We start from the raw sequence: 57,323 nt of genomic DNA, 5'->3' as shown, positions 1-57,323 counted from the left end.
AGTACGAGGCCAGCTTCGGCATGAGCGGGCCCGACATGATCTGGGCGTAGCGCTCGGGCGCGACCTCGACGTACTGGCGGGTGTCGAAACCGAACGTGCCCTTGACCGTGACGCGCTGGTCCAGCTGCCACTTGCCGCCGAGGCGCGGGACGGAGATCCCCGCGGCGGCGTCCGGCACCCTGCCGAGGACGGGGGAGGCCTTGCCGGGGTAGGCCGGCAGCTTGCCGATCGTCGTCGAGGACTTGGTGGCGCTCGGCTTCGCCGAGGCCGTGGGCTGGCCGGAGGCGACGGCGGAGGTCGGGTCCTCGCCGGCCAGCGGGCCCGCGAGGAACGCCCACAACAGCGCGATGACCAGCGCGACCGCCACGGACCCGCCGAGGGCGTAGATCCAGACGGGCCTGCCCTCGCCCTCGTCGTCGTCCAGGATTTCCTGGTCGCCCATGGCCTGGTAGTTCTCGCCGAAGACGGTGTTCCAGAGCTCCTGCTGGCGCTCGGGCGGAGGGGTGCGGGAGCCGCTGATCTGGCCCGCCGTCACGAACCGGTGCTCCGGGTCCGAGGGGTCGCGGCTCAGTTTGGAGCCCGGGCGGGATCCCGGAGGCTCGTTGCCGTCCTCGGTGGGGGGCGTGCCTATATGGGTGGAATCCATCGGGGTGGAGGGGACCGCGCGATCGTTGAGCTGGTTCTCGGAGTGCTGGGCGGGGTGGGGCTGGGGCGGTGGGCCGTGGGGTGCGGACAACGCGTCGTGCGGCGGGGGGCCGGCCGGGGCGGCCTGGTCGTACGCCGCCATGCGCGGGTCCGGCGCCTGGCTCGCATGGCCGCGCTCGCCCTGCGGCCAGGGGGCCGGGGCGGACAGGTTGGACCAGGCGCCGGGGGCCGGGGTCGGCGGCTGCGCCCACGCGGGCACCGGGTCCGGCACGGGAGGCTGCGCTCCCCCGGGGTTGATCCCCGCATCGGCACGCGAGCCGGCCTGGGCATCGGCACGGGAACCGGCCGGGGCGGACGGCCCGGCGGCATGCTGTGGCGCGGCCTCGGGCCACGAGGTCGGCACGTCCCGAGGCTCCGCCCAGGACGCGGGTCCACCCTGCGGGGAGGCGTCCGGCCAGGAAGACGAGGGTCCGGGCTGCGGCGCGGCGTCGGGCCAGGAAGACGAGGGTCCGGCCTGTGGGGAGGCGTCGGGCCAGGAAGAGGACGGTCCGGGCTGCGGGGCGGCGTCGGGCCAGGACATCGGCATGTCCTGGCGCGGCGGCTCCGGCCAGCCGGCGTCCTTACGCGGTGGCTCGGGCCAGCCCGCGTCCTGGCGGGGCGGCTCCGGCCAGGACGGGCCGGAGTCCTGGCGAGTGGCGTCGCGGCGCGGCTCGGGGCGTGACGGCTCGGGCCAGGAGGCGTCCTGGCGCGGCGGCTCCGGCCAGGCGGGGTCCTGGTGCGCGGGCGGCCGCGGGGTCTCCGGCCACGACGTCGGCACCTCGGGCGCGGGGGAGCCGGACCTGGAAGAAGGGCCGTCGGCCGCGGAAGACCACGAGGAAGGGGCGTCGGGCGCGGGGGAGCCGGGCCACGGAGAGGGAGACGACTCAGGCCAGGATGGGGGCAGGTGAGGTCCGGAGTTATCCGTTGCCATTGCTGCCGGCCCTCCCGAAGTTGTGTCCGGATCAACCCTTATATCCGGATTTGACGTACCAGGCATGATCTCATGGGATTTTCCAGGAGATGCCGGTGGTTCCGCAGCGAAACGAGCGAAGCCATGAGGATCGGTGGGCGGATCCTGCAAGGGCAGGCCGTCCTCCGGTCGATCAGGCTCAGCTCGGTACACCACGGCGACAAGGGTATTCTTGAGGGACGAATGAGGTCACAACGGATACATCACCATCAGGTCTCGCTGGACCTGAAGGGTCCATTGTGCATGCGCACCTCGATCGAGAACCTGCATTCATCCGAAGAGGTGCGCTAGGCTTGACACATGCGTTCCGCGACCCTGCTTCTTAGCGGGCCGCGACGGCCCTGAGATCTCGCCGTCGCGGCTACCCCTCGTCGTGTGCACGGGGGGTTTTCTTATGGGTCCGAATCAAGCCAGAAGGACAGTAGCCGTGAGTGAGTACGACCCGCAGGCGCTGCAGGCCAAGTGGCTGCAGCGCTGGGAGGAGCAGGAGCCCTTCCGGGCGAGCGAAGAGCCCGCCGACCCCCGCGAGCGGCGCTACATGCTCGACATGTTCCCCTACCCGTCGGGTGACCTCCACATGGGCCACGGCGAGGTGTTCGCCATCGGCGACGTCGTCGCGCGCTACTGGATGCAAAAGGGCTACAACGTCCTGCACCCGATCGGCTGGGACTCCTTCGGCCTGCCCGCGGAGAACGCCGCGATCAAGCGCAACGCCCACCCGGCCGAGTGGACCTACGCCAACATCGAGACGCAGGCGCACTCGTTCAAGCGCTACGGGATCTCCTTCGACTGGTCGCGCCGCCTGCACACGAGCGACCCCGACTACTACCGCTGGAACCAGTGGCTGTTCAACCGCTTCTTCGAGCGCGGCCTGGCCTACCGCAAGGGCGGCCTGGTCAACTGGTGCCCCAACGACCAGACGGTGCTGGCCAACGAGCAGGTCGTGGCCGGAAAGTGCGAGCGCTGCGGTGCCGACGTCATCCGCCGCGAGCTGACGCAGTGGTACTTCAAGATCACTGACTACGCGCAGCGGCTGCTGGACGACATGGACCAGCTGACCGGCTGGCCGGAGCGGCTGCTGACCATGCAGCGCAACTGGATCGGCCGCTCCGAGGGCGCCGACGTGCTGTTCACGATCGAGGGCCGCGAGGAGCCGGTCCACGTCTACACGACGCGGCCCGACACGCTGTTCGGGGCCACGTTCTTCGTGGTCGCCGCGGACGCCGCGCTGGCCGACGAGATCGTCACCGACGAGTGGCGGGAAGCGTTCGAGGCCTACCGCACCGAGGTGGCCCGGCTGAGCGACATCGAGCGCCTGGCCACGGACAAGGAGAAGACCGGCGTCTTCCTGGGCCGCTACGCGATCAACCCGGTCAACGGCGAGCGCATCCCGGTCTGGGCGGCCGACTACGTGCTGTCCGACTACGGCCACGGCGCCATCATGGCCGTGCCCGCCCACGACCAGCGCGACCTGGACTTCGCGCTGAAGTTCGACCTGCCGGTGAAGGTGGTCGTGCACACCGGCCTGGCCGACCCGGGCGAGACCGGCGAGGCCACGCCCGGCGAGGGCACGCTGGTCAACTCCGGCCCGCTGGACGGGCTGGAGAAGGCCGAGGCCATCCGCAAGATCATCGAGGTCCTGGAGGCCGAGGGCAAGGGCACGGGCGCGGTCAATTTCCGGCTGCGCGACTGGCTGCTGTCCCGGCAGCGTTACTGGGGCACGCCGATCCCGATCATTCACTGCCCCGACTGCGGCGAGGTCCCCGTCCCCGACGAGCAGCTGCCCGTCACGCTGCCCGACCTGCGCGGCGAGGCGCTGGCGCCCAAGGGCGTGTCCCCGCTGGCCAGTGCGGCCGACTGGGTCAACGTCGAGTGCCCCAAGTGCGGCGGACGCGCCCAGCGCGACACTGACACGATGGACACGTTCGTCGACTCGTCCTGGTATTTCCTGCGTTACTGCTCGCCGGGCTACACCGACGGCCCGTTCGACGTCGAGCAGGTGCGCAAGTGGGGCCCGATCGACCAATATGTCGGCGGCATCGAGCACGCGGTGCTGCACCTGCTCTACTCCCGGTTCTTCACCAAGGTCCTGCACGACATGGGCATGCTGGACTTCAGCGAGCCCTTCCAGCGCATGCTGAACCAGGGGCAGGTGATCAACGGCGGCAAGGCCATGTCGAAGTCCCTGGGCAACGGCGTGGACCTGGGCCAGCAGATCGACGACTTCGGCGTTGACGCCGTACGCCTGACCATGGTGTTCGCCGGGCCGCCCGAGGACGACATCGACTGGGCGGACGTCTCGCCGCTGGCCTCGCAGAAGTTCCTGGCCCGGGCCCTGCGCGTGATGTCGGAGGTGACCAGCGAGCCCGGCGTGGCGGTCGAGGGCGGCGACGTCGAGCTGCGCAAGGTCACCCACCGCACGATCGACGAGGTCACTCGGCAGATCGATTCCTACAAGTTCAACGTGGCAGTGGCGCGGATGATGGAGCTGACCTCGGCCGCGCGGCGGGCCATCGACGTGGGCCCCGGCCCCGCCGACCCCGCCGTCCGCGAGGCCGCGGAGACACTGGCGATCATGCTGTCACTGGTGGCTCCCTACACCGCCGAGGAGGGCTGGGAGCGGCTGGGCCGCACCGGCCCCGTCGCCTTCGGCGGGTGGCCGAGCGCCGACCCCGCGCTGCTGGTGCAGGAGTCGGTCACCTGCGTGGTGCAGGTGGCGGGCAAGGTGCGTGACCGGCTGGAGGTGTCGCCGGACATCACCGAGCAGGAGCTGCGGGAGCTGGCCCTGGCCTCAGAGAAGGTGTCCGCCTACCTGACGGGCATGCCCCGCAAGGTGATCGTCCGGGCGCCCAAGCTGGTCAACATCGTCCCCTAGCGCACGGCGTCAGAGGGCGCGCAAGGCCGGGAGCAGTTCCTTCTCCGCCCAGTCGAAGAAGGACTGCTGCTGGTCGTGGCCGATCTGGACCAGCGCCACGTGCGTGTAGCCCGCATCGGCGAACTTCTGGACCCCCTGGACGACCGCGTCCACGTCGTTGCCGCACGGCACGCTCTGGGCCACGTCCTCGGGGCGTACCGTGCCGGCCGCGGCGGCGAAGTTCACCGGCGCGGGCAGCTCGGCCATGACCTTCCAGCCGGCCGCGGCCCAGCGCCACAGCTGGTGGGCGCGCCGTTCTGCGGCCTCGGGGTCGGTGTCGTAGGCGAGCGCGAGCTGGCCGTAGACCGGCTTGCCCTGGCCGCCCGCGGCGTTGAACTGCCGGACGACGTCCGGCATCGGCTCGTTGACGACCAGCAGGTCGCCGTACTCGGCGGCGATCTCCGCCGACTGGCCCCCCGAGGCGGCGATGCCGATCGGCACCCGCTCGTCCGGCAGGTCGTAGAGCTTGGCCGAGTCCACGTCGAAGAATTCGCCTTGGTAGGTCACGTAGCCGCCGCCGAACAGCTCCTTGATGATCTGGATGGCCTCGGCGAACATCCGGTGCCTGGTGTCCACGGGCGGCCACCCTTCGCCGATGACGTGCTCGTTCAGGTTCTCGCCCGCGCCGAGGCCCAGCGTGAACCTGCCGTGGCTCAGCACGCCCATCGTCGCGGCCTTCTGCGCCACCACGGCCGGGTGGTATCGCATGATGGGGCAGGTCACGTACGTCATGAGCGGCAGCCGCTCGGTGACCTGGGCCGCCGCGCCGAGCACCGACCAGCAGTAGGGGGAATGCCCCATCTCCTCGAGCCAAGGGAAGTAGTGGTCGGAGATGACCGCGTAGTCGAAGCCGATCCGCTCGGCTGTCGCGGCGTAGTCGACGAGCTCGCGGGCCGGGGTCTGTTCGGACATCAAGGTGTAGCCGATTTGCACCATGCGTCCGGACTACCCGTGTTTGTCCGTATTAGCGGCGCCGGGCCGGAGATCATCGATGGCCGAGCTCCTCGAGCACCAGCCCCAGGCCGATGCCCAGAAGCCCTCCCGCGAACCCGGTCAACGCCGCCCCGGCCGGCAGCGACGGTACGAATGGCACGAGCAGGACCGTGCCGAGGACGATCTCGGCCCGCGACAGCAGCCGGGCGAAGGTCACCGGCTCCAGGCGGCCGAGGAACGGGTACGTGCCCGCGGCCATCCCGTGCAGGCCGGCGGGCCCTGATCGTCCACGCTCGTCTTGTCGAGTCCGGAGCTCAGGATGATGGCGGCGGCGGCAGGCGGGGCGGCACACCCTGGACTTGACCGTTCCCTGGGCCTGGTGGGTCCGCCAGGAGGGGAATTCATGGGCTGGGCTTGGTGTCGGGCATTAATCTTCAGCTGTGACGAACGGCGCATACCTGAGATATCCACATCTGCACGGTGACCTGGTCACCTTCGTAGCTGACGACGACGTTTGGCTGGCTCCCCTCGCGGGGGGAAGGGCCTGGCGCTTCACCGCCGATCGGGTGCCGGTGTCAGATCCGCGGTTCTCGGCCGACGGCAGCCACATCGCGTGGACCGGCGGCAGGGAGGGTGCCCCGGAGGTGTTCGCGGCCGAGATCGACGGACCCGAGGGGGAGCGGCTGACCCACTGGGGCAGCGACACGACCCGGGTGCGCGGCTGGACCGAGGACGGAGCCGTGCTGGCGATCAGCTCGACGGGGCAGAGCCATCGCGTCAGGAACTGGGCCTACGCGGTGCCGCTCGACGGGGGACCGGGGACGCGGCTGCCGTACGGATGGGCCAGCGACGTCGCCGTCAGCGACGGGCGGGTCGCCACCGTGTCGGCGATGTGGCGCGAGCCGTCGCAGTGGAAGCGATACCGGGGCGGGACCGCGGGCAAGATCTGGGTGGACGCCGACGGGAGCGGGGAGTTCGCCCGGTTGTTCGCCGACAGCACGGCGCAATACTGGTCCGTCAGCTGGGTGGGGGACAGGATCGTCTTCCTGGCCGACCTCGACGGGACCGGGAACCTCTACTCCGCCCTGCCGGACGGCTCCGACCTGCGCAAGCACAGCTCCCACGAGGAGTTCTACGCCCGCCACGCCACCGCCGACGGACAGCGGGTGATCTACAGCCACGCCGGGGACCTGTGGTTGCTGGAGAGCCTGGACGCGGAGCCCCACCGGCTGGATGTCCGGCTCGGTGGGCCGCGGCCGGGGCGGGCCAGGCGGCCGGCGCCCACGCGGGCCGGCTCCTATGCGCCCGACGCCACCGGGCGGGCCAGCGTGGTCGAGATCCGCGGCACCGCGCACTGGGTGCCCCACCGTGACGGCCCGGCGGGTGCGCTGCGTGTCCAGCCGGGCGTTCGCGTACGGCTGCCACGCGTTCTCGACGGCGACGGGCGCGCCATCTGGGTGTCGGACGTCAGTGGCGAGGACGGGCTGGAGATCGGCACGCCCGGCGGCGAGATCCGCATGCTGGCCACCGGGCAGCTCGGCCGGGTGCTGGAGCTGGAGGCCGCGCCCGACGGCAAACACGCGGCCGTCGCCACGCACGACGGGCGGCTGCTGGTCGTCGACCTCGAGTCCGGCGATCTCCGGGAGCTCGACCGCACCACGCAGGGAGACCTCAGCGGACTGACGTTCTCGCCCGACTCACGCTGGCTGGCCTGGGAGCATCCGCACCAGCGCCCGCTGTCGCAGATCAAGATGGGCCGGGTGGACGGCACGTCGGTGATCGACGTGACGCCGGTGCGGTTCGACGACTACGACCCGGTCTTCACCAAGGACGGCAAGTATCTGGCGTTCCTGTCGGCGCGGACGTTCGACCCCGTGTACGACTCCCACGTCTTCGACATGTCCTTCCTCTACGGGTGCCGGCCGTACATCGTGCCGCTGCAGGCCGGCACGCCGTCGCCGTTCGACCCGTCGTTGCAGGGGCGGGGCTTCAACGGCGAGGACGACAAGCCGAACAAGGACGACAAGCAGGACGACGCGCCGCCGCGGACCGAGGTGGACCCTGACGGGCTCGGCTCGCGCGTGGTGCCCGTGCCGGTGCCCGCCGGACGCTACGGCAACCTGCGTACCGCCAAGGACGCCCTGCTCTGGCTGCGATACCCGCTCACCGGGCAGCACGGGGACGAGCCGTCGCAGGAGATGGTGCTGGAGCGATACGACCTGAAGAAGCGGGCCAAGAGCGAGCTGGGCAAGGAAGTGCGCTCGTTCCAGGTCAGCGGCGACGGCACCAGGCTCGTCACCAACGGCAAGAACGGCCTGCAGACCCGCGCCGCCACCGAGGGCGACGAGGTCGTCACCATCGACCTGGACCGGATCACCATCCAGATCGACCCGGTCGCCGAGTGGCGGCAGGGCTTCCACGAGGCCGGTCGGCTCATGCGCGACCACTTCTGGCGTGCGGACATGGGCGGCGTCGACTGGCAGGGCGTGCTCGACCGGTACGCGCCGTTCGTCGAGCGCATCGGCGCCCACTCGGAGCTGATCGACCTGCTCTGGGAGGCGCAGGGCGAACTGGGCACCTCCCACGCCTACGCCGCCGCCCCCAACGGCGGCTCCGACCCGCGCCGCCGCCAGGGGCTGCTCGGCGCCGACCTGACCAGGGACGCCGACGGCGTGTGGCGGGTCGAGCGCATCCTGCCCGGCGAGTCCTCCGACCACGCCGCCCGCTCGCCCCTGCTCGCCCCCGGCGTCGCCGTCCGTCCGGGCGACGCGATCATCGCGGTGGGCGGGCGTCCGGTCGATCCCGTACGCGGGCCGCTCGCCCTCCTGGCCGGCACCGCGAACCAGCCCATCGAGCTCACCGTCCGGCCCGCCTCCGGCGGCGACCCGCGCCGCGTCGTGGTCAGCCCGATCGCGGACGAGACGCCGCTGCGTTACCACGACTGGGTGGAGGGCCGGCGGACGCTGGTGCGGGAGGCGTCGGACGGGCGGCTCGGGTATCTGCACGTGCCGGACATGGTGGGAACAGGGTGGGCGCAGTTCCATCGCGACCTGCGTACCGAGATGGCCTTCGACGGGCTGATCGTGGACGTGCGGCACAACGGCGGCGGGCACCTGTCGGAACTGATCCTGGAGAAGCTGTCCCGCAAGGTCACCGGGTGGGCGCGGGCGCGCGGGTACGAACCCCGGCGGTATCCGATGGACTCCCCGCGGGGACCGATCGTGACGATCACGGACGAGTTCGCGGGCTCGGACGGGGACATCGTGAGCGCTGGGATCAAGAACCGCGGCATCGGGCCGCTGGTGGGGACGCGGACGTGGGGTGGGGTGATCGGGATCGACTCCCGGTACAACCTGGTCGACGGGACCCGGGTCACCCAGCCCCGGTACTCGTTCTGGCTCGACGGGCCTGGATGGGGTGTGGAGAACTATGGGGTTGATCCGGACATCGAGGTGGTGATCACGCCGCAGGATCGGGCGGCGGGGCGGGATCCGCAGCTGGACAAGGCGATCGAGCTCGCGCTTGCCGCCCTGGCGGAGAACCCGCCCGCCACCCCGCCCGACCTGCCACCCCTGCCCTGACGCCCCGCGCGGGGCTGCGCCTGACGGTCTGCGGCGCCGCACGTGGGACGGCGCCGCACGTGGGACGGCGCTCACGTGGGACGGCGCTCACGTGCGACCGCACCCACGTGCCACGGCGCCCCGCGGCCCCAAGCCTGGCTCGGCGTCAGGCCGGGAGTCGCCTGTCTGGGAGCGGTGCCGCCGGGTGGGGGCGCCATGGGGCGTGGCCGGGCCGGGGTCAGCGGAGGCTGGACAGGCGGTCGAGGATCTCGGCGAGGACGGGCTCGCTGGTGGCGAAGTTCAGGCGGACGTACTCCGCCCCACCGGGCCCGAAGCCCTCCCCGTCCGTCAGTAGCACCTTGGCCTCCCGTTCGATGACCTCCGCCATCCCCGTCCGCCCCACATGCAGCCACGCCAGATACGTCGCCTGAGGAAGCCGATAGCCGAAGGTGCTGGGCAGGCGGGCGGCGATCGTGTGCCGGTGACGATCCAGCAGGAGGCGAACCCCGTCCAACCAGGCGTCCCCATGCCGCCACGCCGCCACCGTCGCCTCGACCCCGAACAGGTTGGCGGAGCCGTACAGGAAGGGCGGCTGCGCCTCCAGGGCCTTGCGGACCCCCTGGTGCCCGAGGTGGGCGACCGAGACGCGGATGCCGCCCAGGTTGAACGCCTTCGTCGCGGACGTGAGGGTGACGGTGCGTTCGGGGAGGATCGTGGCGAACGGGATGTGCCGGTGCGGCTCGAAGGTCAGGTCGGCGTGGATCTCGTCCGCGATCACGAGCAGATCGTGGCGTTCGGCCTGCTCGGCCAGGTGGGTCAGCTCCTCGCGAGTGAACACCCGGCCGGTCGGATTGTGCGGGTTGACCAAGAGCAGCACCCGGCAGCCCGACAGGTCGGGCACCTCGAAGCGCCACGAATCGCCGTCGGGCTCGGCCTGGATGGCGTGCAAGGGGCGCTCCATGACCTGCAGCGTCGTGAGGAACGGATGGTAGGCGGGAGTGTGCACGGCCACCCCGTCGCCGGGCTTGGTCCAGACATGGAGCAGGACCTGGAGTGCCTGGTTGAGGTCGTTGAACGAACGTACCTGCGAGGGGTCGGGCGACCAGCCGTACCGGCCCGCCATGCGCTCGGCGAACGCCTCCGCCAGCGGCCCCGCGTTGGGCTTGTCCAGCCAGGCCGGATAGCCGAGGTCGGCGCCGGCCCGCCGGCGCAGCGCCTCGATGACCTCGGGCGCGGTGGGCAGGTCCATGTCGGCTATCCAGGCGGGAATGATCCCTGGACCCGCCTTTGCCCATTTAAATCCATCATTTCGTGCCTTGAGGTCTTCTAGGCAGTATGCGGTATTCACCTGGACATTCTAGGATTTTAGATTGTGATGAGGCGGCGGCGTCGATTGTGGCAGGCTGAGCGGTGATGACGCCCCACCCGAAGATCGACGCGATTGTCGAGACATACCTGTCAGTGGCCGACGCGGCGGCTCCCGGGCTCATCGAAGGGCTCTACCTCGAGGGGTCAGCGGCGCTGGATGACTACCGGCCGGCCACGAGCGACGTGGACTTCGTCGCGGTCACGGCCGCCGGGCCGCCGATCGAGACCCTGGAGCGCATCCACACCAGCCTCGGCGCCCACCCGTTCGAAGGCGTCTACGTGACCTGGGACGACCTCCGTCGCAACCCCTTGGACCTCGGGGCGCGCCCGCAGGCCCACGCCGGCAAGCTCAACCCCCAGGGCGGCCTCAACCCGGTCACCTGGCATACGCTGGCCCGCCACGGGGTGACCTGCCGCGGTCCCAAGGCGGGGGACCTCGACATCTGGACCGATCCCGCCGTCCTCGCCGCCTGGACCGACGCCAACCTCGACCGCTACTGGCGGCGCCTGGTGACCCGGGCTTCCCACCTGTTCTCGCCGTGGGGGCTGGCCTCGCTGGGCCCGTACGCCACCGTGTGGATCGTCACGGGCGTCTCCCGGCTGCACTACACGCTCGCGACGGGCGAGCTCACGTCCAAGACGGGCGCGGCGCGGCACGCGCGGAAAACGTTCCCCGAGCGCTGGCACCGCGTGATCGACGAGGCGCTGCGGCTGCGGGCGGACGACACCGCGGAGCCCTCGCTCGGGTGCCTGGTCTCGGGGCTGGGCGAGCACTTCGGCACACCCCGGCGCTCGCTGTACGGCTCCCCGTTCGAACGGCGGCATGACGTGCTCGACTTCGCCGACCAGGCGATCAAGGCCGCGCACGACCTGTACACCGCTGGGGATTGACGGCGGATCGCCCCTGGGGTACGAATGCGATCACCGCGCCCTCGTCGGCGTGGTGAAATGTTAGCGCTAACATCACAGAGGGGCCGCGGATGCGTACACGTGGAGTCACTCGAAAGGCGTTAACCGGCGTCGTCGCGCTGCTCGCCGCCATCGCGGCCGTCGTGTTCGCACCCGGGGCGGCCCACGCCGCCGGGCCGGCGCCGCATTACCTGATGACCGCGTTCACCAACAGCAGCGAGTCCAACATGTACGTCTACGACTCGGTGAACGCCACCACCTTCACCCTCGTCCGCGCCAATGCGTACACCCCGCCGTCCGGCCTGATCCGCGACCCGAGCGTGCTGCGGCACACCGACGGCTACTATTACCTCGTCTACACCACCAACTGGACCGGCGACACCATCGGCTTCGCCCGCAGCGCCGACTCCGTGACCTGGACCTTTCTCCGCAACGTCACCGTCGGCCTGAACGGCGCCACCGGCAGCACCTGGGCGCCGGAGTGGTTCAGGGACTCCGACGGCAGCGTCCACGTGATCTACTCGGCGTCCACGACGGGCACGGCAGGGCAATTCCGGCCCTACCGGATCACTGCCGCGAACAGCGCCTTGTCGTCGTGGAGCGCCCCGACACCCCTGGGCATTCCGGCGAACTACATCGACAGCTTCGTCGTCAAGGTGGGCTCCACGTACCACAACTTCCTCAAGAACGAGACGACCAAGTACATCGAGCACGCCACCGCCACCTCGCTCAACGGCCCCTGGCAGTTCACCGGCACGGGGAACTGGGCCGGTTGGGGCTCGGGCCTGGAGGGCCCGGCGCTGACGCGGCTGCCGGACGGCCGGTGGCGGATCTACTTCGACAACTACACCGGAGGCCGCTACTACTACGCCGACAGCTCGAACCTGACCTCGTTCGGCGCCAGGGTCGAGCTGGCCGGCCTGTCCGGCACCGCCAGGCACTTCACCGTGCTGCGTGAGGACGTCGGCGACACGACCGCGGTGCCCACCGGCAACCGCTCGCTGCGCTCGGCCAACTTCCCCGACCGGTACGTACGCCACCGCGACTACCTGGCCTACGTGGACCCGCTCAACTCCGCCAGTCCGCTCGCCGACCGCAGGGACGCCACGTTCGCCGTCGTCGCCGGGCTGGCGCACGCCGGCTGCTACTCCTTCCAGGCCGTCAACCAGCCCGGCTACTACCTGCGGCATTACAACATGCGGCTGACCCTGCAACGGGACGACGGGTCGGCGATCTTCAAGGGCGACGCCACGTACTGCGGGCGGGCCGGACTGGCGGGCGGGGGCACGATCTCGTTCGAGTCCTACAACCTGCCCGGCCGCTATCTGCGGCACTACAACTACGAGATGCGGCTGGACCTGTGGGCGTCCGGCTCGGTGTTCGCCGGCGACGCCTCCTTCACCGTCACCTCGCCGCTGTCATGAACGCCACCCTCCGCAGGGTCGCCGCCCTCGTCCTGGCTACGCTCCTCGCCGTGATCGCCAACGTGACGCCCGCGGGCGCCTCGCCCGCCGTCCAGTACAGCAACCCACTGGCCGCCCAGCGCGCCGACCCGCACATCTTCCGCCACACCGACGGCTACTACTACTTCACCGCCACCGTCCCCGAGTACGACCGCATCGTGCTGCGCCGGGCCACCACCATCCAGGGTCTGGCGAGCGCGCCGGAGACGGTCATCTGGCGCAAGCACACTACCGGCGAGATGGGCGCGCACATCTGGGCGCCGGAGATCCACTTCATCAACGGCAAGTGGTATGTGTACTTCGCGGCGGGCCGGGCCGACGACGTGTGGCGGATCCGGATGTACGTCCTGGAGAGCTCCAGCGCCAACCCGCTGACCGGCGCCTGGACCGAGCGGGGACGGATCACCACCCCCTGGGACACCTTCTCCCTGGACGCCACCACCTTCGTCGCGAACGGCGTGCGCTACCTGCTCTGGGCCCAGCAGGAGCCGGGCATCGCGACCAACTCCAACCTCTACATCGCCCGCATGGGCACCAACCCCTGGACGATCAGCGGTCCCACGACCCGGCTGACCGTGCCCACGCTGGCCTGGGAGACCCGGGGCTACAAGGTGGCCGAGGGGCCCTCGGTGCTGCAGCGCAACGGGCGGCTCTTCCTCACCTACTCCGCCAGCGCCACGGACGCCAACTACTGCCTCGGCCTGCTGACGGCCTCGGCGTCAGCGGACCCGCTCCAGGCGTCCGCCTGGACGAAGAGCTCCAATCCGGTCTTCGCCTCCAGCGCCGCGACCAGCCAGTACGGTCCCGGCCACAACTCCTTCACCACGTCGGAAGACGGGCAGAGCGACATCCTCGTCTACCATGATCGCAACTATCGCGATATTTCAGGCGATCCCCTGAACGATCCCAACCGGCGGACCCGCGTACAGAAGGTGTACTGGCGGGCGGACGGCACTCCGGACTTCGGCATCCCGGTGCCGGATGGGGCGACGCCGGTGCGGCTCATGTCGTACGACACGCCGGGATCGGCGATCAGGCACTACGACTACAGGGCCCGCCTGGAGGCGAACGTCACGCCACTGGCGGACTCCCAGTTCAGGATCGTCACGGGGCTGTCCGGGACGGGGACGGTGTCGCTGGAGTCGACCAATTTTCCCGGGTATTACCTGCGGCATCGCAACCATGAGGCGTGGGTGGAGCGGCGCGACGGCACGAGCCTGTTCAACGCCGACGCCAGTTTCCACCGGCGGGGCGGGCTCGAGGGCTCGGGCACGGTCTCGTTCGAGTCGGTGAACTTCCCCGGGTATTTCGTGCGACATCGGGGCGGACAGGTGTGGCTCGAGCGGAACGACGGGACCAGCGCCTTCCGGGACAGCGCCAGCTTCATCCTGGAGTGACGCCCGCCTTTGGGGCTGTGGGGCTGACGTCGGGGGCCCGTGCGCGCACGTGGCCTCCGACGCGCCGCCGGGCGCGACGGCTCGTGTGCCGGGTGATGGTTCGCGTGCCACACGACGGTTCGTGTGCTGCGCTCCGAGTCGCGCGCGCCGCGAAGCGAGCCGGCGAGGTCGGCGGTGCGGTGCCGTGCCCCGTCAGTGCATGTTGTGGCGCGCGCCGGAACGCGGCGCGGCGAGGTGACGCGCGCCCAAGCCGCCGACCTGGTCAGAGCCGGCGCAGAACCGCTACGACCTTGCCCAGGACGGTGGCCTCGTCACCGGGGATGGGCTCGTAATTGGTGTTGTGCGGGACGAGCCAGACATGGCCGTCCTTGCGCTTGAAGGTCTTGACGGTGGCCTCTCCTTCGATCATGGCGGCCACGATGTCGCCGCTCTCCGCCACCGGCTGCTGGCGGACGACCACCCAGTCGCCGTCGGCGATGGCGGCCTCGATCATGGAGTCACCGGCGACCTGAAGGAGGAACAGCGTGCCTTCGCCGACGAGCTGCTTGGGCAGCGCGAAGACGTCCTCGACGCTCTCCTCGGCCAGGATCGGACCACCGGCGGCGATGCGGCCGACGAGCGGGACGTAGGCGGCCGTGGGACGGCTGATCGTCGCCTCGTCATCCGCAGCGTCCGGGTCCACCCACAACACCGGCTCGCCCGGCAGGCGCACCTCAAGGGCGCGCGGCCGGTGCGGGTCGCGTCTGAGGTAACCCTTGCGCTGCAGCGCCGTCAGCTGATGGGACACGCTGGACGTGCTCGTCAGCTGCACCGCTTCGCCGATTTCCCGCATGGAGGGCGGATAGCCGCGCTGTTGCACCGAGTCGCGAATCACTTCGAGGATCTTGCGCTGCCTGGGCGTCAGGCCCAGAGAGTCACGTCTGCGCACCGCGAGGTCGCTGACCCCGTTTGCGTCATCCCGCTCGGTCATGCCCTGCCTCCTCGCCCGGCCGCCCGCCTCACCGGCGGACCTGCCGTTCTGTGGTCTCGATGTCGCACACAGCGACGTTATCGCTGTTGAAGATCATCTTCAAACAATTGTTCGAGTCTTCCTCGAAATTGTCGCCAGTGTGGTGTACAACATCGTACGGGAGTTCGATCGACACCGTGTTCGATTTGCTGATCTTTATTCGGCCTTTTCCTCAGGCCACACGGCAGGAGGTCATCCATGCGAACGACCACAAACACGAACACGACCAGCGAAGACGCCAAGCGGCTCACCCTCATTGCCGATGCTACGCAGAGTAAGGACCGACGGGGAGACAATACGCGGACCGAGATCGCTTCCCGTGGAAATTCCGGTAAGAGGTTGGGGCTCCGTTCGAGTGATGGGGCGAGGCGCGGAGGGCCCTCGCCGGACGCGGCGGCGTCCCGGGGTCGGGGGAGGCCTCGCCTGCGCCTCGTCCCACCGCCGCATCCAGGGACGAATGCGGACGACACCCCCGCATCGAGCGGCCAGGGTCGCCGAGAGCACGGAGCCGGTACGGGTCGGGGAGGGCCTGGAACCGGCGGGAGCCCCGGCGCTGCCGCGGGGCGCGGCAGGCTCGGGGCGAATGCGGGGCCCGGCGGTGGCACACCCCGCGGAAGACAGGCGACTGGCACGAGGTCGGGCGGCGCTGCTGGCGGCGGCGCTGGGACTGGTGCGAGGCGGGGCAGCAGTGCGGGCGGCGGCGAGGCTGGTGCGAGGCTGGGCGACGCCGCGGGCGCTGGGGCTGGTGCGAGCCTGGGCGAGGCCGCGGGTAGCGGCGGGGCTGGTGCGAGCCTGGGCGGCGATGGGACCGGTGCGAGACTGGGCGGCATCGCGGAAAGTGGCGGCGCTGGGACCATTGCGAGGCAGGGCGGCAGTGCGGGCAGCGGCGGCGCTGGCACAGTTGCGAGGCAGGGCGGTGCCGCGCGGAGCGGCGGTGTTGGGGCTGGTACGAGGTCGGGCAGCGTTGGGACTGATGCGCGGCTGAGTGGCGCTGGGACTGGCGCGAGGCTAGGCGGCATTGTGGGAGGCGGGGACGCTGGAGCTGGTGCGAGGCGGGGCGGCAGCGCGGGCGGCAGCGGCGCTGGAGCTGGTGCAAGGCTGGGCGGCGCCGCGAGCAGCGGCGGGGCCGGGACTCGTGCTGGGATCGGTCGTGGTGTGGAGCGCGGCGGGCCCGGGATGGGCAAGAGGCGTGGCGGGTCGGTCGCGGGCAGGATGCGGGCCAAGCCGGCGGCGGGAGTCGGGCCGGGAACGCCTGGGTCGCGTCGCCGGCGGGGAGGCGGCGGCGGCGCGAAGAGCGCTGATCGCCGGTGGAAGCGCAGGGCCGGTGCGCGACATGATCGTCGCGCGGCGTCGCGGCTTGAGCGTCGCGCCGCGCCGCCGGTGCGGCTGACGCGCCGAGGACGGGCCGTGCTGGTGGTGGCGGTGGCGTTACTGTCCCTGGGCGGGTTCTGGCTCGGCACACGTGCCGTCAGCCATGCGGCGGTGAAGGTCGTCGTTCCCAGCACTGCCGGGCTGCCGTGGGTGGAGGTCCGCCAGGGGGACACGCTCTGGGCCATCGCCGACGTGCTCTCCGGAGGCGAAGATCCCGGAGCCGTGGTCGCGGAGATCAAGCGCCTGAACGGGCTCCCCGACTCGATCATCCATCCCGGCACGCGCCTCTATGTCCCGAGGGACATCGCCGGGGTGGTGCGCTGATCGGCGCGGATCCTGACGACGTCGTGCGGGTGGCAACGTCGTGCGGGTGGCAACGTCGTGCGGGTGGCAACGTCGAGGGTGTCGTCTCGTGAGGTGACAACGCCCAAGGCGGGCGGCGTGAAGGCGCTGCGGCGCGGTGCCTGCGGGATGGACCGAACAGGAAGCGGCCTGCGGTAACGTTGTGAGGTTTGTTCACGCCCGTGACCGTTAGCAATACATGTGACACGGCCGCGCCTCCATCCTGCCATCCGGGAAGGCCGACACGCCCGAGGCTCCAGATGACCGTGGGCTGATCAGCGACTTCAGCCGGATGGGCCCGCCCAACTTGCGTTCATGGTCGCGCGCTTCTACGGTTGGACCACAACATCTAGTAGTTACACCGATGTAGTTCACCACACCTTGTGTTTCCGTGACCGCTCCATGGCCAGCCGTGGAGCGTGCGTGAGCGTCCCGTCACAACCCATTTGCGTGTGTGGTGGCCGCAGGTCGAGGAGGCGAAGCGTGCACTGTCCGTTCTGTCGCCACCCTGACACCAGGGTCATCGACAGCCGCTCGACGGACGACGGCGCGGCCATCAGGCGCCGGCGCACCTGCCCGGAGTGCGGGCGCCGGTTCACCACGCAGGAGACCGTGCTGCTCATGGTGAGCAAGCGCAGCGGAGTGACGGAGCCGTTCTCGCGGGACAAGGTCGTCGCGGGCGTACGGCGGGCCTGCCAGGGAAGACCGGTCAGCGAGGACTCACTGGCGCAGCTCGGACAGCGGGTGGAAGAGGCCATCAGGGCCAAGGGTGCGGCCGAGATCCCCTCCAACGAGGTGGGGCTGGCGATCCTGGGCCCGCTGCGGGAGCTCGACGAGGTGGCCTACCTGCGTTTCGCATCGGTGTATCGCGGTTTCGAGAGCCTGGCGGACTTCGAGGCCGAGATCAAACAGTTGAAGGCGGAGAAGGGGGAGTCATGACGGAGACGGCCAGCGGTTCAGTAGCGCGCGGGGGCAAGCGTCCGCGTAAGGGGCTGAAGATGAAGCGGATCTTCACCAAGCCCGGCGTGCACCCGTATGACGAGATCCAGTGGGAGCGCCGCGACGTCGTCATGACCAACTGGCGCGACGGCTCGGTCAACTTCGAGCAGCGGGGCGTCGAGTTCCCCGCGTTCTGGTCGGTCAACGCGGCCAACATCGTGACCACCAAATACTTCCGCGGCGCCGTGGGCACCCCGCAGCGCGAGTGGAGCCTGAAGCAGCTGATCGACCGGGTCGTCGGCGTCTACACGCGTACCGGCATCGAGCACGGCTACTTCGCCGGCGACGAGGACGCCGAGATCTTCGACCACGAGCTGAAGCACGCGCTGGCGCACCAGGTGTTCGCGTTCAACTCGCCGGTCTGGTTCAACGTGGGCACCCAATCACCTCAGCAAGTAAGCGCTTGCTTTATCCTCTCCGTGGACGACCAGATGGAGTCGATCCTGGAGTGGTACAAGGAAGAGGGTGTGATCTTCAAGGGCGGCTCGGGGTCGGGGGTCAACCTGTCCCGGATCCGTTCCTCGAAGGAGTTGCTGTCGAGCGGTGGCACCGCGAGCGGGCCGGTGAGCTTCATGCGCGGCGCCGACGCGTCCGCGGGGACGATCAAGTCCGGTGGCGCCACCCGCCGGGCGGCCAAGATGGTCGTGCTCGACGTCGATCACCCCGACATCGAGGAGTTCATCGAGACCAAGGCGCGCGAGGAGGACAAGATCCGCGCGCTGCGGGACGCCGGGTTCGACATGGACCTGGGCGGCAAGGACATCGTCTCCGTCCAATACCAGAACGCCAACAACTCGGTGCGCGTCTCGGATGAGTTCATGCGGGCCGTCGAGAAGGGCGAGAAGTTCGGCCTGCGCGCTCGCCTCACCGGCGAGGTGATCGAGACGGTCGACGCCCAGGACCTGTTCCGCAAGATGGCCAAGGCCGCCTGGGAATGCGCCGACCCGGGTCTGCAGTACGACGACACGATCAACGACTGGCACACCACCCCGGAAACGGGGCGGATCACCGCCAGCAACCCGTGCAGCGAATACGTCCACCTGGACAACTCCTCCTGCAACCTGGCCAGCATCAACCTGCTGAAGTTCCTGAAGGACGACAACTCCTTCAACGTCGCCGACTTCGTCAAGCTGACCGAGCTGATCATCACCGCGATGGACATCTCGATCACGTTCGCCGACTTCCCGACCGAGAAGATCGGCGAGACCACGCGGGCGTACCGGCAGCTCGGCATCGGCTACGCCAACCTGGGTGCGCTGCTGATGGCGACCGGCCACGCCTACGACTCCGACGGCGGCCGTGCCGTGGCGGGGGCGATCACGTCGCTGATGACCGGCGTGTCCTACCGCCGCAGCGCCGAGCTGGCGGGGGTCGTGGGGCCGTACGACGGTTATGCCAGGAACGCCGAGCCGCACAAGCGCGTCATGCGCAAGCACTCGGCGGCGAATGACTCCATGCGCACGATCGGCTCGATGGACGCCAAGATCCACGCTGAGGCGTCGCGCCAGTGGGCGGAGTGCCTCAAGCTCGGCGAGAAGAACGGCTACCGGAACGCTCAGGCCAGCCTCCTGGCGCCGACCGGCACGATCGGGCTCATGATGGACTGCGACACGACCGGCATCGAGCCGGACCTGGCGCTGGTCAAGTTCAAGAAGCTCGTCGGCGGCGGCTCCATGCAGATCGTCAACCAGACGATCCCGCGGGCGCTCAAGCAGCTCGGCTACCAGCAGGAGCAGATCGAGGCCGTCGTCGAGTACATCGCCGAGCACAGCCATGTCATCGACGCGCCCGGCCTGCGCAAGGAGCACTACGAGGTGTTCGACTGCGCGATGGGCGAGCGGGCGATCGCGCCGATGGGACACGTCCGCATGATGGCGGCCACGCAGCCGTTCCTGTCCGGCGCCATCTCCAAGACGGTCAACCTGCCCGAGTCGGCCACGATCGACGACATCGAGCAGGTCTATATGGAGGGCTGGACGCTCGGGCTCAAGGCGCTGGCCGTCTACCGCGACAACTGCAAGGTCGGCCAGCCGCTGTCGGCCGGCAACGGCGCCAAGAAGGAAGAGGCGGCCAAGGAGCCCGAGGTCAAGGTCATCGAGATCAACCGGCCGACCCGGCGGCGCATGCCCAACCAGCGGCCGAGCATGACCACCCGCTTCACGGTGGGCGGCGCCAAGGGTTACATGACCGCTTCGTCCTACCCCGACGACGGGCTCGGCGAGGTCTTCCTCAAGATGTCCAAGCAGGGTTCGACCCTGGCGGGCGTCATGGACGCGTTCTCCGTCGCGATCTCCATCGGACTCCAGTACGGGGTGCCGCTGGAGACGTACATGAGCAAGTTCGTGAACATGCGGTTCGAGCCGGCGGGGATGACGGACGACCCGGACATCCGGATGGCCACGTCGGTGATGGACTACATCTTCCGCCGCCTGGCCCTGGACCACCTGCCCTACGAGGAGCGGGCGGCCCTGGGCATCTTCTCGGCGGCGGAGCGGGCCGCGCAGCAGCGCGGGGAGGACCCGGCGGCGTTGCAGGAGACGGTGGACCGCGAGGCGCTGGCCCAGTCGGCGCCGATCGAGCAGAAGCCGAAGGAGACCCACCCGGTTCCGGCGGCCCAGGAGGAGCTGACGCTGGAGAGCCACCAGCGCTTCACGGCCGACGCGCCGCTCTGCATGACCTGCGGCACCAAGATGCGTCCCGCGGGCAGCTGCTACGTCTGCGAGGGCTGCGGCTCCACCAGCGGCTGCAGCTGAAACAGCTCGGCGTGCGGTGTTTGCAGCGTGAGGGAAATTCGCCCGATCCCTTTATAAGGAACAAGCGCGAAGCGGTATGCACCAGGTAGATGACCATAGCGAAGCGGGTAGCCGATGCCGGCTCCCCGCTTCGCTATGGAGTTACTTGTGAGGGATGGATGAGCGATTGCTCGTCAGGCGAGGTCAGACGCTGACGGATCAGTGAGGTCGAGGACCCGTTTCGCCGCGTCAAGGAGTTGTTTATAGGTGATGACCTCGATTCGCGAGAGGTGGGAGTTGTAGACCCGGAGGGTCTCGTTGACTTGGACCTCAGAGAATTTGTCCTGGAAAGCAGGGTGGCCGATGACGAGAACAGCTGTGGCACGACGCGTGTCGACGCCGTGGCCGAGAATCTTGTCTCGGTTCTCATCAAGGAGTTTCAGATAATTCTGGGCCTGCACCACGCCTTTGTGGACTTCTTCGGTGGGGATCGTTGCTGTCCGATGGCTCTGGATGACCCTGACAGCGGCTCGTTTCAACTCGACCACATGCAGGACGCCGTCAGGGCGGAGCAAAGGGATGTCGAGTTCCAGGCCGCGGGTCAGTCGGCGGCGTAGGGACTGGCCGACGTACTCGCCTCCGAACAGCCACCATGCGCCGGTGATAGCTTTCTGGATTTGACGTTCTGAGCTGTACGGATGCTCGACCACCCGTCGGATCTCGGCCAGTTTTCTGCGGCGAATCTGGAGTTGCATGCCGGCGAGAACCGATTCAGCGTCGGCCCGAGTGAGGATCGCCCGTGACTCTGGCGGCAGGTCATCGGCGAGGCGGTTCGACGCGGTGAGCGGCCCGTATGATGAACGCCTAAGCAAAGTATCGGCCAGCCAGATGCTGGCTTCCTCGTCCAGTCGGCGGACCCGGTAGATTCCCGCCTCCCGATCCTCCACCACCTGGATCGATGCTCTGGCCAGCCGCCTGAAATACTCTCGTGCTTCGGCGACGCCGGCTTGTGGGTGCTCCTCGAGGAATTCGTCGAAGATCGACGAGATCGCCAGGTGCACGTTCGACATCACCAACTCGAACATGGTGAAATTACGGCTCATCGCCCCGTCGAGCAGCTGGTACTTGTTCTCCAGCTCAGGGTTCAACACCCTGCCTGTGGCATATCCAAGCGCGTCGTCGAGTCGGGCGGCCGACTCCAGGTCGTTCCCGGTCTCCGCCTGCCGGATCGCGAACCGGATGAGGTCCAGCATCGCGTTCCCGCCCCGATAGGAACTGCCGATGTGATCCAGGACGTCCTGAACAGCGGATTTGACCTGCGCGGACGTTGCGAGCGAGTGAGTGAGTTTCAGGAGCGACGCCAGGGTGGAGTCTGAACGTACTCTGTTTCTCCCCGCCATCACTCTCAGCCCCCTGTGTGGTTCGGACGTACTGTTCGCCGGACCACTGGACTCTGCCACATGCCCCCGACAGAACCCGGATGGAGATGTCGGCGTCGACGCGGCACCGCTGCAACGGCATCTTGCTGGCGCGATCGTTGGAGGAATACTGCACCTCTGGAAGAGGTGCACTCCCCCAGTATTCGCACGGCAATCGCGGAAGATCGGGGGGAGACGGCGGAGGCCGTCTCCCCCGGACTTCAGGTGTCGAGCACGTCGTGTAGCACGTCCGGCTTGTTGGTGATGATCCCATCCACTCGGTAGGTCAGCATCCGCCGCATGACGTCGGGGTTGTCCACCGTCCAGGCGAGGACCTGCATGCCGAGGCCGTGGACGCGGCGCACGTAGGACGCCGTGAGCGTGGTGTACGGCGGGTTGATCTGGTCGGCGAACGTCGCCAGCTCGGGCAGCTCGGCGGTGGAGGGCGTGCCGAGAAGCCCGATCGGCACATCCGGCAGCAGCCGGTGGAACCTCCGCATCGACTCGACGGTGAACGACTGCACCACCAGCCGCCCCGGCGCGAGCCAGCTTGAGTGGCGGCGCAGCTCGTCGGCGATGCGCTGCTCGATCCCCGGGTAGAGCTCCGGCTTCTTGACCTCCAGCAGCAGGCCCATGCCGGAGCCGCTCATCGCGCGGAGCGCCTCGCCCAGCGTGGGCACCGGCTCGCCGGCGTACTCGTCGCTGAACCAGGAGCCGGCGTCCAGCTTGCTGATCTGCGCGAGCGTGAGGTCGTCGACGTTCCACGGCGACAGGCCGGGGAAGACGCGCTCCACGTTGGTGGTGCGGGACAGGGTGGCGTCGTGCATGAGGACCAGCTCGTGGTCCTTGGTCTCCTGGACGTCGAGCTCGAACATGTCGGCCCGCTGCTTGCCTGCCAGCTCGAAGGCGGCGATCGTGTTCTCGGGAGCGTACGCGGACGCGCCTCGGTGCGCGACGTTGAGCACCGCCGGGGCGGCGGTGGCCGCGGTGGCGGGGGCTGCGAGAGCGGACAGGGCGGTGGCCAGGACGAGCACCAGACATCGGAACATGGGTCTCCTCAGGTGGAGAGGGGCCTACGGACCGACGGTGACAAGATTGCATGACCAACAGTTGAGAGAAGAGTAGACCCGCGATGCCGGGGTGATGAGCAAACGACACGCCCGGACGGGGCAAGGGGGATCACGCAGCGCGGACGATCTAGCCTGAATGTCGTGAGATCTGCCGGTACGCTGGTCATCCTCCTCTCCGCATGGTTCATGGCCCAGTTCGACTTCTTCGTCGTCAACGTGGCCGCCCCCTCCATCGAGCACGACCTGCACACCGGCCCCGCCGCCCTCGAGCTGATCGTCGGCGGCTACGCCTTCACTTACGCGGCCGGCATGATCACCGGGGGCCGCTTGGGCGACCGCTACGGCTACCGGCGCCTGTTCATCTGGGGCGTGGCCGCGTTCACCGTCGCCTCGGTGTTGTGCGGGATCGCCGTGAACCCGGCCCAGCTGGTCGCCGCCCGCCTCCTGCAGGGCCTGGCGGGCGCGGCGATGGTGCCGCAGGTGCTGGCCACGATCTCGGCCGTCTACCCGCCGGGGGAGCGGAGCAGGGCCGTCGGCTGGTACGGCGCGGTCGGCGGTCTGGGGTCGATCGCCGGGCAGGTGCTGGGCGGGCTGCTGCTGACGGCCGACGTGTTCGGCCTCGGCTGGCGGATCGTCTTCCTCATCAACCTGCCTGTCGGCCTGGTCGTCGTGCCGCTGGCCGCGTGGCTGCTGCCGCGGGTCGACACGGCCCGCCGGCCGAAGCTGGACCTGCCGGGCGCGGCGGGCCTGGCCGTGGGCCTGGGGCTGGTGCTGGTGCCGCTCGGCCTCGGTAACAGCCTGGGCTGGCCCGCCTGGACCTGGGTCAGCATGGCGGCGAGCGTCCCGGTGTTCGCGCTGACCTGGCGGTGGCAGCGGCTGCTCGGGGCGCGCGGCGGGCAGCCGGTGCTCGACCTGGCGCTGCTCAAGGTCCACTCCTACCTGGCGGGCGTCGGGTCGATCGTGGCCTTCATGGCGTACTTCGCCGCGTTCATGTTCACGCTGACGTTGCTGCTGCAGGGCGGGATGGGGCTGACGGCGTTCCAGGCGGGGCTGGCGTTCGCGCCGATGGGGGTGCTGTTCTCAGTCACCTCGGTGCTCGGGACGCGGCTGGTCGGGAGGTACGGGCTGATCGTCATCATGATCGGCGGCACGGTCACGGCGCTGGGGCTCGGCCTGCTGGTGGCCGCGGCCGGGCTCGGGCTGCCGTACGTCATGGCCGCGCTCGTGCTCGTCGGCGCCGGCAACGGCCTGATCCTGCCGCAGCTCATCGGGGCGGCTCTGGTGGAGGTCGAGCCGCACCAGGCCGGCATCGGCTCCGGCATGCTGAGCACTGCGCAGCAGTTCGCGGGCGCCGGCGGGGTGGCGGTGATCGGGGCGGTGTTCTTCGCGGTGGCGCGGGACGGCGGTCACGTGGCGGCCATGCGCTGGTCGGCCGCCATCGACCTGGGACTCGTGCTGATCGTGATCGCGACCGTGGCCTACAACAGGAGCCGGGCTAGAGGCCGAGTGCGGTCCCGTACAGGCGTGAGGCCCTGAGCCTGATCACCAGCCGCCGGTCGGTCACCATCTGCCGCAGGAACGCCGCCTCGTCGGTCAGGCCCGTCTGCATGGCGAGCAGCTCCATGCCCACTTCGTCCCCGGGCTCCGTGGTCACCGGCGACAGCTCCGCCTCGCCCTCGGCCACGGCGTACGACCAGAAGTCGTTGCTGGTCACGTAGAGAGCGCAGAGCGGGTCCTTGTGCAGATCCCGCACTTTGAGCCGGTCGGCGATGGTCGAGATCCGCACCACGCGCTGGCCCGGGTCCCACGTGTAGAGGACGGTGGACAGGTGGGGGTGGCCGCTGCTCTTGTTGGTGGCCAGCGCGCCGAAACGCTGCTGCCCCAGCAGCAGCGTCATCTCTTCGTCCGTCAGCGACCTCAGTCCCGCGCCCGGTTCGATTTCCTGCGGCACCTCATCGTCCTCCATCGGGGTTGGGGACGATTCACCCTATCCCAAGCTGCTGGTTGACGCGGCGCTCGCGCCGGGCAGGCCGCCCTGGTAAGCGCCGCTGAACGTCCACCGGGCCGCCACCCGGTCCCCGTCCACGATCGGGCCCACGTCCAGCGTGACCTTGACGTCGTCGAAGGGCGCGTGCCCTTGTCGCAGCGCCTCCACCAGCCCATCGGGTCCGTGCACGTCCATGCCGGGCCAGTGGCCGACGAAGCCGGGGGTGACGAGGTCGTGGGTGAGCTTGAAGTCTCCGTTCCACATCTCGAGCAGCCAGCGCTCGTACCGTTCCGCGATCATTCAGGTCCGCTACCCATTGCCCGATAAGTTACGAGTCGTGAATTTTGCTATTACTGGCGGATATGTCGTGCCCGTCGACAGTGCCCCCATCGACGGCGGCGTCGTTCTCATCGTGGACGGGAGGATCGCCGAGGTCGGCGCGGACGTGCGGATCCCCGACGGCTTCGAGGTCGTGGACGCCGCGGGCGGCTGGGTGCTGCCCGGCTTCGTCGAGGCCCACGGCCACCTGGGCGTGCACGAGGAGGCCGAGGGATGGGCCGGCAGCGACACCAATGAGATGACCGACCCCAACGGCGCCCGCCTGCGCGCACTCGACGCGATCAACCCGGCCGACCTCGCCTTCGCCGACGCCCTCTCCGGCGGCGTGACGACCGCGGTGATCAAGCCGGGCTCGGGCAACCCCATCGGCGGCCAGACGGTCGCGGTCAAGTGCTGGGGCAGGACAGTCGACGAGATGCTGATCAAGGAGCCGGTGAGCGTCAAGAGCGCGCTCGGCGAGAACCCCAAGCGTGTGTACGGCGACCAGAAGAAGCTGCCCTCCACCCGCCAGGGGGTCGCGGCGGTGATCCGCGACGCGTTCATGAAGGCCCAGGACTACAAGGCCAGGAAGGCCGCCGCGGCGGACGAGGGCAAGCCGTTCGACCGTGACGGCACGTTGGAGGTCCTCGTCCGCGTCCTGGACGGCGAGCTGCCGTGGTGCCAGCACACGCATCGGGCCGATGACATCGCCACCGCGCTGCGGCTGGCGGCCGAGTTCGGCTACCGCCTGGTGATCAATCACGGCACCGAAGGGCACCTGCTGGCCGACACGCTGGCCGCCAGGAACGTCCCCGTGATCATCGGGCCGCTCTTCACCAGCCGGTCGAAGGTCGAGCTGCGGCAGCGCTCGCTCCGCAATCCCGGCATCCTGGCGCGGGCCGGGGTCGAGCTGGCCATCACCACCGACCATCCCGTCGTGCCGATCCACTTCCTCGTCCACCAGGCCACGCTGGCGGTCAAGGACGGGCTCGACCGCGACGCCGCGCTGCGGTCGATCACCGTGAACCCGGCCCGCATCATGGGCATCGACGACCGGGTCGGCGCGCTGCGGCCGGGGCTCGACGGCGACGTGGTCATCTGGTCCGGGGATCCGCTGGACGTCATGAGCCGGGCGCTGAGAGTGTTCATTTCCGGCCGGGAGGTGTATTCGTACACGGAGGGTGAGCCCATCGTGGCGGATCCGTACTACCGAGATTCAAGTCACCGTTAAGCGTCTGTAGATGCGCGGCGCGCATAGTGGGCGGATCGGACGGGAAGAGAGGCGCCAACCATGACTGCTCCTTTGCTTGCTCAGCGACCCAGCAAGGCGCTGGTGATCGGCTTGGTCGTCTCGGGAATCCTCGCGCTGCTCGTGCTGGCCGTCATGCTGATCTCGGGCGGGCCCGCCGGGTTCGCGTTGTCGGCGGTGCTCGCGGTGGCGCCGCTGCCGGTGCTGCTGGCCGCGGTGCTCTCCCTTGATCGGCTGGAGCCGGAGCCGAAGCTGCATCTGGCGTTCGCGTTCGCGTGGGGTGCGGGGGTGGCCGTCGTGGTCGCCGTGGGGTTCACGCTGCTCGGCCAGCAGTTGTTCGTCAGGGCCGGCTACGGCGCCGCGGTCGCCGAGAACATGGGCACCGTCCTGCTCGCCCCCGTGATCGAGGAGGCGCTCAAGGGCTCGGCGCTGCTGCTGCTCCTGCGCAGGAGGCGCGAGATCGACGGCCTGACCGACGGAATCGTGTACGCCTCCATGGCGGGCCTGGGCTTCGCCGCGGTCGAGAACGTCGGCTACTACCTGCTCGCGTTCGGCGAGGACGGCGTCGGCGGTGCGATCCAGCTGTTCGTGTTGCGCGGCCTGATCGACCCGCTCGGCCACCCGGTCTACACCTCGATGATCGGCCTCGGCGTCGCCTACGCGCTGACGAGCCGCTCGCCCGCCAGGTTCGCCGCGATCCCGCTCGGCTATCTCGGCGCGGTCTTCCTGCACGCGCTCTGGAACGGCTCGGCCACCACGGGTTCGCTGGCCTGGCTGGGCGTGGCGTACCTGGTGATCATGGCGGCGCTCGTCCTGCTGATCGTCGTGACCGTCGTCGAACGCCGCCACCTCGTCGGCAAGATGGCCGTCTACCTGCCCGGCTACCGGCCCACCGGGCTCGTCACCGACCAGGACGTCCGGATGCTCAGCACGTTGTCGGCACGCAAGGCGGCCCGCAGGTGGGCCAGGGGAGCAGGGCTCGGCCGGGCCATGAGCGACTATCAGCAGGCGGCGACCGAGCTGACCATGCTGCACCTGCGGGCCGAACGGCGGGGCATGGACCCGGCCAGGTTCGCGGTGGAGCGGGACGCCTACCTGGGGGCGATGGCGCACGCCCGCCGCTGGTGATCAGCGGGGCAGCAGGAACTTCGACAGGTGGGCGAGCACCGCGTCCGGCTGCTCCTCGGCCAGGAAGTGCCCGCACTCGGGGATCTCGGCCCCGCGCACGTCCAGGGCGTAATCCCGCCAGATGTCCAGCACCGGCACGCTGCTCGGCAGCCCGGCGGCGCCCCACAGCGCGAGGACCGGCATCTCCAGCCGCCAGCCCGCGTCCCAGTCGGCGTCGTCGTGCTGGGCGTCGTGCGGGAACGAGGCCCGGTAGTCCTCGAACCCGGCCCGCAGCGCGCCCGGCTGCTCGAACGCACGCACGTACTCCTCGACGTCCAGCCGTGAGCGCTGCACCGCCCACTTCTCGAAGAAATAGCCCAGGTAGCCGCGGACGTCCTGGCCCGCCAGCCGCTCCGGGAGATCGGGCTGCAGGTGGAACGTCCAGTGCCAGGTGCCCGACGCCAGGCCGCTCGTCATGTCGAACCTGCGCCACATTTCCCTGGTCGGGATGATGTCCATGACCACGAGCCGCTCCACCTCGCCTGGGTGGTCGAGCGCGTAGCGGTGGGCGACCCTGGCGCCCCGGTCGTGGCCGGCGAGCACGAGCGTGGAGTGGCCGAGCGAGCGCGCCAGGGCGCGGATATCGGCAGCCATCGTGCGCTTGTCGTAGCCGGCGACCGGCTTGTCCGTGCGGCCGTACCCGCGCAGGTCGGGGGCGACGACCGTGAAGTTGCCGGCCAGGGCGGGGATGAGCCGCCGCCAGCAGTGGGAGGTCTGCGGCCAGCCGTGCAGCAGGACCAGCAGCGGTCCCTCGCCGCCGATCAGGTAGTGCATGCGCAGGCCGTCGAGGTCGGCCATCCGCGACTCGATCGTCGGTTCAGTCATTGACCTCATGATGCCGCACGCTGCGGATTTTGGTCCCAATCCCTGACAAAATCATCAGGGAAACCCTCGAAGGGAGATCACATGAGCTGGGCGGAGATCGGGTCCGAGGCTGAGCTGCGCGAACTGCTGGGGGAGGTCATGCCGAGGGCGGCCACCAAGGAGCGGGTACGCCTGCACGAGCGTGACCGGCAGTGGCTGGCGGCCTCGCCGTTCTGTCTGATCGCCACCTCCGACGACCAGGGCAACTGTGACGTCTCGCCCAAGGGCGACCCCGCCGGGTTCGTCCACGTCATCGACGACGCCACGATCGCCATCCCGGACCGCCCAGGGAACCGCAGAGCGGACGGATTCCTCAATATTCTGAAAAATCCGCATGTAGGGTTGGTCTTTCTCATCCCCGGCCGCAATGAGACCCTCCGCATCAACGGCCGGGCGCGGCTCGTCCGCGAAGCCCCGTTCTTCGATGAGATGATCGTCAAGGGTCACCGCCCGCATCTCGCCCTCGTCGTGGAGATCGAGCAGATCTTCTTCCACTGCGCCAAGGCGTTCCTGCGCTCCGGGCTGTGGAAGCCGGACACCTGGGGCGGCGACGACCTGCCCTCGCACGCGCGGCTGGTCAAGGACGTGCAGGCAGTGCAGGAGAGCCTTGAAGAGCTCGAGAGCTACTACGGCGAGACGTACGCCAAGAAGCTGTACGCCTCCTGACCTGCGACGACCCAGGCCGCACGTCGGCCTGGGTCGTCCGGTGGGGCTAGGCGGCAGGCGTGGGACCGCCGGGGAAACGGATCACATTCCTGCCGGTGTAGGCCCGCAGATCGATCACCTTGGGATCTGCGGGCGGCTTGCGGCGGTCTGCCGACCGAATGTCGCGGACCTTGTGCCTGGCAACGTGTGGCGGCACCGCCACAAGCCTCTTCATCGTGAGCCCCCCGTGATGTTCTTGTTATCTATGTTATCTACAGATACCCCCGTAAGTTTGCTGTAAGGAGCAAGTCAGTAGGGAAGCCTGCGACCTGCTGGTGAACGCAGGTCCAACTCCATGGCGGGCCGCGGACGCCGCCTGGCCGTCGCCTTGGTGACTTTGACGCGTTTCACGGTGTGTCCCCCTTCCGAAGCGCGTCGTTCTCCTTTCACGACTGTGCGCCGCGCCGTTTGGCGACGGCTTGGCGGGCGCTTGCCACCCGCCATGCGCGCCAACCTAGCTCCAGTGCCGGTCCGGCTCAATGCATTTCTACGAGGTCAGGTACCGGGCGTGAGCCGGGCGGTGACGCCGATCCGGTTCCAGGCGTTGATCATGGCGATCGCCGCGCCGCCACCATCCACAACCGCTCGTCGCTCTCGCCCGCCTTCTTCATGTCGCGGCTGTGCATGTCCACGCAGTAACCGCAGCCGTTGATCTGGCTGGCGCGCAGCTTGACGAGCCCGATGGTGCCGGCCGGCAGCTCGCTGTCGTGAAGGATCTTCTCCACCGCCAGGAATCAACAGGACGGGGTAGGCCGCCCGGTTGTGACAGCTTCGGAGGAAAACCTTGGATGCCGCGGTCAGCCCAGGCAGTTGCCCCAGGACTGACGGCCGCCCCACGCCTCGACCCGGCCGGCGGGGTCGCGGGTCCAGCCGGCGTAGCGTACGCACTTCCAGCTCCCGTCGAGGTGGCCGGTCTCGGCGTAGTAGCGGTACTTCTGCTCGTCCTGCGACTTGCCGCCGCCCTTCACCTCGAGGTAGGCGCCGGTCACCGAGCGGATGCCCTGGTAGACGGTCTTGATCGCGGCGACGCAGTTCTTGCCGGAGCGCTTGTTGTACATGAGGTACACGTGTCCGAACACGGCGCCGCGCGTCTTCATCGCCCGGTGCCCGTCCTTGACGCGGTGGAAGCCGGGGCCGCAGATGCGCTCGGGCGTGTAGCGCGCCGTGGCGGCGTAGGCGGAGGAGGGAAGGGCGGCGATCCCGGTGGCGACCAGAGCGGCCGCGATGACCGTTCGCGTGAGCACGGTTTTCCCTTCGACAGGGGATATAGGGACATCGATGATCTTTACTGTGACTTGACCGTAATTGCAAGGGGGTTGGATGCCGCTCATCGCGGTTTGCGCGGCCTGGGCCGTGTTCTGGGGCTCCTGGTCGGCCCTGCTGCCCGCCATCAAGCTGGAGCTGGGCATCTCGGCGGGCGACCTCGGGCTGGCCCTGAGCGCCGTACCAGTGGGGGCCCTGCCCGCGATGGCGTTCACCGGGCGGCTGGCACGGGGGCGGGAGCGGTCTGCCCTGATGGTGACCACGACGTTGTTCGCGCTCAGCGTGGCCTGCGTCGGCCTGGTCGGCTCGCTCTGGCAGCTGGGGGCGGCGTTGCTGCTCGTGGGCGCCGCCAGCGGCGCGCTGGACATCGCGCTGAACCTGGCCACCGGGCGGGTCGAACGCGAGAGCGGCCGTCGGCTCTTCCAACTGGTGCACGCGGCGTTCCCCGTCGGGGTCATCGCCGCCGCCCCGGCCACTGGGCTGGCCCGCTCGCTCGGGTACGGCGCCGGCGCGGTGCTCGCGGCCATCGCGGTGATCGTGGTCGTCACGTCGTTGTCGCTGCTGGCGCTGCCCATGAGACGTACGGCAGCCGAAGCCCCCTCGCACGCCGGCAGGCGCGGGCTCTGGGGGGTCGCAGCCGTGCTCGGGGCGCTGGCAGCCTGTGTGCTCATCATCGAGAACTCGGTCGAGCAGTGGTCGGTGTTGCTGCTGGAGGACCATCGCGGCGCCACGCCGCTCGTGTCGAGCGCCGCGCCCGCGGTCTACATGGGGGCGCTCACCGCCGGGCGGCTCATCGTGCAGGCGCTGCCGCGGGTGCCGCTCAGGGCGATGTACCTGGTGGCGGGGGCGGGTGGCGGGGCGGGCATCGCGCTGGCCGCGCTGGGCGGCACCGTGGTGATCTCCATGGTGGGGTTCGCGGTGACCGGGCTGGCGCTCGGGCCGCTGGTGCCCGCCCTGCTCAGCCGCTCGGCCGCCGACGATCCGAGCGGGACGCTGGTGTGGGGGGTGTCCACGATCTCGTACACCGGCTTCGTGGTCAGCCCGCTGCTCGTGGCCGGTTTGAGCGGGTGGTTCGGCCTGCCCGCGGCGCTGGCCGCGCTCGGGCTGCTGGGACTGCCGCTGGTAGCCCGCTTCGCGGTGGAACGTTCGTGACGAGCGGAGACGGCCTGATTATGGTGATGCTTTGGGGAAAGGAGAGCACGGAACGGGGTATCCCCCCGGGCGGACACGACTGCAAAGGGGATCACCATGGCTGTCTGCGAGAGCTGCGGCAACGATTACGACATGGCGTTCGAGGTGCACGCGCAGGGATCGGTGCACACTTTCGACTGCTTCCAGTGTGCGATCGAGGCCATGGCACCGGTGTGCGAGCACTGCGGCACCAAGGTCATCGGGCACGGGGTCCAGGCCGGTGACCACTGGTATTGCTGCGCCCACTGCGCCCGTGAGGAGGGCACCAAGGGCATCGTCGACCGCGTCATGGCGGGCACCACGTCCTAGGGTTTCAGGAGGCCGCGCACGCGGGCGACGGCCTCCTCCAGCGGCCCTTGGGGCACCGGCGCGTCGAGATCCAGGGCGATGTCGCCGTTTCTGGCCTCCCAGACGCCTGCCACCCGGCCCTCGTGGACGACCACGGGGGAGATCCAACCTGCCTGCCGGCTGACCTTGGGTTTGAGCGACGGCGGGAGGAGCGGGGCCAGCGTGCGCGGGGCGGCCAGAATGTATTGATCGAAGCCCGGCAGCAGGTGGACCTCGGCGGACGGCCGGGTGCCTGCCAGGTCGTCCAGGTGCTCCTTCAGCGCCGGCAGGGTCGTCCCGTCCTCGGTCTCGACCTCGGTCAGCTCCGGCGCCAGGTCGCGGAACCAGCCCTTCAGCACGGCCTTCCTGGCCACGCCGCCGAACAGCCAGGTGTCGAACATCTCCGGCGTCGCCGGGCCGTGCGCGCCGAGGAACGCCCGCGCCACGCGTACGCCCGCCTCCTCGAACGGCGGCGGCTCGGAGGGCCAGCCGGGGATCCAGGCGCGCGGGGCGGTGAACGTCACCTTGCCTTCGCGGGGCGGGCCGTAGCACAGCTCGCCCAGGCGGCTGAGCGGCTTGAGCAGCGCGCCCCAACCGGAGGTGAGCGCCTGCCGCAGGTGAGCGTCGCCGGTCACCGCCACCACAGCGTCGACCAGCTCCTCGCGGGTCAGCGGGCGCCCAGCCCCATCGCTCAGCGCCTGCGGGACCGCCTCGATGATCGCCGCGATCTCGGCGGCGGTCACCCCGTGGCCGCGTTGCCACGACCCCTTCTCCCAGAACCGCAACGTGCTCAGGGCGGCGCAGTATCCGGCCAGCTCGTCGGCGGGGACGAGATGGAGGGTGCCGCGCATGATCCACGTCTTGGCGAGTGTCCGGTCGGTCCACAGGGCGCGATCGATCTCGCCGGGCTCGGGCTTGGCGCTCCTGACCGCCACCGCCAGCTGCGCCGATGACGGGACCTGGGTCTGCACGCCGCACAACCTCCGGGCCACGCTCACGGCGTCGGGCCCGCCGGCTCCGCTCACGAACTGCCTGCGCAGGCGCCACGCGAGGATCTGCGCCCAGGTCACCTTCGTCGTCACTCGCCCTTTGTACACCTGCCCACCGACAATCCCGCCGCGACGGGCTGTCCGGCCCCGGTGCCCCGCAAGGGTCAGCGCATGAAGCCGATGTTCTCGTAGCGGAGGTCGTAGAAGCCGCGCGCGCCCGCGTTGGCCAGCGTCGCCTTGGTCGCGACCAGCTGCGGCCGCTGGTAGAGCGGCAGCACGTTCACCTCCTGCCAGATCAGCTCATCAGCGGCGTTGGTGGCCGCGCGCGCCCGCACCGGGTCGAGGCTCTGCGCGGCCCGGCTCATGGCCTGGTCGATGGCCGCCGACCCGGTACGCCCGAAGTTCGCGTTCCACGTCTTCCCGTCGGGCGAGTTCGCGTAGATCCCGTAACTGCTGGACACCGGGAACGGCGTCCCGATGTAGGCGAACGGCGTGATGTCGAAGTTCCCGGGGATCACGTAACTGGTGAAGAAGTCGTCACTCGGGACCGCCTTGATCGTCAGCTTCACCCCGATCTGCGCGAGCATGCTCTGCGCCAGTTCCCCTTCCGCCTTGCTGATCTGCACCCCCGACGGCACCACGAACCGCAGATCCAGGGTCTTGCCGTTCTTCTGCCTGACCGCACCGTTCAGCTTCCACCCGGCCGCGTCCAGCAGTTGCCGCGCCCGCTGAGGGTTGTACACCCCCAGCGCCCCCGCGTTGTCCTGGTAGCCCTCCTGGGTGTTCATGAAGAAGTGGTTGTTCAGCAGCGCGATCGGCCAGTTCAGCCCCTGCAGGTCGGACTGCGCGATGGCCTGGCGGTTGATGCCCAGCTGGATCGCCTGCCGCACGTTCCGGTCCCGCAGCAGCTCGCTCGACCCGTTGAAGGTGAAATGCCGGAAGTCAGGCCCCGCCGCCTGGCGTACCTGTGCCCCTGCCGTGGCCTTGGCCCGCGCGTAGTCGGGGGCGGACGGGCCTATGTCGATGATGTCGAGCTCGCCGTTGCTGAACGCCCCGATCAGCGAGTCCTGCTCGGACGCCCGATAAATGATCTTGTCGAGCTTGGCCCGCTCACCCCACCAGGCATCGTCCCGGACCAGCGTGATCGTCTTGGCCGTCTGGTCGAACCCTCCGAACTTGAACGGCCCGGCCGTCACGGGGATCTTGTTCAGCCAGGCGGTGTTGAACGCCTCCGGCGTGCGGTTCGTGGCAGCGGGCAGCAGCGGCCCGAAGAGCGCCTGCCAGTCGCTGAACGGCCGGGCGAACGTGACGACCACCTCGAAGTCGTCCTTCCCTCGCGCCACCTTCTTGATGTCCTGGTAACCGGTGGCCGAGACGATGCGGTAGGCCGAGTCCCGCCCGTTCAGTGCCTGCCATTGCGCCTGGTAGTCGGCCCACGTGATCGGCCGCCTGTCGGACCAGCGTGCCTTCGGGTTCAGTGTGTACGTCACCACCTGCTCGGGCCGCTGATCGCTGACCTTCGCGTCCAGCACGTAGTCCCGGTTGACGGAGATCTCCGCCTTCTCGTCCGACACGAACGGTGACGGCAGCAGCGCGTTGCTCACCGAGGCCGCCACGGCCAGGTTGCCGTCCACGTGGTTCCTGTTCCACTGCGCGGGGAACTCGTTGATCCCCCACCGCAGCGTTCCCCCGTCCTTGACCTTGTCGCGCGGCTGCGTGTTGATGTCGAAGGCCTTGACCGTATGGTCGTCGCCGGCTCCATCCCTGGTCCCAGGGCCGTTTCCCGCCCCGCCGCCGCACCCTCCCAATGCCACGACAACGGCGGCGGCCGTGACAAGACGTGCTGCTTTCATCGAGCGATTCCTCCTGGTCTATACGACTTCACGCCGCTCGGCGTAGTGGCAGGCCGCGCCCTGGTCCTCGCCCAGCGGCCGCACCTCGGGCTCGACGTCCACGCAGCGCTTGCGCTCTTCGTCGGTCAGCTCGGCACGGAACTTGGGGCACCTGGTGCGGAAACGGCAGCCCGTCGGAGGGTGGGCCGGGCTGGGCAGGTCGCCGTGGAGCAGGATGCGCCGCCGTGACCGCTCGCGTACCGGATCGGGCAGCGGGATCGCCGACAGCAAAGCCTGCGTGTACGGATGCGCCGGGGCCTCGTAGACAGTATCCACCTGGCCGATCTCGGCGATCTTGCCGAGGTGCATCACCGCGACCCGGTCGGCGATGTAGCGCACCACGGCCAGGTCGTGCGCCACGAACAGATAAGACAGCCCGAGCCTGGCCCTCAGGGCGTCAAGCAGATTGATCACCCCGGCCTGGATCGACACGTCGAGTGCCGAGACGGGCTCGTCCAGCACCAGCAGCTGGGGCTCCAGCGCGAGCGCCCTGGCGATGCCGATGCGCTGCCGCTGCCCGCCCGAAAAGTCCTGCGGGTAGCGGGCGGCGTGCGAGAGGTCCAGCCCGACCAGGGACAGCAGCTCGGCGACCCGGCGTCCGGGGGCGCGCCGCCCGTGGGTGCGCAACGGCTCGGCCAGGATGTCGTGCACGGTCATGCGCGGGTCGAGCGAGGCCATCGGGTCCTGGAAGACGACCTGCATGTCACGCCTGATCGCGGTGCGCTCCCCTCGGCCGAGCCGGGCCGTGTCGTGCCCGAGCACGACGATGCGGCCCTCCTGCGGCTTGGCCAGCTCGAGTATCTGCGTCAGCGTGGTCGTCTTGCCGCTGCCCGACTCGCCGACCAGCCCGAGCGTCTCGCCCTCCCGTACGTCGAACCCGATCCCGGCCACGGCGTGCACGGTGCCCACCCGGCGCTTGAACACCGCCCCGCGCACCAGTGGATAGTCCTTGACCAGGCCGCGGACCTCCAGCACCGTGCGCTCGCCGCGCGCCGCCCGGGCCTCCCGCGGCCCCACCGGCTCCGCGAGCCCCGGCGGATGCACTTCGTCCCACCGGATGCACGCCGCCCCGTGCCCGGCTCCCACCTCGAACAGCGGCGGCTCTCCCTCGTCGCACGCGTCCACCTTCATCGGGCAGCGCGGCGCGAACGGGCACCCCGGCGGCAGCGCCGCGGGCGAGGGCGGGTTGCCCTCGATCGGCACGAGCGGCCGCCGCCCGCCCCGGTCCACCCGCGGCACGGAGCCCAGCAGGCCCACGGTGTACGGCATGCGTGGCCCGTAGTAGATGTCGTCCACGTCGCCCACCTCGACCGGGCGCCCGGCGTACATGACCAGCACCCGGTCGGCGAACCCGGCGACCACGCCGAGATCGTGCGTGATCATGATGATGGCGGCGCCGGTCTTCCGCTGCGCCTTCTTGAGCACCTCCAGCACCTGCGCCTGGATGGTGACGTCGAGCGCCGTGGTCGGCTCGTCGCAGATGATCACGTCGGGGTCGTTGGCGATGGCCATCGCGATCACCACGCGCTGCCGCATGCCTCCGGAGAACTCGTGCGGGAAGGCCAGCGCCCGCTCGGCCGGATGCGGGATGCCGACGAGCTCCAGCAGCTCGATGGCCTTGACCAGGGCGGTCTCCTTGCTGACCCGCTGGTGCACGCGCACGGCCTCGGCGATCTGGTCGCCGACCCGGTAGACCGGGGTGAGCGCCGACAGCGGGTCCTGGAACACCATCGACATGGTCTTGCCGCGCAACGCGGTCAGCTCCCGTTCCGGGGCCCCGATCAGCTCCTTGCCGTGCAGCCGCACCGATCCGGTGACGCGTGCGCCGGGCGGCAGCAGCCCCATGACGGCCGCCGAGGTGACGGACTTGCCCGAGCCGGACTCGCCCACGATGCCGAGGACCTCGCCGGGGCGTACGGAAAAGCTGATCCCGCGCACCGCCGGCACGTCGCCGAACGCCACGTTGAGGTCGGTCACCTCGAGGACCGGGCTCATCGTTTGGCCGCCGGGTCGAAGGCGTCGCGCAGGGCGTCGCCCATGAGGTTGACTGCGAGCACCGTGACCACCAGCAGCCCGGCCACGAACCAGAACGTCCACGGCGCGTACGTGGCCGTCTTGGAGCCGTCGGCGATGAGCGTGCCGAACGACACGTCCGGCGGCTGGATGCCGAACCCGAAGTACGACAGCGAGGTCTCGGTGAGTATCGCCGCGCTGACGTTGAGCGTGGCGTCCACGATCAGCAGGGACGCCAGATTGGGGATCACGTGCCGGAACACGATCCGCGCCGGGGGCACCCCCATGTAGCGGGCGGCCTGGATGAACTCCCGCTCCTTCAGGGAGATGGTCATCCCCCTGACGATCTTCGAGGTGACCATCCACAGGAACAGTGCGAGCATGAGCACGAACAGCGGCCACTGCCCCGACTCGAACAGCGGCGACATGATCGCCAGGATGAGGAATCCCGGCAGCACGAGCAGCAGGTCGGTCATCCAGCTCAGCACCCGGTCGGTCCAGCCCAGGAAGTAGCCGGCGAACGCCCCGACCACGGCCGCGAGCGCCGTGGACACCAGAGCCGCCAGCAGGCCCACGACCAGTGATTTCTGCATTCCGCGCAGGGTCAGCGCGTAGACGTCGGCGCCGGTCTGGAGCGTTCCGAACCAGTGGGAGGACGACGGCGGCTGCAGGAACGCCGTGAAATCCTTGTCCGTGTAGCTCCACCGGCTGAACAGCGGGCCGGCGAACGCCAGCACGAACATCACCACCAGCACCACGAACCCGGCCACCCCCTGACGGGAGCGGAAGAACCGCCCGGCGACCACCCGCACCCGCGATGGATAGGTGACCATGACGCCGTCGGACAGCTCCTCGGCCACCTCCTCCTCGTGCAGCGTCATCAGGCCCGCACCCTGGGATCGAGGGCCGCGCGCAGCAGGTCGGCGGCCAGAGAGGCGCACAACACGGCGATCGCGGCCAGGAGGGAGATGGCCGCGACGGTGTTGACGTCGTTGGTGAAGATCGAGTTGATCAGCTGCTCGCCCAGCCCGTGCCAGCCGAAGATCTTCTCCGTGAACGTCGCCCCCGTCAGCAGCGCGCCGAACATGAACGCGAAATAAGTCACCACCGGGATCAGCGCGGTCCGCAGCGCGTGCGTGACGAGCGCCCTGCGCCTGCTCAGCCCCTTGGCCATGGCCGTGCGCAGGAAGTCGGCGCCGAGCACGTCGAGCATCATGTTGCGCTGATAGCGGCTGAAGACCGCGATGAGACCGACCGACAGCGAGATCGTCGGCAGAATCAGGTGCTGCAGCCGGTCCACCACCTGACCCCAGAACCCGGCGCCAAGCCCGTCGCTGTATTCGCCGCTGACGAGGAACACCTGGCGGCCGAAGACGTGCTCGTTGGCCCAGGTGGCCACCAAGATCATCATGTTGGCCAGGACGACCACCGGGACCGCGAGGACGACGAACGACAGGCCGGTCGAGAGCCGATCGAACCACCCGTATTGCCGGACCGCCGCCAGCGCCCCGACGATCACCCCGAGCGCGCTGCCGCACAGCAGCCCCAGCATGACCAGCCGGAACGTGACGCCCACGCGCCGCTTGAGATCCTCATTGACGGGCGAGCCCACGACCGTTTTGCCGAAGTCGCCGCGGAGCACCCCGGTGCCCCAGGTGGCGTAACGCTGCAGCAGGGGTGTCTTGTCGTTGAGATTGAGCGCGGTGAGCTGGGCGTCGACCACGGCGGGCGGCGGTTTGGGCGTGCGGTCGGCGTAGTTGGAGCGCGGGTCCAGGGCCGTGGCCGCCAGGAGGTAGGCGAGGCTGGCGGCCACCGCGACGAGCACGACGGACGAGAGCAGCCTGCGGACCAGAAACCCGGCCATCGCCTCCCCCTCTGACGCGCACGGCATGTAGTCATATAGCTACACCATGTGAGCGGTGCTGTGCACGCAGCCGGGGTAAGTCAGCGTCCGGAAAGCTCGTCCACCGCCGTGGCGACGTCCTCGCTCGTGATCGTGGTCAGGTCGGCGGAGCTGGCGGACCCGCCGCGCGCGGCGTGCGCGGCCAGTCGCACGTCGCGGCGCATGGCCGCGCGCTCGAACAGGGACCTGGCGAAGCGGCCGTTGCCGAGCCCGTCGATCAGCCGCTCCTCGCACACCCAGGCGAACACCTCGTCGAGGTTGCGCAGGGCGTCCTCGTCGAACGTGTCGCCCGACTTCTCGGCGAGCAGCACCGCGATCTCGGTCAGCTCCTGCGGCGAGTAGCTGGGGAAGGCCACCCGCTGGTTGAACCTGCTGGCCAGACCGGGATTGGTGGCCAGGAACGCGTCCATCTCCCGCTCATAGCCGGCCAGGACGATGACGAGCCGGTCGCGGTCGTCCTCGGCCCGCTTGAGGAGGGTCTGCACGGCCTCGGAGCCGAACGCGTCGCCGCCTTGGTAGCCGGGGTTGACCAGGCTGTAGGCCTCGTCGATGAACAACACCCCGCCGAGCGCCCGGTCGACCAGCTCGTTGGTCTTGATCGCGGTCGCGCCGAGGTGCTGGCCGACCAGGTCGGCCCGGTGTGCCTCGACCACGTCCGGCCGGGCCAGCAGGCCGAGCGCGGCGAAGATCCGGCCCAGCACCCTGGCGACGGTGGTCTTGCCGGTGCCGGGCGGGCCGGCGAACACGAAATGCCGCATCTGCTGCGGCGTCGGCAGGCCGCGCTCCTGGCGCATCCGCGCCACCTGCAGCTGGGCGGCGATCGCGTGCACCTGCCGCTTGACAGGCGCCAGGCCCGCCATCCTGTCGAGATCGGCCAGCGCCTCCTCGAGCGTGGGCGTGGCGACATAGCCGCGGAAGCGCGCGGTCAGCTCCTCGAACGCCTTCGTCACGTCGGCCGTCGTGGTCGTGACCAGATCCTGTGTGCTCGGCGTGCCGCCGGCGCCCACCACGCGCACGTCGCGGGCCTGCGCGGCGGCCTCGACCAGGCTGCGCGCGAACCTGGCGTTGCCGAGCTCGTCGACCAGGCCGCGCCGGTGCACGTCCTCATATCTGCTGAGCAGCACGCGCCGGGTCTCGGCGTCCATCGTGTCGCCCCTGCGCCGCTGGAGCAGCTCGGTGACCTCGACCAGCTCGGCGGGGGAGTAGCCGGGGAAGCGCACCCGGGTGGCGAATCTGCTGGCCAGGCCCGGGTTGCTGGACAGGAACCCGCTCATCTCCTGCTCGTAGCCGGCCAGGATGATGATCACCCGGTCGCGGTCGTCCTCGGCCCGTTTGAGCAGGGTCTGCACGGCCTCGGCCCCGAACCGGTCGGGCTGGCCGTCGGAGGAGTTGACCAGCCCGTAGGCCTCGTCGATGAACAACACCCCGCCGAGCGCCCGGTCGACCAGCTCGTTGGTCTTGATCGCAGTCGCGCCCAGGAACTCGCCCACCAGGTCGGCCCGCTGCGCCTCCACCACGTAGGGGGTCTCCAGCAGACCGAACGCGTAGAAGATCTTGGCGAGTGCGCGGGCCACGCTGGTCTTGCCGGTGCCCGGCGGACCGGCGAACACGAAGTGCCTGGTGGGCCGCTCGGCGGTGTAGCCGGCCTCGGCGCGCAGCCTGGAGGCCTCGATGGAGGCGGCGATGGAGCGCACCTGCTCCTTGACCGGGGCCAAGCCGATCATGCTCTCCAGCTCCCCGAGCGCCTCCTCCACGGAGATCTGCGGCGGCGCGCCGCCCCTGTCGTGCGCCGACTCCGGCCTGCCCTCGCGCACCCTGACCCGGACCTGCTCCTCCACCGCGGCGTTGGCCGCCTTCGCCTGGCGGGCGAGCACGAATCGGTAGACGAGCACGGCCAGCGCCGTGGCGTAGCCCGTCCACACGGAGACGGTGGGCGACACGGGCGACAGCGCGGCGGCGAGCATGCCCGCGGGAATGAGCGCCACCAGCGTGGTCACCCACGGCGTCACCCACCGGATGAGATGCGCGGCGGCGGCCACGAGGAGGGCCAGCCCGACCATCAGATGCACGGCCATGGAGCCGGGCGGATAGAGCGCTTGGAACAGATACAAAGCCACCACGCCCCAGCCCACGACCACCAGCGAGGTGGCGGCGGCGCGGGGGAAACGCATGGTCAGCGCGATGAAGGCGAGGAGCACCAGCGTGGTGACGAAGGTCGCGCCCAGGTTCCAGCCGAGCGCGGCGCCGACCCCCATGGTGGCGACGAGCACGACCACGTAGAGCACCCGGCGCATGGCAGGGGGAATCTGGAAATAGCGCTCTCGCACCTGCTCGAACAGATCCCGCGCTGCGGCCCGCCCCGCGGCCTGGGCCCTGCCGGACTCACGCATCACGCCTCCCCGGTCCGCCCCCGGTTATACCGCACAGGACCGACTCTTGGGCGCTCCTGACACGCTAGGTGGCGGTCACGAAAACGGCGATCTGACGCCCGAGTTCCGCGCCCGCGTCCTCCTGAAGGAAGTGTCCCGCACCTTTGATCACGGGATGTGCCAGGCCGGACGTGCCTGAGATCGATTTGAGCAGAACAGGCGCCATGCCGCCGGTGATCGGATCGCCGTCGGAGAAGGCCACCAGGAACGGCCGGTCGAGTGTCGTGAGGACCTCCCAGGCAGCGCGGTTGGCGGGGGCGGCGGGATCGTCGGGGGAGATCGGGACGAGCCCCGGCATGGCGCGCGGACCCGCCTTGTACGACTCGTCGGGGAACGGAGCGTCATAGGCCGCCCGCACCTCCGCAGGCAGCTCGCTCGTGCAGCCCGCCTGGACCAACCTGGCGATATCAAGCACCGGAGCCTTCAGCACCGCGTCCTTGAACCGATGCCACACCTCGGGCATGGGAATGTCACCCGTGGGCAACCCCGTGTTGGCCGCCACGATCCTGGCGACGCTCCCGGGGTTCTCCGCCGCGATCCGCAACCCGATCAGCCCGCCCCAGTCCTGGCCGACGACGGTGACCCCGCTCAACCCGAGCGAGTCCAGCAGCAGGGCGCGGGTCCACGCGACGTGCCTGGCGTAGGTGTGGTCGGCGATCTCGGCCGGCTTGTCGGAGCGGCCGAACCCGACGAGATCGACCGCGATCGCGCGCAGTCCGGCCGCGGCCAGCTCGGGCATGACGTGCCGGTAGAGGAACGACCACGACGGCTCGCCGTGCAGCAGCACGACGGGCTCGCCGTCACCCGGCCCCGCCTCCACGTACGCCATGCGCAGGCCATCGGCCACGTCGGCGTACCGGGGCTCGTAAGGGAAATCAGGGAGATCCGCGAAGCGTTCCTCGGGCGTACGCAGGGTTCTCATAGAACGAAATTCTAGTCAGCGCCGCTGGTGCCGCCCAGGGAATTCGCCGACCAGCACCTCTTTGGGGGTGACGCGCAGGATGTCGGAGTCCGGCAGGGCGATGCCCCGTACCTCCACCCAGAACCGCCGCTGCAGCGGGTCGGCCGCGAACACCGCCACGCGCGGGTCGGCCTCGATCGCCTCCCACGCCTCGGTCTCCGCGATCAGCCGCAGCTCGCCGGTGGACGTGACGGACGCGGCCGCGCCCACGACCCGGGGACCCAGCTGGTCGCCGTACGACAGGACGATGCTGCGGGCGTAGGAGAAGGTCTGGCGCACCTCAGGGGTCAGCACGACGGACGGAGCGGCGCCCATCGGCGGGTCGGACATGATCAGGGAGGCCCGCCACGGCCCCGGACCGCCCCGCCACCACGCCCGCAGCGCCCGGGCCGCGAACACGGCCATCGCCGCGCCGAGCGCGCCCAGACCGATCCGCCACGCCCACGCCGAGGCCAGCGCCCCACCCGCCGCGCAGGCCGCGGCCGCCAGCACGACGAACCCCGTCGCGGCGGCCAGCCAGGCGTCGTCGCGGTAGCGGGCACGCAGGTAGCCGCGCACCATCGGGTACGGCACCGCCAGCGCCGCCACGGCGGCCCGCGGCTCCACCGCGAGCGCCCCGCACACCACCGGCACGAGGATCGACCAGGTTCTGCAGAGCAGGATCCAGAGCGTGACGCCGGCGTTCCTCCTGGCGGTGCGGTCGGCGCCGGCCAGGAGCAACTGCTCCAGCGCCGCCAGCGGCCGGCCACGCCACGCCTCGGCCAGCGCGCGCACGGCGGCCAGCGCCGGCCAGCCCAGCACCACGATGCCCGCCAGCCCCGCCCACACCGGATCGAACGAGGACGGCACCGCGGGCATCGCCCCCAGCAGCAGCCATGCGGCGAACGCGAGCACCGACACCGCGGCCGACACGACGCCCGCACCCAGCCACGGGTCCCTGCCGAACATCGCGGGCACGTACGACCACAGCCTGACCCGCCGCGCCTGCCCGACCGTGAGCGGCACCAGCAGGACGAGCACCGCGAACCCGGCCAGCTGCGCCTGCGCGCCCAGGTCGAACAGCAGCGCCGACACCGCGACGGCCACCGTGGCGACGGCGACCAGCAGGCGCGACTGCCGCGACCACACCTCAAGCGCCCGCCGGGCCCTGCCGGTGTCGCGCGGATCCACCGGCCAGGCCGGATCGTGGTGCGGGCGGGGCCGGTCCCAGCGCAGCAGCGACAGCGCCAGATTGACCCGGGCCTGCCGATGCCCGGGGTCGGCGGCGAGGGCCGCCAGGTAGGAGCGCCCGGCCTCGGCGTGATCGCCGCGCAGCAGCGCCAGGTCGCCCAGCATGACCTCGGGGTCGGGCTCCTCCGGCGCGAACTTCCTGGCCAGCTCCGCGTGCTCGACCGCCTCCCGCCAGCGGCCCGGTGTCCTGCGCAGGATCGCGGCCAGGCGCAGGCGGGCCGCCCAGGAGCCGCGGGCCAGCTCCACCGCCCGCTCCGCAGGGGGCACCGCGTCGGCGTCGCGGCCCAGCCGCTCGTGGGCGAGGCTGATCAGCCGGTACGCCCACTCCGCGCCCGGATCCAGGTCCGCGGCCCGGCGCGCGGCGTCCAGCGCGGACTCGGGCCGGCCGGCGTCAAGCCTGGTCAGGGCCTCGTCACACCATTCGCGTGAGGACCTATCTGGAATGTCGTCATTTCTGGTACTTCCATCGGTCCCCACGCGACCCATGATCGGCTGACGGGCGAATGTTGGATAGATACCGACATATGGCTGTATCTCTCTAGAGAGGTACGGGGCACCGTGGATCGGGCGATACCGCTATGACAAGCGCGTCGCATAGCCTAAGCTGCCACGCAAGCCGGAGCGCGCGAGCCGGGCGCCAGAGCTCGAGAAGGAGCGAGTGTCGAGGCGCGGCACGCAAGCGGCCGACCGAATAGCACGTGCGGGCCCTGTCAGGAATCGGCCTGCAAGGAGGCCCATGACCGTCACACAGGCCGCACCCCCCGTACGGACTGCCGATCGCGGGCGCGGTGATCACCGCTGGTCCATTCTTGTCCTGCTCTGCCTGAGCCTGCTGCTGATCACGGTCGACGCCACGGTCCTGCACATCGCGGTGCCCGCGCTCACGGCCGCGCTGGAGCCGTCGGCGGTGCAACTGCTGTGGATCATCGACACCTACTCGCTGGTGGTCGCGCCCCTGCTGATCATGTTCGGCACGCTCGGTGATAGATATGGGCGCAAACGGCTGGTCCTGTGTGGCTTCGTGCTGTTCGGCGTGGCCTCGGCGGCGGCCGCGTTCGCCCCCACGCCGCTGACGCTCATCCTGGCCAGGGCGCTGCTCGGTGTCGGCGGCGCCATGATCATGCCGGCCACGCTCTCGCTCATCCGCCAGGTGTTCACCGACCGGCGCGAGCGGGCCATCGCCCTGGGCGTCTGGAGCGCGGTCGCGGCCGCCGGGGCGGCCGTGGGGCCGCTCATCGGCGGCGTGCTGGTCGGCGTCTGGTGGGGCGCGGTGTTCCTCATCAACGTGCCGATCCTGCTGGTGCTGCTGCCCGCCGCCGTACGCCTGCTGCCCGAGTCGCCCGTGCGCAAGGGACGGCCCTGGGACGCCGTCAGTGCGGTGCTGTCGGTGCTCGGGATCCTGGCGCTGGCGTTCGGGCTGAAAGAGGCGGGTTCGGGCAGTCTGATGCCGCTGTGGGCGTCGGTGCTGGTGTTCCTGGCCGGGCTGGCCCTGCTGGTCGTGTTCGTCCGGCGGCAGACCCGGCTACGGGTGCCGCTGCTGGAGGTCGGGCTGTTCCGGCGGCGGGAGTTCACGACCGGTGTGGCCGGCGTGCTGCTCGGCGTGTTCGCACTGGTGGGGCTACAGCTCATGCTCGCCCAATACCTGCAGCTCGTGCTCGGCGACAGCCCGCTGCGTGCCGCTTTCAGGATGTTGCCGCTGGTGTTGTCGGCCATCGTCGGCGGGCTCGCCGCGGCCCACATCCTGCCCAAGGTCGGCATGCGGGCCACGATGAGCGGCGGCCTAGGGCTCGTCGCGCTGGCCATGACACCCACGCTGGGCTGGGGCGTCGAGAGTCACCCCGTCATGCTGGCGATCTGCTTCGTCGGCATCGGGTTCGGCGTGCAGGTGGCGCTGCTGGCCGCCTCCGACACGATCATGGCCTCGGCCACGGAGTCCCAGGCGGGCGGAGCCGCGGCCATCGAGGAGACCGCGTACGAGCTCGGCGCGGGCATGGGCGTGGCCGTGCTCGGCACGATCACCGCGATCGTCTACGCCCCCGGACTGCCCGCCGTGCCCGGAGTGTCCGAGGGCGGCATGGACAAGGCCAGACAGTCACTCGCCGCCGCCACGCACGTCGCGGACGAGGTCGGCGGCAGCGCGGGCGGCGCGCTGCTCGCCGCCGCCCGCTGGGCCTTCGTCAACGCCCTGCACACGACCGTGGTCGTGAGCGTCGTCCTGCTGAGCCTGACCGCCGTCGCGGTGGCCATGCTGCTCAGCCGTGATGACGCGAAGGGAGCGGAGCTCCCCGAGCCATGAGCGGGTGAAGGGAGCGTAGCTCCCGAGCCATGAGAGAGGTGTGTCATGTCCCCGTTAGGGCAGACAATTACCGTGAAACAGGTCCTTCGTGATCTTGCCGCATTAGTCGCCCGCGTCGGCGTGGGCGGTATCTTCTTCGCCAACGGCTGGACCAAGCTCGAAGACGGTCTGATCAACACCGGGGCGAAGTTTCTCGAGCAGGGCGCGCCCGCTCCCCAAGCCTGGGCCACGGTCACGATGCTCGCCGAGCTCATCGGCGGCGCGTTACTGATCGCCGGGCTCGCGGTCTCCGCCACCGGGCTCATCCTGTTCGCCGAGGCCCTGGCGGTGTTCCTGGTGGCGCCACCGCTCAATCCGATCAGCATGAACGAGCTCATCCTCCTGGGCGCGGCGTCCCTCCTGCTCGCCGTCGTCGGAGCCGGGCGGGTGTCGGTGGATCACATGGTGGTGATCCGGCGGAGGGAGTCGGAGGCGGCGGAGGAGTTCGCCGCCGACAACGAGGCGGACCGGGTCATCGCCTCGCTCCGCGCCCCGGACACGTCCGCCCCGGCCAAGGCTCCGGAGGACGAACCGCCTTCGGAGGCGTCACCGACCGACGACACGGCCCCGCACCCCCGCCCCCGGGGCCAAGCGGCCGAACCGAAGCGGGGCGACGACCCGGCACCTGCTCCGGCGCCCGGTGACACGCTGGTGGCGGGCCGCAAGAAACCCGCCCCCCGCGGTCGCCGCCCCACCGCCGACTGACCCACTCTCGCGAGATCGGCGTCCCCGCCCGCCCAGAGTGCGGGGCCCGCCGACGTGCTCGTAGCCCGGCTCAGGCGGCCGGGGCGGTGGCGCGTTCGCGGGACCGCCTCAGGGCGCCCTGCGTGAGCGCGATGGCGGCGAGGATGATGACCGCGCCCACGGGCTGGTTCCAGCTGATCGTCTCGCCCAGCACCACCACGCCGGACGCCGCCGCGAACACCGGCAGCAGGTACGTCACCGTCGACGTCGTCGTCACCCCCGCCCGCGCCTGCACCCAGTACAGCAGCAGATACGCCAGCCCCGTCCCGAGCCCGCCGAGGGCCGCGAGACTCCACCACACCGGGGCAGGCGCCCCGAAGTCCACCAGCGGCACCCCCGCCAGCACCGTGACGGCGGCGAGCTGGAAGGTCCCCGCGACGAGCTGCCCGGTCGCCAGCGCCACAGCGGGCTCGGGACGGCGCCCGGTGATGAACCGCCCCATGTACGCGCCCCCGACCCCGTAGCACAACGCCGCGCCGAAGCAGGCCAGGCTGCCGCCCAGTTGCCCGCCGTCCATCGGCTGCCACACCCCGAGCACCACCATGACCCCGGCGAATCCCAGCCCGAGCCCCGTCACCCGGCCGGGCGTCGATCGCTCGGCACGCAGCATGAGCGTGAAGGCCAGCGTGCACAGCGGCGTCGTGGCGTTCCAGATCGCGGCCACGACCGACGAGACGTACTGCTCGCCGTACGCGAACAGTGTGAAGGGGAGCGTGGTGAGCACCACGGAGGCGATGAGGAAGTGTCCCCAGAGGCGGGGATCGCGGGGGAGCGGCCGCCGGGAGATCGCGAGCGCGACGAGCAGGACGGCGGCCCCGATGGCCATCCGGCCGAACGACACCTGCAGCGGATGGAGCGACCCCACCGCGACCTTGATGAAGAAGAAACTGTTGCCCCAGATGGCCGCCAGCACCAGGAATCCCGGCAGCCACCCCGTCAGCGTCTTGCTCCGCACGCACGCCTCCCGTCGATGAACCATCGCGAGCGTAGTGATCGGAGCTCCGGAGCGCGTAGGGATATATCCCTATTTCGGTACCTCAGATCGCGAAGCCAACCAGAAGTGGACCCTCACTGCGGAAAGGGCCCGGCTTACATGCCTGCCGTGAGCCGGGCCACCACCCGCATCTTGTTCATCGCGTCCAGCGCCGCCACCTTGTAGGACTCCGCCAGCGTCGGATAGTTGAACACCGCGTTGACCAGGTAGTCCACGGTCCCGCCGCACCCCATCACGGTCTGCCCGATGTGCACCAGCTCCGTCGCCCCCGTGCCGAACACGTGCACGCCGAGCAGCCGCCGGTCCTCGGAGGACACCAGCAGCTTGAGCATCCCGTAGGAGTCGCCGATGATCTGCCCCCTGGCCAGCTCCCGGTAGCGCGAGATGCCCACCTCGAACGGGATCTTGTCCCGGGTCAGCTCGTCCTCCGACTTCCCGACGAAGCTGATCTCCGGGATCGTGTAGATCCCGATCGGCGGCAGGTCGGCCAGCTCCTCGACCGGCTCGCCGCACGCGTGCTGGGCGGCCAGCCGGCCCTGCTCCATGGAGGTGGCCGCGAGCGCCGGAAAGCCGATCACGTCGCCGACCGCGTAAATGTGGGGGACGGGCGTGGCGTAGTTGTCGTCCACCGCGATCCTGCCCCGCGCGTCGGCGGCCAGGCCCGCCGCCTCCAGGCACAGCTCGGAGGTCTTGCCCTGCCGCCCCGCCGAGTACATGACGCAGTCGGCCGGGATCTTCTTGCCGCTCTCCAGGAGGGTCAGCGCGCCGCCCGGGCGGCGCTCGACGGCGGCCACGTTCTCGCCGAACCTGAAGGTCACGGCCAGGTCCCGCAGGTGGTACTTCAGCGCCTCGACGATCTCCAGGTCGCAGAACTCCAGCATGCGCTCGCGCCGCTCCACGACCGTCACCTTGGTGCCGAGCGCGGCGAACATGGAGGCGTACTCGATGCCGATGACCCCGGCGCCCACCACGACGAGCGTCTCGGGCACCCGCTCCATGTGGAGGATCGCGTCGGAGTCGATGACCGTGCTGCCGTCGAACTCGACGGTGTCCGGGCGGGCCGGCGAGGTGCCGGTGGCGATGACGATCTTGTCCGCGGTGACCTTCTTCTCCGCGCTCTCGTCATCGTCATGGGTGATGCCGATCGTGTGCGGGTCCAGGAACCGGCCGGTGCCGTGCAGGACGGTCACGTGGTTGCGGGCCAGCTGGCTGCGGATGACCTGGATCTCCCTGCCGATGACGTGCTGCGTGCGCATCCCCAGGTCCGCGACCGTGATCTCCTCCTTGACGCGGTAGCTGGCGCCGTACAGCTCGCGCTGGTTGAGCCCCGTGAGGTAGAGGACCGCCTCACGCAGGGTCTTGGAGGGGATCGTGCCCGTGTTGATGCACACGCCGCCGATCATGTGCCTCTTCTCGACTATCGCGACGCGCTTGCCGAGTTTCGCCGCCGCGATCGCGGCCTTCTGCCCACCAGGTCCGGAACCCAGGACCACAACATCAAAGTCCGCCACACCACACAGTCTGGGGGCGGCATGTTAACGGCGAAAGACCTGTCTGGGAGACTGCGCCATATGTTGCGTGCTTTCACCCAGGTCGCCGGGCGCGGACATCACCTGCGTCACCGGCCGGGCCGAGTGGTGAACCACACCTCGTCGCCCGGCCTGAGCTGGGCGGCGAGCGCCAGATCCGCGGCGCGTACGACGCCGATCACCGGATAGCCGCCGGTCGGCGGGTGGTCGGCCAGGAACACGATGGGCTGCCCGCTCGGCGGCACCTGGATCGCCCCGGCGACCATGCCCTCGCTCGGCAGCTCACCCTCCTTGGCCCGGGCCAGCTCCGGCCCGTGCAGGCGCACGCCGACGCGGTTGCTGTCCTGGCTCACGGTGTAGGGCCGCGCGCACATCTCCTCCAGCGCCTCGGGCGTGAACCAATCGTCGCGAGGCCCCGGCAGCACCCGCAGCACGGCCGGTCGCGGCTCCGGCAGCGGCGCCAGGTCCACCGCGATCACGCCCTCCGGCCGGCCCACGGGCAGCAGCGCGCCCGCCCGCAGCGGCTCGGGACCCAGTCCCGAGAGCGAGTCGGTGGACCGGCTGCCGAGCACCGGCTCGACCGCGATCCCGCCGCGCACCGCCAGATACGTCCGCAGGCCCCGCTCGGGCATCCCCAGCCGCAGCTCCGCCCCCTCGGGAACCCAGAACGGCACGCCCATGCCCGCGCCCCGGACGGGACCGGCCGGCACCGGCGCCCCCGCCAGCGCCACCCACGCCCCCGCGCGGAACCGCAGCCGCGCCATGCCCAGCGTCAGCTCGATCCCCGCCATCCCTTCGGCGTTGCCCACGAGCCGGTTCGCCAGCCGCAGGCTCGCCGCGTCGGCCGCCCCCGAGTGCGGCACCCCCAGGTGGGCGTACCCGGGCCGCCCCAGATCCTGAACGGTCGCGTACGGGCCCGGCGCCAGGATCTCGATCATGCCCGCTCGAACCGCACGCGCATGCCCGGACGGAACAGCGACGGCGGGTCCGCCTCCACGTCCCACACCCGTACGGACGTGCGCCCCAGCAGCCGCCACCCGCCGGGCGAGGCACTCGGATAGACCGCCGAATACGGCCCGGCGATCGCCACCGACCCGGCGGGCACCGACGTGCGCGGCGTGTCCAGCCTGGGCGTCCGCAGCACCGGATCCAGCCCGGTGAGGTAGGCGAACCCCGGCGCGAAGCCCAGCCACCCCACCACCAGCTCCCGCCCGGCGTGCCGCTCGATCACCTCGGTCACGGAGATGCCGGCCAGTGCCGCCACGGAATCGAGATCCGCGCCGTCATAGACCACGGGAATCGTCACGACCGGCCCCTCGGCCGCTCCGGCCTGCTCCTTGCCGCGCTCCAGCGCCACGAGCGCCTCCAGCCGCGCACACAGCCGCGCCTGGTCCACGCCCGGAGCCACCACGAGGACGGTGTCCGGGCCCGGCACGATCTCCACGACGCCCTCGGGCCGGTCGTCCCGCAGCGCTGCGTCCAGCCGGTGCGACAGCTCCAGAGAGCCCGTCTCCACGAGCAGCCCGTGCTCCCCGGCCATCCGGATCACGCGAAGGCCTGCAGGACCACTCCGGCCCCCAGCAACGCGTCCCGCACCCCCTGCGCCAGCCGGACGGCGTCAGGCGTGTCTCCGTGGACGCAGATGGAACGGGCGGAAATCGGTACGGAACTCCCGTCCACGGCCGTCACAGAGCCTTCCACGGCCATCTGGAGGGCACGCTGGGCCACCGCCGCGGCGTCGTGGAGCACGGCGCCCGGCTCCCTGCGCGGCACGAGCGTCCCGGCAGAGGTGTAGGCGCGGTCGGCGAATGCCTCGTTCACCGTCGGCACGCCCTCGGCCGCCGCCACCTTGTGCACGACCGAGCCCGGCAGGGTGAGCACCGGCAGGGAGGGGTCGTAGTCGGCCACCGCGTCGATCAGCGCCGCCGCCTGGATCTCGTCGCGGACGACCCGGTTGTAGAGCGCGCCGTGCGGCTTGACGTACGACACCCGGCCGCCCATCGCCCTGGCGATGCCGTCCACGGCCGCGAGCTGGTAGAGGACCTCCGCGCACAGCTCCTCGGGCTCGACGTCCATCTCCCTGCGGCCGAAGTGCGCCAGGTCGCGGTAGGACACCTGGGCCCCGATCGTCACGCCCCGGTCCACGGCCGCGGCGCAGGTGCGCCTGATCGTGACGGGATCGCCGGCGTGGAAGCCGCAGGCCACATTGGCGCTCGTGACGATGTCGAGCAGCGCGAGGTCGTCGCCGAGGCGCCAGATGCCGAAGCCCTCGCCCAGGTCCGCATTGAGGTCGATCACCATGGCACCATCATGGCAACTCTCCGTCATCTTGGCGCCTCATCGCGGCGCGACGAACAGCGTCTGAGTCGCCGTGCCCACCTGGCCGGTCTCGTCATACAGGGTGGAGCGGGTCAGCCCACGGCCGGACGGGCCGATGACGGTCTCGGCGTCCATGCAGATCCACTCGCCCGCCGGGGAGCGGAACAGGGAGATCGTCAGGTCCACGTTCACGAACACGTGGGTGGCGAAGTCGAGGGCGAAGCTGACGCCGTTGCCGCTGTCGGCGAACACCGCCAGGCGCTCGAGCGGGGTCATCTCCTCGCCCTCGACCAGCGGGATCGTCAGCCTGCCCCACACCGTGGCCGGGCCGAGCTCCATGGGGCCGCCGGCGACGAAACGCCAGTCGAGCGCCCTGCCGTACCCGAAGCCGGAGCCCAGCCACGAGCGCGCCTGCGCCCCCGTGCCGCCCCCGTGCGGCGGCACGGGGGCGGGCGGGCCGGGGACCGGCGTCGCGGGCGTGCCGGCCTCGCGGAGCTCGCGGATGCGCCAGGCGCTCGCCCTGGCGTACTCACGGCCGCCTGACGACACGCTCGCCGTGAGGCACTGGACGCGCTTGCCGTCGCGCGCCACCTCGGTCGCGATCTCCAGCTCGGCCACCGGCACCGGCGCGAACACGTCCACCACCAGCCTGGACAGCTCCAATCCCGGGCGCGGCGCGGCACGGGCCAGCTCGTGGACGATGAGAGCGGTGACCGGGCCCATGTGCTGGGTGGCCGGGTCCCAGGGACCCTGCGTGTGCTCGGACGCCAGGTAGCGGCCCTCTGCGAGGCGGACGTACATCGACATAGAAGGGAGATTCTAGATTTCGTCGGGGATGTCGGCGATGTCGTCGAGGGCCGCGGCCAGCTCGTCGGGGTCGCCGCCGATCCTCTCGGCGATCTCGATCAGCACGTGGAGCACGTCGTGCCGGTCGTGGCCGAGGTCGAGCAGGCGTTGCACGGCCTCCCACAGCTGCGGCGGGTCGCCCTCCCACAGCCGGGTGGCGATCTCCTCGTGCCAGGCCAGGTGCTCCTGGTCGATCGTGCCGCCGTGGTCGATCTCGAGCAGCGTGCGCCGGTCGGCCTCGTCGGCCGGGTTGAGCCGGTCGAGCTCGATGCCGTCGTGCGTGCCCTGCAGATAGGGGAACGCGAAGACCCGCCTGGCCAGCGCCGACAGGTCGCCGTCCGGCAGCAGGCGCTCCAGCAGCACCCGGTCGAGCCCGAACGACGTCGGATCCCGATAAGCCTCAGGGAACTTGCCCGTGGCCTCCCACACCGCGTCCAGCGTGGCCTTGAGCCCCTGCTCGGGCAGGCCCGTGCGGTGCGCGGCGAAGCGCACCCACGCCGACAGCACGTGCGGCATGGCCTCCTGCTCGGCCGCGCTCAGCATCACCTTGCGCGGCAGCCAGTCCAGCAGGAACGTCTCGCACTTGGTCGGGCTGACCCGCAGCGGCCGGTTGAAGTCCTGCTCGCAGCCGTAGTCGATGATGTGGTCGGCGCACCGCGAGCCCGCCGAGGGGTCCGACAGGTGCTCGGCCGCGTCCGAGGCCAGGAACTCCGCCGCCAGCATGGCCCGCCGCTCGCGGCTGTAGGGCGCCTCGATGTGCAGCGGGGCCGGGCGCTTGCGGCCCGGTGGCAGCGCCTTGAGCCGGGCGCGGGCGAAGGCGTGGTAGGCGCTGTAGCTGTCGCTCACCGGGGGCGGCGTCTTGGGCTCCCTGGTGGCCTTCATCGCCGACTCGAGCAGCGCTCTGGCCTGCTCGGGCTGGATCTCCTCGAACAGCAGCATCGGGTTGTCCGCCGCCTCGGCCCTGGCCTGCTCGAGGAGCTTGTCGACCTGTGAGGACACCCAGGCGTCGCGGGCCATGCCGCTCATGTTGTAGTCGACGACCATGACCAGCGCGTGCCGGTCCTTCAGCTGCGATGTTTCGTTCCAGCGGTAGGCGAAGGTGCAGATCACCGTGTCCTGGTCGCCGTAGGCGTCGCGGGACACGTAACAGCCCGCGGGCTTGACGGCGCCGACCTTGTCGGCCCAGCCGGGCCTGGCCACCCCGGACTCCATCATCGCCAGCGCCGCGCCCTCGGCCTTGGCGCCCTGGCGGGCGGTGCCCAGATACGCCAGGCAGATGAGCAACGTCAGTGAGGCCGGCGTGCCGGCCTTGGCGGCGTAGTCGACGAGCCCCTCACCGAGCACCTGCTCCACGTCGCCGCCTCTGACCCGCCTGCCCCACCAGGCTCCGATCATGTCGGAGACCATCAGCTCGGCGTCCAAAGGGGTGCGTACGGCGAGCAGCTCGCGGGCCGCTTGCACCATCTCCTTGAACACGTCGTCTGGAGGGGTGCTCTCCCGGGGATCTCGTCGGTGTCGGCGCACACCCTCACTCTCTCGTATTCCAGGCGCAAACGGCGCGGAGATCTCGGCCTGGTGACCCCGATGTTATCGGGGTCACCTCGTGCCGGAGGCACGAATGGCGCAGCGACATGGGCACTGTGCCGGAGGCGCATATGGGCACTGTGCCGGAGGCGCGCGAATAGGGCCGTGCCCGGGGCGCTGCGCCCGGGGCGCGTCGCGCGCGCCGCCGCGCGGTTATCGCATGCCGCGCGGCGGAGGCGCCGAGTTGACGATGGCGAGCAGGTGCTCGCGCGCGATTCGTTCCACGATCTCGGGCGTCGCTGAGATGCCGAGATGCTGCGTGCACGCGCACACGTCCGCGACACAGCGGTCGATCGTGTCCACGGGCACGGTCAGGAACTCTTCGGCCAGCCTGAGACTGACCGGCTCCCGCAGGAACCGTGTGGCCAGAGCGAGCATAGATGTGAGATTCCTCTGGAGACCCAGGGGCAAACCCCCAGGAATGTCTGCAGGGTGACTTGCGCTCTCATTTCACCTTTTCTCGGGCGTGTGTCAAGCCTCCTCGACGGCTGTGTTCACGTCACCGGCTACCCATTCATGCGAAGCTGTCTCCATGCGCATCCAGCTCGCCCAGCAAAACGAGGCAGACGAGCTCCTCGGCCGCAGCCCGCTCGCCCTGCTCGTCGGCATGCTCCTCGACCAGCAGGTCCCCATGGAGTGGGCGTTCACGGGGCCGTTCACCATCTCGCAGCGGCTGGGGCACGACCTCACGGCCGCGGAGATAGCCTCATATGATCCTGAGGCGTTCGCCGCGCTGCTCGCCGAGAAGCCGGCCGTGCACCGCTACCCGAAGTCTATGGCGGCCAGGGTCCAGCAACTCGCGGCCTACCTCGTCGAACACTACGACGGACAGCCGGAGAAGATCTGGGCGGATGCCACGGACGGCAAAGAGTTGCTGAAACGAATCATGACCCTTCCGGGATACGGCAAACAGAAGGCCCAGATTTTTTTGGCATTGCTGGGGAAGCAGTTGGGGGTCCGGCCATCAGGCTGGCGTGAGGCAGCCGGAGCCTACGGCGAGGAGGGGTCACACCGATCGGTCGCCGACGTCTTCGACGCCGAGAGCCTGGTCCGCGTGCGTGCCGCCAAGCAAGAGGCCAAGCGCGCGGCCCCGGCCGAGTAGCTGCGCTGTAACCTGATCTTGCTGCGCGACGTGGAGCGATTTTGACAGGATGCGTTGACCTTAGAGGCGACCGGGCCGCGGCGGGGGCTTCCGTCCGCACATGCCCATCGCCGATGATGTACTGCAGAATCCGGTCGCCCGGAGCTGTGCTACGCCGATACACGACTATGGAGATGTGCCGCGTGGGAGACCCTGGCACGCGACGGAGGTGCCGACCATGAGCGCCGAGACCTCCGTTCCCCGTCCCCGGGAGTCGGATGTGGACATCTCAGACTCCGCCCTCTTCCAGGGCCTGCTGTCGGAGGCCGAGTTCGCCTTCGCGTTCTTCGACGGCGACAGCCGCGTTCAGCGGGTCAACGACGTGTTCTGCGACGTCGTCGGCGTGCCCGCCGAGCGCTTGCTCGACCGGCAGCCCGTCGAGGTGCTCGCCGCCGATCTCAGCCAGATCATCACCCACGCCGTGCAGGCCGTCATCGAGACCGACGCGCCGGTCACCGAGGGCCGCGTGCGCGTGCGGTCGGCGGAGGGCGACACCAGGCACTGGTCGCTGTCGTTCTCGCCGGTCCACGACGAGGCGGGCGAGCTGCGGGCGATCGCGCTGGTCGGGCTCGACGTGACCGAGAGCCGCCAGACCGAGGAGGCACTGCGCCGCAGCGAGGAGCGCTACCGCTCGCTGGTGGAGGCGCAGTCTCAGCTCGTCTGGATCACCTCGCCCACCGGCGCCGTCGTCGAGGACGCACCACAGTGGCGCGCCATCACCGGCCAGGGCCTGGAGGAATACCTCGCCAACGGCTGGCTGGAGGTCGTCCACCCCGAGGAGCGCCAGGAGACCGAAGAGGCCTGGCGGGAGGCGCTGCGCGGGCGCACCATGTTCGAGTGGAACTACCGGGTGCGCACCCGGGCCAGCGGCTACCGCCACTTCGAGGTGCGGGCCGTGCCGATCATCAGGCACGGTCGCGTGGTCGAGTGGGTCGGCGCCAACACCGACGTCACCCCGCAGCGCGAGGCAGAGGAGATGCGCGGCCGCCTGACCGACCAGCTCGGCGCCGCCGCCTTGCGCACCGCCCGGCTGCAGGGCGCCACAGCCCAGCTCGCCGAGGCATTGACGGTCGAGCAGGTGGTGCAGGTCATCATCGACGTGGGCCGCACCGCCCTGGCCGCGGACCGCTCGGCCGTGGCGCTGCTCGACACCGACCGCGCGGCGCTCAAGCTGATCAACGGCGAGGGCATCCCCGAGGCGTCCGGCGCCTTCGGCGAGGAGATCCCGCTGTCCAGCTCCAGCGTGATGACCATGGCCGTCAACAGCCGCAGGCCGATGTTCGCCGAGTCGACCGACAGCCTCAAGGCGCAGTTGCTCGAGGCCGGTGGCGACGAGGAGGTCCTGGCCAACTACCTGGCCAACAGCGACGAGCGGGCCTGGGTCGGGCTGCCGCTGCTGGCCGCCGGGCGGGCATTGGGAGCGCTCCGGTTCTCCTTCACCCGGCCGGTGAAGATCTCCCAGGAGGACGGCGTCTTCCTGGAGGCGCTGGCCGGCCAGTGCGCGCTGGCGGTCGAGCGGGCCACCCTGTTCGAGCGCGAGCACCGCACCGCCGAGACCCTTCAGCGCAGCCTGCTGCCCGACCGCCTGCCCGTCGTCAAGGGCCTGGAACTGGCCCAGCGCTTCCGCTCGGGCAGCCGCCACGTCCAGGTCGGCGGTGACTGGTACGACGCCTTCGTGCTGCAGGACGGGCGCGTGGCGGCCGTCGTCGGCGACGTCATGGGCAAGGGTGTCAAGGCCGCGGCGGGGATGGGCCGCATCCGCAACGCCATGCGGGCGCTGGCGCTGACCAACCCGCCGCCCGCGGCCGTGCTCACCGGCCTGGATCGCGTCTTCGAGGCCACCGAAGAGGAGGAGCAGGTCACGACCCTGGCCTACATGGTCGTGGAGCCTGTGACCGGCGAGGGCACGCTCGCCCTGGCCGGCCACCCACCGCCCGTGCTGGTCTCTCCGCAGGGCACGGCGATCCTGTGCGACGCCGAGCCCGGCACTCCGCTAGGCTGGCCGACCAGCCGTAGGCAGTTCCGGTTCGTGGTGCCGCCCGGCCATACCGCCGTGCTCTACTCCGACGGTCTCGTGGAGAACAGGAAGCGCGGGCTGGATGCCGGACTCGCCGAGCTTTGCAGTGTTGTGACCGAAGCGCCGCCTGAGGTCGTAAGTAGTCCGCACATGTTGCTGGACTTCCTGGTTGACCGGATGTTGTCTG

48 protein-coding genes (2 of these 48 running past the window's edge) are annotated in these 57,323 nt (G+C 70.1%); 19 read left to right on the top strand and 29 right to left on the bottom strand.

Going from position 1 to position 57,323, the window contains the following annotated elements:
* Positions 1–1,048, bottom strand: the 5' portion of a protein-coding gene (locus ACTWQA_RS11015) for a hypothetical protein (protein WP_443159141.1). Its footprint begins 308 nt before the window's first position; only the first 1,048 of its 1,356 coding nucleotides appear in the window; it begins with the start codon at positions 1,046–1,048; the stop codon falls past the left edge of the window.
* 181 nt (positions 1,049–1,229) lie between these two features.
* Here ACTWQA_RS11015 and ACTWQA_RS11010 point away from each other — a divergent pair, with 181 nt between their 5' ends.
* Positions 1,230–1,592 (top strand): hypothetical protein, encoded by a 363-nt coding sequence (locus ACTWQA_RS11010; protein ID WP_443159140.1) that lies wholly within the window; start codon positions 1,230–1,232, stop codon positions 1,590–1,592.
* A 456-nt stretch (positions 1,593–2,048) separates the two neighbouring features.
* Entirely contained in the window at positions 2,049–4,529 is a 2,481-nt protein-coding gene (gene leuS / locus ACTWQA_RS11005) for a leucine--tRNA ligase (protein ID WP_443159139.1), read from the top strand.
* Positions 4,530–4,538: 9 nt separating this feature from the next.
* On the opposite strand, the gene ACTWQA_RS11000 is transcribed toward leuS, so the two are convergent.
* A complete protein-coding gene (locus ACTWQA_RS11000) occupies positions 4,539–5,504 on the bottom strand; it encodes a TIGR03557 family F420-dependent LLM class oxidoreductase (RefSeq protein ID WP_443159138.1) in 966 nt (321 codons plus the stop codon).
* A gap of 49 nt (positions 5,505–5,553) precedes the next feature.
* The gene (locus ACTWQA_RS10995; protein ID WP_443159137.1) at positions 5,554–5,760 is read right to left on the bottom strand and encodes a hypothetical protein; all 207 of its coding nucleotides are present in this window, start codon (positions 5,758–5,760) and stop codon (positions 5,554–5,556) included.
* Positions 5,761–5,941: 181 nt separating this feature from the next.
* On the opposite strand from ACTWQA_RS10995, the gene ACTWQA_RS10990 reads away from it, so the two are divergent.
* Entirely contained in the window at positions 5,942–9,082 is a 3,141-nt protein-coding gene (locus ACTWQA_RS10990) for a S41 family peptidase (RefSeq protein WP_443159136.1), read from the top strand.
* A 217-nt stretch (positions 9,083–9,299) separates the two neighbouring features.
* On the opposite strand, the gene ACTWQA_RS10985 is transcribed toward ACTWQA_RS10990, so the two are convergent.
* Positions 9,300–10,310 carry a MalY/PatB family protein gene (locus ACTWQA_RS10985; RefSeq protein ID WP_443159135.1) on the bottom strand — a complete coding sequence of 337 codons (1,011 nt, stop codon included), beginning with the start codon at positions 10,308–10,310 and terminating at the stop codon, positions 9,300–9,302.
* Positions 10,311–10,474: 164 nt separating this feature from the next.
* On the opposite strand from ACTWQA_RS10985, the gene ACTWQA_RS10980 reads away from it, so the two are divergent.
* The 3 genes from ACTWQA_RS10980 to ACTWQA_RS10970 all read left to right on the top strand — a co-directional run bounded on the left by ACTWQA_RS10980 (position 10,475) and on the right by ACTWQA_RS10970 (position 14,198).
* On the top strand, positions 10,475–11,320 hold the full coding sequence (locus ACTWQA_RS10980; protein ID WP_305922529.1) for an aminoglycoside adenylyltransferase domain-containing protein: 846 nt from the start codon (positions 10,475–10,477) through the stop codon (positions 11,318–11,320).
* Positions 11,321–11,409: 89 nt separating this feature from the next.
* Positions 11,410–12,762, top strand: a complete 1,353-nt coding sequence (locus ACTWQA_RS10975) for a glycoside hydrolase family 43 protein (protein WP_443159134.1) — start codon at positions 11,410–11,412, stop codon at positions 12,760–12,762.
* A complete protein-coding gene (locus ACTWQA_RS10970) occupies positions 12,759–14,198 on the top strand; it encodes a family 43 glycosylhydrolase (protein ID WP_443159133.1) in 1,440 nt (479 codons plus the stop codon). Before ACTWQA_RS10975 ends, ACTWQA_RS10970 begins: the two co-directional genes overlap by 4 nt.
* Positions 14,199–14,460: 262 nt before the next feature.
* On the opposite strand, the gene lexA is transcribed toward ACTWQA_RS10970, so the two are convergent.
* The gene (lexA, locus tag ACTWQA_RS10965; protein ID WP_443159132.1) at positions 14,461–15,168 is read right to left on the bottom strand and encodes a transcriptional repressor LexA; all 708 of its coding nucleotides are present in this window, start codon (positions 15,166–15,168) and stop codon (positions 14,461–14,463) included.
* 1,446 nt (positions 15,169–16,614) lie between these two features.
* Between lexA and ACTWQA_RS10960 the strand changes: the two genes are divergently transcribed.
* From ACTWQA_RS10960 to ACTWQA_RS10950, 3 genes are all read left to right on the top strand, one after another.
* Positions 16,615–16,902 (top strand): LysM peptidoglycan-binding domain-containing protein, encoded by a 288-nt coding sequence (locus tag ACTWQA_RS10960; protein ID WP_443159131.1) that lies wholly within the window; start codon positions 16,615–16,617, stop codon positions 16,900–16,902.
* Between the two features lie 501 nt (positions 16,903–17,403).
* The gene (gene nrdR / locus ACTWQA_RS10955) at positions 17,404–17,859 is read left to right on the top strand and encodes a transcriptional regulator NrdR (RefSeq protein WP_043614619.1); all 456 of its coding nucleotides are present in this window, start codon (positions 17,404–17,406) and stop codon (positions 17,857–17,859) included.
* The gene (locus ACTWQA_RS10950; protein ID WP_443159130.1) at positions 17,856–20,672 is read left to right on the top strand and encodes a vitamin B12-dependent ribonucleotide reductase; all 2,817 of its coding nucleotides are present in this window, start codon (positions 17,856–17,858) and stop codon (positions 20,670–20,672) included. The genes nrdR and ACTWQA_RS10950 overlap by 4 nt, the downstream gene beginning before the upstream one ends.
* 173 nt (positions 20,673–20,845) lie before the next feature.
* Here ACTWQA_RS10950 and ACTWQA_RS10945 read toward each other — a convergent pair whose 3' ends face one another.
* Both ACTWQA_RS10945 and ACTWQA_RS10940 read right to left on the bottom strand, forming a co-directional pair.
* Positions 20,846–21,904, bottom strand: a complete 1,059-nt coding sequence (locus tag ACTWQA_RS10945) for a Shedu anti-phage system protein SduA domain-containing protein (protein WP_443159129.1) — start codon at positions 21,902–21,904, stop codon at positions 20,846–20,848.
* 386 nt (positions 21,905–22,290) lie between these two features.
* Positions 22,291–23,118 carry a glycerophosphodiester phosphodiesterase gene (locus ACTWQA_RS10940; protein WP_443159128.1) on the bottom strand — a complete coding sequence of 276 codons (828 nt, stop codon included), beginning with the start codon at positions 23,116–23,118 and terminating at the stop codon, positions 22,291–22,293.
* 162 nt (positions 23,119–23,280) lie between these two features.
* Between ACTWQA_RS10940 and ACTWQA_RS10935 the strand changes: the two genes are divergently transcribed.
* On the top strand, positions 23,281–24,675 hold the full coding sequence (locus tag ACTWQA_RS10935) for an MFS transporter (RefSeq protein ID WP_443159127.1): 1,395 nt from the start codon (positions 23,281–23,283) through the stop codon (positions 24,673–24,675).
* Here ACTWQA_RS10935 and ACTWQA_RS10930 read toward each other — a convergent pair.
* Together ACTWQA_RS10930 and ACTWQA_RS10925 are read right to left on the bottom strand one after the other, a co-directional pair.
* Complete coding sequence (locus tag ACTWQA_RS10930) at positions 24,635–25,105, bottom strand: TIGR03618 family F420-dependent PPOX class oxidoreductase (RefSeq protein WP_443159126.1); 471 nt, start codon at positions 25,103–25,105, stop codon at positions 24,635–24,637. The genes ACTWQA_RS10935 and ACTWQA_RS10930 overlap by 41 nt on opposite strands.
* Positions 25,106–25,126: 21 nt before the next feature.
* The gene (locus ACTWQA_RS10925) at positions 25,127–25,426 is read right to left on the bottom strand and encodes an ester cyclase (protein WP_443159125.1); all 300 of its coding nucleotides are present in this window, start codon (positions 25,424–25,426) and stop codon (positions 25,127–25,129) included.
* Positions 25,427–25,463: 37 nt separating this feature from the next.
* Here ACTWQA_RS10925 and ACTWQA_RS10920 point away from each other — a divergent pair, with 37 nt between their 5' ends.
* Entirely contained in the window at positions 25,464–26,675 is a 1,212-nt protein-coding gene (locus ACTWQA_RS10920) for an amidohydrolase (protein WP_443159124.1), read from the top strand.
* Between the two features lie 60 nt (positions 26,676–26,735).
* On the top strand, positions 26,736–27,821 hold the full coding sequence (locus tag ACTWQA_RS10915) for a PrsW family intramembrane metalloprotease (protein WP_327590245.1): 1,086 nt from the start codon (positions 26,736–26,738) through the stop codon (positions 27,819–27,821).
* On the opposite strand, the gene ACTWQA_RS10910 is transcribed toward ACTWQA_RS10915, so the two are convergent.
* The gene (locus tag ACTWQA_RS10910; RefSeq protein ID WP_443159123.1) at positions 27,822–28,685 is read right to left on the bottom strand and encodes an alpha/beta fold hydrolase; all 864 of its coding nucleotides are present in this window, start codon (positions 28,683–28,685) and stop codon (positions 27,822–27,824) included. It abuts the gene before it with no gap.
* 81 nt (positions 28,686–28,766) lie between these two features.
* Here ACTWQA_RS10910 and ACTWQA_RS10905 point away from each other — a divergent pair, with 81 nt between their 5' ends.
* Entirely contained in the window at positions 28,767–29,390 is a 624-nt protein-coding gene (locus tag ACTWQA_RS10905; RefSeq protein WP_443159122.1) for a pyridoxamine 5'-phosphate oxidase family protein, read from the top strand.
* Positions 29,391–29,436: 46 nt separating this feature from the next.
* Here the strand turns inward: ACTWQA_RS10905 and ACTWQA_RS10900 are convergent, their stop codons facing one another.
* From ACTWQA_RS10900 to ACTWQA_RS10890, 3 genes are all read right to left on the bottom strand, one after another.
* Complete coding sequence (locus ACTWQA_RS10900) at positions 29,437–29,604, bottom strand: hypothetical protein (protein WP_327590249.1); 168 nt, start codon at positions 29,602–29,604, stop codon at positions 29,437–29,439.
* A 373-nt stretch (positions 29,605–29,977) separates the two neighbouring features.
* Positions 29,978–30,154, bottom strand: a complete 177-nt coding sequence (locus ACTWQA_RS10895) for a carboxymuconolactone decarboxylase family protein (RefSeq protein WP_443159121.1) — start codon at positions 30,152–30,154, stop codon at positions 29,978–29,980.
* Positions 30,155–30,226: 72 nt separating this feature from the next.
* Positions 30,227–30,673 carry a hypothetical protein gene (locus ACTWQA_RS10890; protein WP_305922547.1) on the bottom strand — a complete coding sequence of 149 codons (447 nt, stop codon included), beginning with the start codon at positions 30,671–30,673 and terminating at the stop codon, positions 30,227–30,229.
* A 76-nt stretch (positions 30,674–30,749) separates the two neighbouring features.
* Between ACTWQA_RS10890 and ACTWQA_RS10885 the strand changes: the two genes are divergently transcribed.
* Together ACTWQA_RS10885 and ACTWQA_RS10880 are read left to right on the top strand one after the other, a co-directional pair.
* Positions 30,750–31,844, top strand: coding sequence for an MFS transporter (locus ACTWQA_RS10885; RefSeq protein ID WP_443159120.1), 1,095 nt, complete (start codon positions 30,750–30,752; stop codon positions 31,842–31,844).
* 96 nt (positions 31,845–31,940) lie between these two features.
* The gene (locus ACTWQA_RS10880; RefSeq protein WP_305922549.1) at positions 31,941–32,192 is read left to right on the top strand and encodes a hypothetical protein; all 252 of its coding nucleotides are present in this window, start codon (positions 31,941–31,943) and stop codon (positions 32,190–32,192) included.
* Here the strand turns inward: ACTWQA_RS10880 and ACTWQA_RS10875 are convergent.
* From ACTWQA_RS10875 to ACTWQA_RS10840, 8 genes are all read right to left on the bottom strand, one after another.
* The gene (locus ACTWQA_RS10875) at positions 32,189–33,292 is read right to left on the bottom strand and encodes a DNA glycosylase AlkZ-like family protein (protein WP_443159119.1); all 1,104 of its coding nucleotides are present in this window, start codon (positions 33,290–33,292) and stop codon (positions 32,189–32,191) included. The genes ACTWQA_RS10880 and ACTWQA_RS10875 overlap by 4 nt on opposite strands.
* A gap of 71 nt (positions 33,293–33,363) precedes the next feature.
* On the bottom strand, positions 33,364–35,052 hold the full coding sequence (locus tag ACTWQA_RS10870; RefSeq protein ID WP_443159118.1) for an ABC transporter family substrate-binding protein: 1,689 nt from the start codon (positions 35,050–35,052) through the stop codon (positions 33,364–33,366).
* 18 nt (positions 35,053–35,070) lie between these two features.
* A complete protein-coding gene (locus ACTWQA_RS10865) occupies positions 35,071–37,086 on the bottom strand; it encodes a dipeptide ABC transporter ATP-binding protein (RefSeq protein WP_443159117.1) in 2,016 nt (671 codons plus the stop codon).
* Positions 37,083–37,985 (bottom strand): ABC transporter permease, encoded by a 903-nt coding sequence (locus ACTWQA_RS10860; RefSeq protein WP_443159116.1) that lies wholly within the window; start codon positions 37,983–37,985, stop codon positions 37,083–37,085. Before ACTWQA_RS10860 ends, ACTWQA_RS10865 begins: the two co-directional genes overlap by 4 nt.
* Positions 37,985–38,968, bottom strand: coding sequence for an ABC transporter permease (locus ACTWQA_RS10855; protein ID WP_443159115.1), 984 nt, complete (start codon positions 38,966–38,968; stop codon positions 37,985–37,987). The genes ACTWQA_RS10860 and ACTWQA_RS10855 overlap by 1 nt, the downstream gene beginning before the upstream one ends.
* 80 nt (positions 38,969–39,048) lie before the next feature.
* The gene (locus ACTWQA_RS10850; protein ID WP_327590258.1) at positions 39,049–41,397 is read right to left on the bottom strand and encodes an AAA family ATPase; all 2,349 of its coding nucleotides are present in this window, start codon (positions 41,395–41,397) and stop codon (positions 39,049–39,051) included.
* 64 nt (positions 41,398–41,461) lie between these two features.
* The gene (locus ACTWQA_RS10845) at positions 41,462–42,358 is read right to left on the bottom strand and encodes a haloalkane dehalogenase (RefSeq protein WP_443159114.1); all 897 of its coding nucleotides are present in this window, start codon (positions 42,356–42,358) and stop codon (positions 41,462–41,464) included.
* A gap of 15 nt (positions 42,359–42,373) precedes the next feature.
* Complete coding sequence (locus ACTWQA_RS10840; protein ID WP_443159113.1) at positions 42,374–44,113, bottom strand: tetratricopeptide repeat protein; 1,740 nt, start codon at positions 44,111–44,113, stop codon at positions 42,374–42,376.
* Positions 44,114–44,363: 250 nt separating this feature from the next.
* Between ACTWQA_RS10840 and ACTWQA_RS10835 the strand changes: the two genes are divergently transcribed.
* The gene (locus ACTWQA_RS10835) at positions 44,364–45,923 is read left to right on the top strand and encodes an MFS transporter (RefSeq protein WP_443159112.1); all 1,560 of its coding nucleotides are present in this window, start codon (positions 44,364–44,366) and stop codon (positions 45,921–45,923) included.
* A 72-nt stretch (positions 45,924–45,995) separates the two neighbouring features.
* The gene (locus ACTWQA_RS10830) at positions 45,996–46,667 is read left to right on the top strand and encodes a DoxX family membrane protein (protein ID WP_443159111.1); all 672 of its coding nucleotides are present in this window, start codon (positions 45,996–45,998) and stop codon (positions 46,665–46,667) included.
* A gap of 70 nt (positions 46,668–46,737) precedes the next feature.
* Here the strand turns inward: ACTWQA_RS10830 and ACTWQA_RS10825 are convergent, their stop codons facing one another.
* The 8 genes from ACTWQA_RS10825 to ACTWQA_RS10790 form a co-directional block, all read right to left on the bottom strand.
* Entirely contained in the window at positions 46,738–47,661 is a 924-nt protein-coding gene (locus ACTWQA_RS10825) for a DMT family transporter (protein WP_443159110.1), read from the bottom strand.
* A 134-nt stretch (positions 47,662–47,795) separates the two neighbouring features.
* The gene (gene sthA, locus ACTWQA_RS10820; protein ID WP_443159109.1) at positions 47,796–49,211 is read right to left on the bottom strand and encodes a Si-specific NAD(P)(+) transhydrogenase; all 1,416 of its coding nucleotides are present in this window, start codon (positions 49,209–49,211) and stop codon (positions 47,796–47,798) included.
* Positions 49,212–49,318: 107 nt separating this feature from the next.
* Positions 49,319–50,167, bottom strand: coding sequence for a biotin-dependent carboxyltransferase family protein (locus ACTWQA_RS10815; RefSeq protein WP_443159108.1), 849 nt, complete (start codon positions 50,165–50,167; stop codon positions 49,319–49,321).
* Positions 50,164–50,769, bottom strand: a complete 606-nt coding sequence (locus ACTWQA_RS10810) for a 5-oxoprolinase subunit B family protein (protein ID WP_443159107.1) — start codon at positions 50,767–50,769, stop codon at positions 50,164–50,166. The genes ACTWQA_RS10815 and ACTWQA_RS10810 overlap by 4 nt, the downstream gene beginning before the upstream one ends.
* Positions 50,770–50,774: 5 nt before the next feature.
* On the bottom strand, positions 50,775–51,530 hold the full coding sequence (locus ACTWQA_RS10805; protein WP_443159106.1) for a LamB/YcsF family protein: 756 nt from the start codon (positions 51,528–51,530) through the stop codon (positions 50,775–50,777).
* Between the two features lie 36 nt (positions 51,531–51,566).
* The gene (locus ACTWQA_RS10800) at positions 51,567–52,355 is read right to left on the bottom strand and encodes a thioesterase family protein (RefSeq protein WP_443159105.1); all 789 of its coding nucleotides are present in this window, start codon (positions 52,353–52,355) and stop codon (positions 51,567–51,569) included.
* Positions 52,356–52,367: 12 nt separating this feature from the next.
* Positions 52,368–53,858 (bottom strand): hypothetical protein, encoded by a 1,491-nt coding sequence (locus ACTWQA_RS10795; RefSeq protein ID WP_443159104.1) that lies wholly within the window; start codon positions 53,856–53,858, stop codon positions 52,368–52,370.
* 273 nt (positions 53,859–54,131) lie between these two features.
* Positions 54,132–54,356 (bottom strand): hypothetical protein, encoded by a 225-nt coding sequence (locus ACTWQA_RS10790; protein ID WP_305922567.1) that lies wholly within the window; start codon positions 54,354–54,356, stop codon positions 54,132–54,134.
* Positions 54,357–54,510: 154 nt separating this feature from the next.
* Here ACTWQA_RS10790 and ACTWQA_RS10785 point away from each other — a divergent pair, with 154 nt between their 5' ends.
* On the top strand, positions 54,511–55,080 hold the full coding sequence (locus ACTWQA_RS10785; protein ID WP_443159103.1) for an HhH-GPD-type base excision DNA repair protein: 570 nt from the start codon (positions 54,511–54,513) through the stop codon (positions 55,078–55,080).
* A gap of 217 nt (positions 55,081–55,297) precedes the next feature.
* On the top strand, positions 55,298–57,323 hold the 5' portion of the coding sequence (locus ACTWQA_RS10780) for a SpoIIE family protein phosphatase (protein ID WP_443159102.1). It continues 68 nt past the right edge of the window; the window shows 2,026 of its 2,094 coding nt (coding positions 1–2,026); the start codon lies at positions 55,298–55,300; the stop codon falls past the right edge of the window.

The sequence above is a fragment of the Nonomuraea sp. 10N515B genome, assembly GCF_052245915.1.
Taxonomy (GTDB): Bacteria; Actinomycetota; Actinomycetes; order Streptosporangiales; family Streptosporangiaceae; genus Nonomuraea.
Note: the sequence above shows the minus strand (reverse complement) of the source record. Positions and strands in the feature narration are given on the sequence as shown.

Coding starts and splice junctions, on each gene's coding strand:
- ACTWQA_RS11010 (WP_443159140.1), top strand. CDS start 1,230: ATGTCCTGGCGCGGCGGCTCCGGCCAGCCGGCGTCCTTACGCGGTGGC.
- leuS (WP_443159139.1), top strand. CDS start 2,049: ATGGGTCCGAATCAAGCCAGAAGGACAGTAGCCGTGAGTGAGTACGAC.
- ACTWQA_RS11000 (WP_443159138.1), bottom strand. CDS start 5,504: ATGGTGCAAATCGGCTACACCTTGATGTCCGAACAGACCCCGGCCCGC.
- ACTWQA_RS10995 (WP_443159137.1), bottom strand. CDS start 5,760: ATGGCCGCGGGCACGTACCCGTTCCTCGGCCGCCTGGAGCCGGTGACC.
- ACTWQA_RS10985 (WP_443159135.1), bottom strand. CDS start 10,310: ATGGACCTGCCCACCGCGCCCGAGGTCATCGAGGCGCTGCGCCGGCGG.
- ACTWQA_RS10980 (WP_305922529.1), top strand. CDS start 10,475: ATGACGCCCCACCCGAAGATCGACGCGATTGTCGAGACATACCTGTCA.
- ACTWQA_RS10975 (WP_443159134.1), top strand. CDS start 11,410: ATGCGTACACGTGGAGTCACTCGAAAGGCGTTAACCGGCGTCGTCGCG.
- ACTWQA_RS10970 (WP_443159133.1), top strand. CDS start 12,759: ATGAACGCCACCCTCCGCAGGGTCGCCGCCCTCGTCCTGGCTACGCTC.
- lexA (WP_443159132.1), bottom strand. CDS start 15,168: ATGACCGAGCGGGATGACGCAAACGGGGTCAGCGACCTCGCGGTGCGC.
- ACTWQA_RS10950 (WP_443159130.1), top strand. CDS start 17,856: ATGACGGAGACGGCCAGCGGTTCAGTAGCGCGCGGGGGCAAGCGTCCG.
- ACTWQA_RS10945 (WP_443159129.1), bottom strand. CDS start 21,904: ATGCTGGACCTCATCCGGTTCGCGATCCGGCAGGCGGAGACCGGGAAC.
- ACTWQA_RS10940 (WP_443159128.1), bottom strand. CDS start 23,118: ATGTTCCGATGTCTGGTGCTCGTCCTGGCCACCGCCCTGTCCGCTCTC.
- ACTWQA_RS10930 (WP_443159126.1), bottom strand. CDS start 25,105: ATGGAGGACGATGAGGTGCCGCAGGAAATCGAACCGGGCGCGGGACTG.
- ACTWQA_RS10925 (WP_443159125.1), bottom strand. CDS start 25,426: ATGATCGCGGAACGGTACGAGCGCTGGCTGCTCGAGATGTGGAACGGA.
- ACTWQA_RS10915 (WP_327590245.1), top strand. CDS start 26,736: ATGACTGCTCCTTTGCTTGCTCAGCGACCCAGCAAGGCGCTGGTGATC.
- ACTWQA_RS10910 (WP_443159123.1), bottom strand. CDS start 28,685: ATGACTGAACCGACGATCGAGTCGCGGATGGCCGACCTCGACGGCCTG.
- ACTWQA_RS10905 (WP_443159122.1), top strand. CDS start 28,767: ATGAGCTGGGCGGAGATCGGGTCCGAGGCTGAGCTGCGCGAACTGCTG.
- ACTWQA_RS10900 (WP_327590249.1), bottom strand. CDS start 29,604: ATGAAGAGGCTTGTGGCGGTGCCGCCACACGTTGCCAGGCACAAGGTC.
- ACTWQA_RS10885 (WP_443159120.1), top strand. CDS start 30,750: ATGCCGCTCATCGCGGTTTGCGCGGCCTGGGCCGTGTTCTGGGGCTCC.
- ACTWQA_RS10880 (WP_305922549.1), top strand. CDS start 31,941: ATGGCTGTCTGCGAGAGCTGCGGCAACGATTACGACATGGCGTTCGAG.
- ACTWQA_RS10870 (WP_443159118.1), bottom strand. CDS start 35,052: ATGAAAGCAGCACGTCTTGTCACGGCCGCCGCCGTTGTCGTGGCATTG.
- ACTWQA_RS10865 (WP_443159117.1), bottom strand. CDS start 37,086: ATGAGCCCGGTCCTCGAGGTGACCGACCTCAACGTGGCGTTCGGCGAC.
- ACTWQA_RS10860 (WP_443159116.1), bottom strand. CDS start 37,985: ATGACGCTGCACGAGGAGGAGGTGGCCGAGGAGCTGTCCGACGGCGTC.
- ACTWQA_RS10855 (WP_443159115.1), bottom strand. CDS start 38,968: ATGGCCGGGTTTCTGGTCCGCAGGCTGCTCTCGTCCGTCGTGCTCGTC.
- ACTWQA_RS10850 (WP_327590258.1), bottom strand. CDS start 41,397: ATGCGTGAGTCCGGCAGGGCCCAGGCCGCGGGGCGGGCCGCAGCGCGG.
- ACTWQA_RS10845 (WP_443159114.1), bottom strand. CDS start 42,358: ATGAGAACCCTGCGTACGCCCGAGGAACGCTTCGCGGATCTCCCTGAT.
- ACTWQA_RS10840 (WP_443159113.1), bottom strand. CDS start 44,113: ATGGGTCGCGTGGGGACCGATGGAAGTACCAGAAATGACGACATTCCA.
- ACTWQA_RS10835 (WP_443159112.1), top strand. CDS start 44,364: ATGACCGTCACACAGGCCGCACCCCCCGTACGGACTGCCGATCGCGGG.
- ACTWQA_RS10815 (WP_443159108.1), bottom strand. CDS start 50,167: ATGATCGAGATCCTGGCGCCGGGCCCGTACGCGACCGTTCAGGATCTG.
- ACTWQA_RS10810 (WP_443159107.1), bottom strand. CDS start 50,769: ATGGCCGGGGAGCACGGGCTGCTCGTGGAGACGGGCTCTCTGGAGCTG.
- ACTWQA_RS10805 (WP_443159106.1), bottom strand. CDS start 51,530: ATGGTGATCGACCTCAATGCGGACCTGGGCGAGGGCTTCGGCATCTGG.
- ACTWQA_RS10800 (WP_443159105.1), bottom strand. CDS start 52,355: ATGTCGATGTACGTCCGCCTCGCAGAGGGCCGCTACCTGGCGTCCGAG.
- ACTWQA_RS10795 (WP_443159104.1), bottom strand. CDS start 53,858: ATGGTGCAAGCGGCCCGCGAGCTGCTCGCCGTACGCACCCCTTTGGAC.
- ACTWQA_RS10790 (WP_305922567.1), bottom strand. CDS start 54,356: ATGCTCGCTCTGGCCACACGGTTCCTGCGGGAGCCGGTCAGTCTCAGG.
- ACTWQA_RS10785 (WP_443159103.1), top strand. CDS start 54,511: ATGCGCATCCAGCTCGCCCAGCAAAACGAGGCAGACGAGCTCCTCGGC.